This is a genomic window from Variovorax paradoxus (genome assembly GCA_016806145.1).
In the GTDB taxonomy this organism is placed as follows: domain Bacteria; phylum Pseudomonadota; class Gammaproteobacteria; order Burkholderiales; family Burkholderiaceae_C; genus Variovorax.
Genome location: CP063167.1, coordinates 57,672 through 115,342 on the forward strand (window position 1 = coordinate 57,672; position 57,671 = coordinate 115,342).

Sequence of the window (57,671 nt, forward strand, 5' to 3'; positions counted from 1 at the left end):
GTACGAACCGTTGGCGTTGATCACCAGCGTGCCGACGCCCGCGATGTTCGCCGTCTGGCCGGGCGTGAAGCTGCCCGCGATGCCGTCGATGCTGAAGCCGGTGACGGTGACCGGGCCGTCGACGCTGGAGGTTCCGGTGAGGACCGAACCGGTCAGCACCGTGTCCTCGTTGGTGCTGACGTTCTCGTCGGCATCGGTGAACGGGTCGTCCACGGGCGTGACCGAGATCGTGAGCGTCGAGGTGTCGCCGCTCGAGCCATCGGTCATCGTGTAGGTGACGACGGGCACCGGGCCGTTGTAGTTGGCGGCCGGGGTGAAGGTGTAGCTGCCGTTGGCGTTGATCACCAGCGTGCCGACGCCGGCGATGTTCGCGGTCTGCCCGGCCGTGAAACTGCCGGCGATGCCCGCGATGCTGAAGCCGGTGACCGTGACCGGGCCGTCGACGCTGGAGGTGCCCGTGAGCACCGAGCCCGTGAGCACGGTGTCCTCGTTGGTGCTGACGGTTTCGTCGGCATCGGTGAACGGATCGTCGACCGGAATGACCGTGATCGTGAGCGTCGAGGTGTCGCCGCTCGACCCGTCGGTCATGCTGTAGCTGACCACCGGCACCGGGCCGTTGTAGTTGGGCGCCGGCGTGAAGGTGTAGCTGCCGTTGGCGTTGATCACCAGCGTGCCGACGCCGGCGATGTTCGCGGTCTGCCCCGCGAGATAGGTCGTCGCGTTGCCCGCGAGCGTGAAGCTCGTGACCGTGACCGGGCCGTCGACGCTGGTGGTGCCGGTCAGCACCGAGCCGGTCAGCGTCGTGTCCTCGTTCACGCTGACGTTCTCGTTGGCGTCGGTGAACGGATCGTCGACCGGATTGACCGTGATCGTGAGCGTCGAGGTGTCGCCGCTCGAGCCGTCGGTCATCGTGTAGGTGACGACGGGCACCGGGCCGTTGTAGTTGGCGGCCGGCGTGAAGGTGTACGAGCCGTTGGCGTTGATCACCAGCGTGCCGACGCCCGCGATGGTCGCGGTCTGCCCGGCCGTGAAGCTGCCGGCGATGCCCGCGACGCTGAAGCCCGTGACGGTGACCGGTCCGTCCACGCTGGTCGTGCCCGTGAGCACCGAACCGGTCAGCGTCGTGTCCTCGTTGGTGCTGACGGTCTCGTTGTCGTCGGTGAAGGGGTCGTCGACCGGCGTCACCGAGATGGTGAGCGTCGAGGTGTCGCCGCTCGAACCGTCGGTCATCGTGTAGGTGACGACGGGGACCGGGCCGTTGTAGTTCGCGGCCGGCGTGAAGGTGTACGAGCCATTGGCGTTGATCACCAGCGTGCCGATGCCCGCGATGTTCGCGGTCTGCCCTGCCGTGAAGCTGCCGGCGATGCCGGCAACGCTGAAGCCGGTGACCGTGACCGGCCCATCGACGCTGGTCGTGCCCGTGAGCACCGAACCGGTCAGCACCGCGTCCTCGTTGGTGCTGACGGTCTCGTTGTCGTCGGTGAACGGGTCGTCGACCGGTGTCACCGAGATGGTGAGCGTCGAGGTGTCGCCGCTCGAGCCGTCGGTCATCGTGTAGGTGACGACGGGGACCGGGCCGTTGTAGTTGGCGGCCGGGGTGAAGGTGTAGCTACCGTTGGCATTGATCACCAGCGTGCCGATACCCGCGACGTTCGCGGTCTGCCCTGCCGTGAAACTGCCCGCGATGCCCGCGACGCTGAAGCCGGTGACCGTGACCGGCCCGTCGACGCTGGAGGTTCCGGTGAGGACCGAACCGGTCAGCACCGTGTCCTCGTTGGTGCTGACGGTTTCGTCGGCATCGGTGAACGGGTCATCGACCGGAGTGACGGTGATCGTGAGCGTCGAGGTATCGCCGCTCGAACCATCGGTCATCGTGTAGGTGACGACGGGCACCGGACCGTTGTAGTTCGCGGCCGGCGTGAAGGTGTACGCGCCATTGGCGTTGATCACCAGCGTGCCGACGCCGGCGATGTTCGCGGTCTGGCCCGCGGTGAAGCTGCCGGCGATGCCCGCGATGCTGAAGCCCGTGACCGTGACCGGGCCATCGACGCTGGAGGTTCCGGTCAGCACCGAACCGGTCAGCACCGTGTCCTCGTTGGTGCTGACGGTTTCGTCGGCATCGGTGAACGGATCGTCGACCGGGTTGACCGTGATCGTGAGCGTCGAGGTATCGCCGCTCGAGCCGTCGGTCATCGTGTAGGTGACGACGGGCACCGGCCCGTTGTAGTTGGGCGCCGGCGTGAAGGTGTAGCTGCCGTTGGCGTTGATCGTCAGCGTGCCCACGCCCGCGATGTTGGCGGTCTGGCCCGCGCTGTAGGCGGTGGCGTCGCCGGCGATGCTGAAGCCGGTCACGGTCACCGGGCCGTCGACGCTGGTGGTGCCGGTCAGCACGGAGCCGGTCAGCGTCGTGTCCTCGTTCACGCTGACGTTCTCGTTGGCGTCGGTGAAGGGATCGTCGACCGGCGTCACGTTCAGCGTCAGCGTGGCGGTGGCGCTCGCGCTGCCGTCGCTCACGGTGTAGGTCACCACCGGCACCGGACCGTTGTAGTTGGCGGCCGGCGAGAAGGTGTAGGCGCCGTTGGCCGCGATGGTCAGCGTGCCCACGCCCGCGAGGGTGGCGGTCTGGCCGGCCGTGTAGGTGGTGCCGTTGACCACGAACTGGGTCACGCTCAGCGTGTCGCCGTCCACATCGCTGTCGTTGGTCAGCACGTTGCCGGTGGCGGTCGTGTCCTCGGCGATGGTGTTGCTGTCGGCATTCGCCTGCGGCGCGTCGTTGACCGCGGCGATGTTGAAGGTGATGGTGTTCGGCGTGGTGTCGAAGGCGCCCGCGCTGTCCTGCACCGAGAAGTTGAAGCTCGCGTAGGTCGCGCCGTTGCCGTTGGCGGCCGGCACGAAGCTCAGCGCGCCGCTCGCGATGTCGGCCACGCTGATCACCTGGCCCGCGGTCACCGGCACGCCGTTGAGCCGCAGCGTCCCATTGACCGGCAGCGTGTCGATGCGCACGGCCGCGAGGCTCTGGCCGGCATCGGCGTCGCTGAAGAAGAAGTTCGACTGCGCCAGCGTGACCGTCGTGTCCTCGGTGCCCGCGACCACGGCGTTGGCGCTGTTCGGCGGCGTGTTCGAGCCGACGTTGACGGTGAGCGTCGCGCTGGCGGTGCCGCCGTTGCCGTCGCTCACGGTGTAGTTGATGACCACCGTGCCCGTCACGTTGCTGGCGGGCGTGAAGTTCAGCGTGCCGTTCGGATTGACCGTGACCGTGCCCTGCGCCGGGTTCGCGAGCGTGGCACTGGTGACCGTGAGCGCATCGCCGTCGACGTCGGTGTCGTTCGCGAGCACCGGGATGTTGGCCAGCGGCGTGTTGATCGGCGTGCTCGCCACGTCGTTCGTGGCCACCGGCGCATCGTTGACGGCCGCGACATTGACCGTGACGGTCGCGGTCGAGGTGCCGCCGTTGCCGTCGCTCACCGTGTAGGTGAAGCTCGCGGCGCCGTTGAAGTTGGCAGCGGGCGTGAACACGACATTGCCGCCGACCAGGCTCACCGTGCCGTTGACGGCACCCTGCACGCTGGTGATGGTCAGCGTGTCGCCATCGGCATCGGTGTCGTTGCCCAGCAGCGTGGCCGCGGGAATGGTCAGCGGCGTGTCCTCGGTCGCGGCGAGCGTGTCGTTGCTCGCGACCGGTGTGTCGTTGACCGCCGTGATGTTGAAGCTGAAGGTATTCGGCGTGGGGTCGGTGTTCAGGCCGCCGTTGGCGGTGCTGCCGCTGTCCACCACCTGGAAGGTGAAGCTGCCCAGGCCGTTGCCGTTGATGTTGGCCGCGGGCGTGAAGGTCAGCAGGCCCAGGCTGCCCACCGGGATGCTCTGCCCGGCCGTGACCGCCACGCCATTGAGGCGCAACACGCCCTGCGAAGCCGGCGGCAGCGTGGTGATGATCACCGACTGCAGCGTGTTGGGCGGGCTGTCGTTGGCGTCGGTGATCGGGAAGTCGGCGGCCGAGAAGGTATAGGTACCGTCCTCGTTGAACGTGACCGTGCGGTCGCTGCCCGAGGGGGCATCGGCCACCGAGTTGATCGTGATGGTCGCGGTGTCGATGTCGGTGAGCGCGCCGCCCGAGCCGGTGTAGCCCAGGTCGCTCGTGGTCATGGTCAGCGTCACGCTGCCGCTGGCGTTGGCCACGGGCACGTAGTTGGGCCGAGAAGCGCTTGCGAGGTAGGCGTTGATGGCGGCCTGCGAGCCCTCGAGCACCAGCGTGCCCGACCCGCTGCCGGTGACCGTGACGCCCGAACCGGCCGTTGCGGTCAGCGCGCCGGTGGGCACGCTGAGCGTCACGCGCACATTGCCCGTGCCGGCATCCACGTCGCTGACCTGCAGCCCGGTCAAACCGACCGTGGTGTCTTCATTGGTCGTGAAGTTCGCGGGCAGCGTGTTGACGGGCGCATCGTTGACGGCCGTGACCGTCAAGGTCAGTGTCGAAGTCGCGGTGGCCGTGCCGTCGCTCACGGTGTAGGTCACGACCGGCGGCGAGCCGTTGTAGTTGGCGGCCGGTGTGAAGGTATAGGCGCCGTTGGCCGCGATGGTCAGCGTGCCGACGCCAGCGAGGGTGGCCGTCTGCCCCGCCGTGTAGGTCGTGCCGTTGACCACGAACTGCGTCACGCTCAGCGTGTCTCCATCCACGTCGCTGTCGTTGGTCAGCACATTGCCGGTGGCGGTCGTGTCCTCGGCGACAGTGTTGGTGTCGGGGCTGCCGACGGGCGCGTCGTTGACGGCCGTGATGTTGAAGCTGAAGGTATTCGGCGTCGGGTCGGTGTTCACGCCGCCGTTGGCAGTGCTGCCGTTGTCGACCACCTGGAAGGTGAAGCTGCCCAGGCCGTTGCCGTTGATGTTGGCCGCGGGCGTGAAGGTCAGCAGGCCGAGGCTGCCCACCGGGATGCTCTGACCCGCCGTGACCGCCACGCCGTTGAGGCGCAGCACGCCCTGCGAAGCCGGCGGCAGCGTGGTGATGATCACCGACTGCAGTGTGTTGGGCGGGCTGTCGTTGGCGTCGGTGATCGGGAAGTCGGCGGCGGAGAAGGTGTAGGTGCCGTCCTCGTTGAGCGTGACCGTCCGATCGGCGCCCGAGGGCGCGTCGGCCACCGAATTGATCGTGATGGTGGCGGTGTCGACGTCGGTCAGCGCGCCGCCCGAGCCGGTGTTGCCGAGGTCGCTCGTGGTCATCGTCAACGTCACACTGCCGCTGGCATTGGCCACGGGCACGTAGCTGGGACGCGAAGCGCTGGCCAGGTAGGCATTGATGCTCGCGAGCGAGCCCTCGAGCACCAGCGTGCCGGTGCCGCTGCCGGTGACCGTGACGCCGCTGCCGGTCGTCGCGGTCAGCGCGCCGGTGGGCACGCTGAGGGTGACGCGCACATTGCCCGTGCCGGCATCCACGTCGCTGACCTGCAGCCCGGTCAAACCGACCGTGGTGTCCTCGTTGGTCGTGAAGTTCGCGGGCAGCGTGTTGACCGGCGCATCGTTGACGGCCGTGACCGTCAGGGTCAGCGTCGACGTCGCCGTGGCCGCGCCGTCGCTCACGGTGTAGGTCACGACCGGCGGCGAACCGTTGTAGTTGGCCGCGGGCGTGAAGGTGTAGCTGCCGTTGGCGTTGATCACCAGCGTGCCGACACCGGCGATGTTGGCCGTCTGGCCCGCCGTGTAGGTGCTGCCGTTGACCACGAACTGCGTCACGCTCAGCGTGTCGCCATCCACGTCGCTGTCGTTGGTCAGCACGTTGCCGGTGGCGTTCGTGTCCTCGGCGATGGTGTTGGTGTCGGGGCTGCCCACGGGCGCGTCGTTGACCGCCGTGATGTTGAAGCTGAAGGTATTCGGTGTCGGGTCGGTGTTCTGGCCGCCGTTGGCGGTGCTGCCGTTGTCGACCACCTGGAAGGTGAAGCTGCCCAGGCCGTTGCCGTTGATGTTGGCCGCGGGCGTGAAGGTCAGCAGGCCGAGGCTGCCTACCGGGATGCTCTGCCCGGCAGTGACCGCCACGCCATTGAGGCGCAGCACGCCCTGCGAAGCCGGCGGCAGCGTGGTGATGATCACCGACTGCAAGGTGTTGGGCGGGCTGTCGTTGGCGTCGGTGACCGGGAAGTCGGCGGCGGAGAAGGTGTACGTACCGTCCTCGTTGAACGTGACCGTGCGGTCGGTGCCCGACGGCGCGTCGGCCACCGAATTGATCGTGATGGTGGAGGTGTCGATGTCGGTGAGCGCGCCGCCCGAGCCGGTGTTGCCCAGGTCGCTCGTGGTCATGGTCAGCGTCACGCTGCCATTGGCGTTGGCGGCCGGCACGTAGTTGGGACGCGCGGCGCTGGCCAGGTAGGCGTTGATGCTCGTCAGCGAGCCCTCGAGCACCAGCGTGCCGGTGCCGCTGCCGGTGACCGTGACGCCGCTGCCGGCCGTCGCGGTCAGCGCGCCGCTGGGCACGCTCAGGGTGACGCGCACATTGCCGCTGCCCGCATCCACGTCGCTGACCTGCAGGCCGGTCAGGCCGACGGTGGCGTCCTCGTTGGTGGTGAAGCCCGCCGGCAGCGTGTTGACCGGCGCATCGTTGACCGGCGCGACGTTGATCGTCGAGCTCACGGTGTTGGAGTTGGCGGCCGAGTCGTTGACCGTGTAGCTCACGGTGCGCACCAGCGACGAGGGGTCCTCCGAGGTGTTGGAATACTGCACCGCGCGCAGCGCGGCCTGCCACTGGGCCACGGTGGCCGTGTTGCCGGCCGAGCTCAGCGTGAGCACGCCGGTGGCGGCGTTGTAGCTGGCCGTGATGTTGCCCATGGTGGCGGGCACGTTGGTGAAGGCCAGCACGTCCTGGCCGGCCACGAAGTTGCCGCTGATCGCCACCGTGGCGCTCGCCAGCGTGGTGTTGTCGAGGTCGGCGACGACGATGGCGCCGTTGATCGCGGCGGCCGCGCCGTTCTCGGTGTAGTTGAGCGTCGAGCCGGTGCTGAGCGTGGGCGCGTCGTTGACCGCGATCACGTTGACCGTCGAGGCCACGGTGTTCGAGTTGGCCGCGCTGTCGTTGACGGTGAAGCTCACCGTGCGCGCCGCGGTCGAGGGGTTGTCGCTGCTGTTCGCGTACTGCACCGCGCGCAGCGCCGCCTGCCACTGGGCCAGCGTGGCGGTGTTGCCGGCCGAGCTCAGCGTGAGCACGCCGGTGGCGGCGTTGTAGCTGGCCGCGATGTTGCCCATGGTGGCGGGCACGTTGGTGAAGGCCAGCACGTCCTGGCCCGAGACGAAACCGCCGGTGATCGCCACCGTGGCGCTGGCCAGCGTGGTGTTGTCCACGTCGGCGACGGTGATCGCGCCGTTGACCGCGGTGCCCGCGCCGTTCTCGGTGTAGCTCACGGTCGAGCCGGTGGCGAGCACCGGCGCGTCGTTGACCGGCACCACGGTGATCAGCGTGTGGGCCGTGTTCGAGTTGAACGCGCCGTCGCTCACGGTCACCGTGATGTCGCGCACCGGCGATCCGCTGGGGTTCTGGCTGGTGTTCTCGAAGGTGATCGACTGGATCAGGCTGGCATAGACCGCCTTGGTGGCCGAGCCGCTGAGGTTGATGGTGGTGACGCCGCCCGCCACGCTCACCGTGTAGGTCACGCCGTTGACGGTGCCGGTGGAGCCGTTCGCGAGCGCGGTGCCGCCGATGCGCATCAGGTCGCCGGCCTGGCCGTTGGTCAGCACGATCTGCGCCGACAGCATGTTGGCCGAGTCGCTGTCGACAATGGTGACGGCCGGGTTCGCGATCGACACCGCCGTGCCGTCCTCGGTGAAGGTGCCGCTCCAGTCGCGTCCCGGCGTGGCGTCGGTGTAGGTCAGCACGCGCACGTTGTCGATCGCCACGTCGTCGGCCGCCACCAGCAGCGCGCCGCCCGGCGCGTAGTTGAAGGTCAGCGCGCCGTTGTTGGCCACCGAGCTCGGCAGGTTGATGGTGACGTCGGTGAAGCTGAAGCTGCCCTGCGTGCTGACGGCGATGGTGCTGTTGGGACCGGAGGCGCCGTTGAAGTACTCGACGGTCGCGATGTTCGAGCCCGAGCGGCCGGTGGTGATGGTGGCGTAGACCACGCCGCCCACGCTGATGGTGAACACGCCCGAGACGTTGGAATCGCCGATGCCCAGCAGGCCGTTGTTGTTCCAGCTGAAGCCGAACACCACCTGCGCCGCGCCGTTGATGCCGGGGCCGAACTGCAGGCCGGTGTAGCCCGACTGCGTGAGCGCGCCGTTGGTGACGTCCGAGGTCCACTGCGCGCGGTCGTTGCTGAAGGTGGTCGAGCCGCTCGAGGTCCAGCCCGTGCCGCCGCCGGTGAAGCCGCCGTTGACCGCCACGTCGGTGGTCGGGATGTTGGAGTTCAGGTCGATGATCGGCGGGTTCTTCGCATAGGCGAAGTCCAGCGTCAGGTCGCTCGCGCCGATGGTGGCCAGCGAGACGGCGCGCGCCACGGCGCCGTTGAGCGGCGCGCTGCCGCCCAGCACGTTGTTGGTGTCGGTCACGCGCACCACGTAGGCGCCGGGCAGCACGCCGGTGAAGCGGTAGTTGCCGCCGGCATCGGTGGTGTCGGTGGCCAGCACGCGCTCGCCGGTGTCGGCCACGCCGTTGCCGTTGACGTCGTCCACCAGCTGCACCGTGACGTTGCCGATGCCGCTGTCGCCGCTGCCGAAGGCGCCGTCGCCGTTGTTGTCGTCGAAGACGCGGTCGCCGATCACGCCGGTGGCCGGCACCGCGCCCGCGCCGTCGGCCACCGAGCCGCCGATGGTGGTCGAGCCGTCGGTGGTCACGCTCAGCGTGGAGATCACCGCGCCGGTCAGCGGGTTGATGTTCTGGATCGAGGTGCCGCCCAACGCATAGAGGTTGCCGTTGGACGCGGTCGCGAGCTGGATCGAGCTGGCCGAATAGCTCACGTTGGTGAGCTGCGCGCCGCTCGTGAGGTCGTAGCGCACGAACGAGCGGCCGTTGTTGTCGTTGCTGCCCACGCTGATCAGCGCGTTGTTGGCGGTGTCGATCGCGAGGTCGCCCCAGTCGGTGCCGCCCGAGACCGCGCTGACCAGCACCGAGGTGCCGGTGATGCTGCGGCCGTCCGACGCGAAGTTGAGCCGGTAGATGCGGTCGGCGCTGTTGGCGCCGGTCACGTTCTCCACGCCCAGGTACATGGTGCCGTTGGCGAAGGCCGCGCCGCCGCCGCTCACGCCCTGCGAGCCGGCCACCACCACGCTGCCGGCATCGGTGATGTCGGCGTCGATCAGGATGTGGGTGTTGTTGATGTAGTCATAGGCGAACAGCGCGCGCGAGCTGGTGGAGGCGCCGTCGAAGTAGTAGATGAGCCCGGCCGCCGCGTTGAGCGACAGCGCGTTGGGCGTGCCGCCGACCTGCACGCCGCCGACCGAGTTGGGCACCGAGGTGATGACGGTGGCGCGGCCGGTGGCGACGTCGATGCTCACGATGTCGCGGCCGTAGACGCCGAGCACCGCGCCGGCGCCGTTGTTGGCCACCGCGTCGAGCGTGCCGTCGAACAGGGCCTGCGTGCGCTCGTCCACCGCCAGCGCGGTGTCGACCTGGCCGACGCGGTATTCGAGGTTCCAGTCGCCGCCCAGCCGCGCCGCGCCGGTCACGTCGTCGGAGGCCGCCACGTCGGCTCCGGTGAGGCGGGCCAGGTTGTGGGCGAACTGCTGGCCGACCACCCCCTCGGCGGTCTCGCAGCCGTAGAGCAGGATGTCGCCGTCCGCGCCCAGCGCCGCGCCGATGGCCGCGAGGTCGGCCGCGCGCTCGGACAGCGCCGCGTTGTCGTAGACCGCATTGCCCAGCCGGATCTCGCCCGGGTCGCCGTGCGAGAGGATGTGGATCGCGCCGATGTCGGTGCGCCCGCGCAGCGCCTGCTCGATCTGCGCCAGGCCGTCGCTGTTGCGGTCGAGGAACACCACCTCGGCCGAGGGATCGATGCCCGCTAGCAACGTGGCGGCGTTCTCCACGCCGCCGTCGATGAAGACGATCTGCGCGCCGCCGCGCTCCTGCGGCGCCTGCATGCCCGCCAGCGCATCGGCCAGGCTGGCGCCGTGCCCCGCGTCGCCCCAGGGCGCGCCACCCGCGTGCGCGGGGCCGGTGTCGGCATGCAGCTCGGCGGTGCGGCCGCCGGCCGGTTCGTTGGGCGCGGCCGAGCCCACCGCGGGCGCCTCGCCCGCCGGTGCCTCGTGGCCCGGCGGCACGGCCGCGGGCGGCGGCGCGTGATCGGCCTGCCGCGCCGCGTCGGCGAGCGCCGCCTCGGCCTGCTGGGTGGCGGCCTGCTGCGCCAGCACTTCCGCGCCGGTGGCGACGGCCGCCGCATCGAACATGTAGCGCGCCTCGAGCGCCATGGCCCGCAGGCCGAAGCGCGAATCGGACGGTGCCGGCGGCGCGGGGCGCACGGAACGCTTGCCGGGACGGGGAGTCTTTCTGGCCATGGTTCAGATCGGGCTGGAGGGAGTGGCGCGGCGCGCGCACGCGAGGTGCGGCGCCGGGGCGAGGAAGCTGAATGCCGGGCGGCGGGTGGCCACCGGCGGCGGTTCGGGCCGGCGTCGCGTCGTGTTCCTGCAGCAGGCACGCCGCGGGGACTGCGGCGAAGGCATGCGAATGGCACGAATCGGACTTGTCATTCCAAACACCTACAGAAGGTTTGAAGCGATGCGCGCGGGCGAAGGCCCGCGCCAGCCGGTCGAAGACGCGCATTTAAGAGGGCGTCGCGAGGCTTGGAAAGACAGTTCTTAACAATTTGTTAAATTTGAAAGTGCGCCATCCGGCGATAGACGGGGCGGCATTTCTGCACTAGGCAGTGCAGGTCGCGACTGGACTGTTTTTCTCGTCGACGGGTCAGTTCTTGCGTGGTTGCAGGCTGTTGCGAGAGATAACGGCCGCGGCCCCCTGGTGGCTCGCGTCCGCGCGCAGCGATGGCTGAGGGGAAGCTGACCACGACATGTAATGGAAAGTGACGCCAGTGTCCGCACGATCGGCGTGGCCGGGGGCCGAGGCACCGTTACACAAGAATGAGCGGGATGTCGGATGCCCCCACGGAATTCCAGAGCGTGGGCATGCCACTGCGGCGGCGCAGCATGAAGGGCATGAGAACTTGCGCATTGCCTGGAGGCCTAAAGGCCTCGCGCGGCGCCGCCGTCCGCGGCTTCAGCGGCGTGCGGCCCAATCGCGCAAGGCGTCCGCCAGCGCCAGCACCGCGGCGCGCTCCTCGTCCTTGCGGCGCACCAGGAAGACGTCGGCCGAGATCCGCGGCGCCTGCGGCTCCTCCACCAGCGGACAGATCGCGACCGATTCCGCGCGCTGCGCCGCGATCGACCCCGGCACCACCGACACCCCCAGCCCCGCGGCCACGAGGTTGAGCACCGCGCTGACCTCCACCACCTGCTGCACGATGCGCGGCTCGAAGCGCGCGAAGATGCAGGCGCCGTGGATCGCATCGACGAACAGCGAGGAGCCGAGGCGGAAGAAGACGAAATCCTCGTCGCGCAGCTCGGCCAGGCGCAATCCCTCGCGCCCGGCCAGCGGATGGCCCGGCGGCAGCACCACCACCGGCGTGTCGCGCCACAGCAGGTCGGATGCGAAGACCGGCGTGTCGGGGATGCCGCGCGAGAAGCACAGGTCGATGCCGCGATCGCCGAGCGCCGTGAACTGGTCGACCGGCGCCATCTCGAGCAGCACCACCTCCACGCGCGGGCGCTGCTGGCGGAAGGCCTGGATGAAGCGCGGCAGCGGTCCGAGGAAATGCGATCCCGTGAGGCCCACCGTGACGCGGCCCTCGAGCCCGCGCGCCACCCGCGCCAGCTGCGCGCGCCCTTCCTCGAGCCGCTCGAGCACCGTCAGCACGTGCGGCAGGAACACCCGGCCCGCCTCGCTGAGCTCCACGCTGCGGCTGGTGCGCACCAGCAGCCGCACGCCGAGCTCCTGCTCGAGGTTGCTCATCTGCTGGCTCAGCGGCGGCTGCGAGATGTGGAGCTTTTCCGCCGCCTTGGTGAAGCTGCGCTCGGCGGCGATGGCGGCGAAGTAGCGGAGTTGGCGAAGTTCCATGGGCGGCGGCGCGCGAGGCGGCCATCTATTCGAAGTCAGTATAGGTAGTTCTCAACTCTGTATTGGACGCTATGGATCGCGCTCGCGACCATGGCGCCACCGAAGCAATTCGGCCGCAGGACCCGCCCACCACAAGACGGCGCGTGTCCGATTCCCGCAAAACCCCAAGACATGACGGAAAGCAGACGATGACCCGATGGATGAAATTCGCCGCGGCGATGCTGTGCGCGAGCGCGCTGCCGGCGCTCGCGCAGCCCTACCCTTCCCGGCCCGTGAGCATCGTGGTGCCGCATGGCGCGGGCGGCGCCAACGACGCCATCGCGCGGCCCTTCTCGCATGCGATCGGCGCCCGGCTCGGCCAGTCGTTCATCGTCGACAACCGCGCGGGCGCGGGCGGCAACATCGGCACCGGCTACGTGGCGCGCGGCACGCCCGACGGCTACACCCTGCTGCTGACGGTGGGCAGCAGCTACACCATCAGTCCCTTCCTGTACAAGGCGGTGCCCTTCGATCCGCTGAAGGACTTCGAGCCCATCGGCATGGTCGCCACCGCGCCCTACGTGCTGGTGGTCAATCCCGCGCTGCCCGTGAAGACGGTGCAGGAGCTCGTGACCCTGGCGCGCAGCCAGCCCGGCGCGCTCCACATGGCCTCGGCCGGCAACGGCAGCCTCGACCACCTGCTCGGCGAGATGTTCAAGTCGGCCGCGGGCGTGGACATGGTGCACGTGCCCTACCGCGGCGCCTCGGCGGCCAACACCGACCTCGTCTCGGGCCAGGTCTCCGTCACCTTCACCAGTTGGCCCAGCGTGATGTCCTTCGTCAACGCGGGCAAGTTGCGGCTGATCGCCGTCGCCTCGCCCGCGCGTTCGCCGCTGCTGCCGAACGTACCCACCATCGCCGAGACGGTGCCGGGCGTGTCGGCCATCTCGTGGTACGGCCTCTTCGCGCCGGCGGCCACCCCGAAGGACGTGAGCGCGAAGCTGCGCACCGAGACGGCGGCGCTGCTCAAGGACAAGGCCTTCCAGGAGACGCTCAAGGCCCAGGGCGCCGAGGCCGCCACCGTGGACACGGCGCGTTTCTCCGAGATCATCCGCACCGACCTCCAGCAATGGGCACGGATCGTGAAGGCGACGGGCGCGCATGTCGACTGATCGCACCAGCACAGCCGCCATGCCGAGCGCACACGACAACTACCAGGGCGTCTGGGGCCACCGGATCGGCTTCGGCCAGCGCGGCGCGCTGCTGCTGATCGATTTCGTCAAGGCCTACACGCTGCCGGGTTCGCCGCTCTACGCCGAGGGCGTGGTGAGCGCGGTGGACCACGGTGCCGAGCTGCTGCGCGCCGCGCGCGCGGCCGGCATGCCGGTTCTCCACACGACCATCGTGCACCAGTCGAAGAGCTTCGCCGACGCGGGCGCCTGGTACCGCAAGTCGCCGGTGCTCGAATGCTTCAAGTCGCGGCCCTTCAACGAGTTCTGCGACGCGGTCGTGCCGCTGGCCGACGAGATCGTGCTCCAGAAGCAGTACGCGAGCGCCTTCTTCGGAACCAGCCTCGCGAGCACCCTGTTCGCGCTGCGCGTCGACACCCTGCTGGTCACCGGCTGCTCCACCAGCGGCTGCGTGCGCGCCACCGCGGTCGACGGCGTGCAGCACGGCTTCAACGTGATGGTGGTGCGCGAAGCCGTCGGCGACCGCCATCCCGATCCGCACGAGGCGAACCTGTTCGACATCGACAGCAAGTACGGCGATGTCGTTTCGAAGGCGCGGACGCTGGAGTTCATCGCGCGCGCCCCTTCCTCCCTTCAGCATGGAGCCTGAGATGAACCCTCTTCGTCGCGCATCGCTGGTCGCGGGCTGCGGCCTGGCGCTCTCGCCCCTGGCTTTCGCTCAGGCCGCGCCGTTTCCGTCGCGCCCCGTACGTCTCGTCGTGCCGGCCGCGCCCGGCGGCAGCGCGGACAAGAATTCGCGCGCGCTCTCCGACAGGCTGTCCGAGCTGTGGAAGCAGCCCGTGATCGTCGACTACAAGCCGGGCGCGAACACGATCATCGGATCGGACCACGTGGCCAGGAGCGCGCCCGATGGCCACACGCTGCTGGTCAACTCGGCAGCGCTGGCGGTGAACCCCGGCATCTATCCGAAGTTGCCCTACGACACGCTGCAGGACCTGGTGGCGGTCACCATGATCAGCACGGCGCCCTTCGCCCTGGTGGTGCATCCGGAGGTACCGGCCCGCGACATCCAGGCCTTTCTCGCGCTCGCGCGCGAGAAGCCCGCGGCGCTGTCCTTCGGCACCGCCGAATCGCGCGCGCTGCTGGCCGGGCACCAGTTCAACCTGGCGGCCGGCACGCGGCTGCAGAGCGTGCCGTTCAAGGGCGCCGGCGCCCTCATGAACGACCTCGTCGCCGGGCATGTGCCGGTGGCCTTCTCGGCGCTGAGCTCGGTGCAGGCGCAGGTGGCCGCGGGGCGCTTGCGCCTGCTGGGCGTGGCCACCCGCGCGCCGTCGCCGCTCGCACCGCAGGCAACCGCGCTCGCCGCCGCGGCCGTGCCGGGCTTCGAGGCCGAGTCCTGGTTCGGCCTGTTCGCGCCGCGGGGCACGCCACCGGCGCTGGCAGCGCGCCTTCGGCAGGACGTGGCCGCGGTGCTGCGCGAGCGCGAGGTGGCGGCGCGCTTCGAGGCCATGGGCGCGCAGCCGGTCGGCGACGAACCGCAGGCCTTCGCCGCGCGCGTGCGCGCCGACGTGGAGATGGCGACCCGGGTCGCGCGCGCCGCCAACATCCAGCCGGAGTAGCGCCGATGCTGTTCATGCTGAAGGTGAAGTACGTGCCGGCCCCGGGCCTCGGCGACGCGCAGGCCGCCGAGCTGCGCCGCCGCCACGACGAAGAGGTCGGCCGACTCGCCGCGCGGGGCACGTTGCTGGGCATCTGGCGCATTGCAGGCACGCGCTCCAACCTGAGCCTCTGGCAGTTCGAGAATGCGCAGGCGCTGCACGACGCCGTGGGCCGGTTGCCGCTGTTCGCCCACCTGGAGATCGAGGCCACGCCGCTCGCCCGGCATCACCTGGGCGGGCTCTGCCGCGTCGACGCGCAGCCGGTGCCGGGGCTTTCCTGAGCGCGCACGAATGCGAGGCCTGCGTTTGCATAATCGCGGCCCCCGCGAGGCGTGCCAAGGTGCCGCCTCGCCGTCCGTCCACCGTCCACAGCCACCCTTGCGATTGCCATGCCCCACCTGATCGTCGAACACACCCGCAACATCCCCGGCTTTGAGGCGCACGCGGCCTTGCGTGCCGTCAATGCGGCACTGGCCGCCTCGGGCCATTTCGAGGAGGCCGACATCAAGAGCCGGGCCCATGCCGTCGACACCTTCGAGATCGGCACCGCGCCCGAGGCGCGCGGCTTCGTGGCCGCGCAGCTGCTGATCCTGTCCGGCCGCCCGGCCGAGGCGAAGCGGCAGTTGTCGCGGCTGGTGCTCGAGACGTTGCGGGCCGCCCTTCCGGCCGAACCGGCGCTGCAGCTCCAGGTGTCGGTGGAGATCGTGGACATCGAGCGCGACAGCTACGCGAAGGCGGTCCTGGGCGGCGCGCGAAGCACCGCCGGATGAAGCGTCGCCCGCGCGCGTTCAGGCGTGCGGATGCATGAAGAACTGCGCGATCAGCGTGGCGCCGAGAAAGGTGCCGGCATTTGCCGCGAACGACGTCACCACGATGCGCCAGCCGAGCCGGCGGAAGGCCGGCACGTCCTTCGCGATCGACAGCCCCGCGAAGGTAATGATCGGGGTGGCGAGCGCGAGGAAGTTGACGCTGCCGGTCAGGTCCGCCACCAGCGCCGCTGCGGGGAACGCCGGCGAGGTCAGGAACATGCCCACCACCGAGACCCAGATCACGGCCGGGACCCGGCGCCGCGTGAGCAGGTACAGGGCATATCCGACCGCCACCGCCGCGACGATCAATCCCATGCCCCCGAGCACCCGCAGGTCGACCGGCGTGCCGAAGCCCAGCCGGTTGGCGCAGACGCCGATCGCTCCCACCAGCAGCCACACCAGCGCCAGCATGCCGAAGCCGAGGCGAAACGGCCGGCTCTCGGCCACGGCCTCGACGGGCTCGTCGATGCTGGCGACGGTGCGCCGCCCGATCAGCGGTTCCAGGTGCCGGTAGGCCCAGATGGTGAACGGCAGCGACAGGTACAGCGTGAAGTAGGTGCCGATGGTGGTCGTGATGAGGTTGCTCGCGCCGGCGAACGCGGCCACCTCCCTGGCCATCTCGGGCGTCTGCTGCGCGGCGATGGAGCCCGCCGCCGCCGCCATCATGCTGCCCGAGCCGACGCCCGCGCCCATGGCGAGCGCCAGCGGATGGAAGACGCCGCTGCTGGCCAGCAGGCCGGCCAGCAGCGCGATGAAGACGGTGCCGAACACGCTGCCCGTGAGGTACTCGGCCAGCACGCCATGGCCCTCGGGCGAGTTCATGCCGAAGCGCTCGCCGATGATCGCCAGGCTCGGTTCGCGGCCCACCGAGAAGGTGGCGCCGATGGCCTGGCGCTTGATGCCCAGCAGCAGCGCCACCGGCAGCCCGAACACGGCCGTGCCGAGGAAGTGGCCGAACTCCTGGAACACCAGCCCGAAGCCGGTCGCGGCGATCTTCGGCAGCGAGCCGCCGACCAGCAGCCCGAGCTTGGCGATGAACAGCAGCAGCGCGGGCTGCAGGATCGCGGCCGCGAGGTGCTGCGCGTCGAGATCGATGCGCGCCGCGGCCGGCAGGCGGCGCGCGAGGAGGCCGAGCGCCGCGCCCATGAGCAGCGCCCACAGCAGCGGCAGCAGCACGATCCTCGCGGGACCGACCGCGATGCTGAAACTGCCGATGAGCTCGGCGACGATCACGATGGCCAAGGCGGCGATCCACATCCTGCAGGCGGTGGACAGCTTGACGGCGGGTGCGTCCATCGAGGACACGGCAGGCACGGACATGGAGGCTTTCGTTGAATGAAGGGGAACGGGGTCCCGCAGGGGAAGGAGGAAACCGGCGGCCGCGCCCTCAGGCAAGGTCCGCGGCCAGCGTTCTCTGGAAGAAGGCGATCTCGCCCGTCGGATCCGGCCCGTAGGCGGGGATCTCCTCGAAGCCCAGCGCGGTGTACAGGCCGATCGCCGCCGCCATGGTCGGGCGGTGCGTGTCGAGCCGCAGCGCCGCATGGCCCGCGGCCTTGGCCTCGGCGATCAGGCGCTCGAGCAGCGCGCGGCCGAGGCCCTGGCCCTGCGCCTCGGGCGCCACGTACATGCGCTTGACCTCCGCGATGCCGCCACCGAGCGGCCGGTAGGCGGCCACGCCCACGATCGCGTCGGGCTGCCGCGCCACCAGCAGCAGGCCCGCGGGGCGCACGTAGGGTCGTGGCAGGGCCTCGAGTTCCTCGTCGAAGCGCTGGTAGGCCAGGTCGAACGCCAGCGCCCGCGCGTAGCGCCGCAGCAGCGCGCGGACCGCGGGCAGGTCCGAGGGCACGGCTTCAGCCAGCGAGTACATGGTCGGGGTACTCGATGCCGTAGTCCTTCGCGCGCCGGACCATCGTGTCTATCGATTCGGGCGAGGCTTCCGCGTGGGCGTCCTGCGCACCGACCGGCTGGCCCACGGAAGCGAGGAAGTCCTCGAGGCCGCCGGGCACCAACAGCGTCAGGAAGCGCGCGGGCTCGCTGCCTTCGTTGCGAAAGCCGTAGGCGCAGCCGGGCGGGAACGAGATGAAGTCGCCGGCCGCGAGTTCGATCGGCGCGCCGTCGACACGCACCGTGAGCCGGCCCGAGAACATCAGGAACGACTCGCTCTCGCGCGAGTGGATGTGCTTCATGGCGCCGTGTCCCGGCGGTGCCACGGTCTCGTAGGCGGCGAAGGCGCCGCCGGTCTGCGGCCGGCGCGCGATCAGGCTGTAGAGGTCGCCACCGAGGGCGAAGCGTTCGCGTTGCTGCACGCGCACGACATGGGGCTGGATCGTTTCCATCAGGGACCTTTCTTGGGTTGGAGTGCATGCATCGCGATGGCCGCCAGCAGGCGCGAGCCGTCGGCGAGCACCGCGTCGTTGAAATCGAAATGCGGGCTGTGCAGCGGCGCGTGCGCCTCGCCCACGCCGAGCCAGAGGTAGGCGCCGGGGCAGCGTTCCAGCATGAAGGAGAAGTCCTCGCCGGCCATGCTCGGCAGGAACTCGGTGCGCACGCGCGCGGCGCCGAGCAGGTCGACGGCGCAGCGCGCGGCCAGCCGGGCCGCGCCGGCGTCGTTGACGGTCGCCGGCACCCGCCGCTCGTAGCGCACCTCGATGTCGACCCCATGGGCCTGCGCGATGCCCGCGGCGACTTCGCGCATCGCGCTCTCGAGCCGGTCGCGGGTCGCGGCGCCGAAGGCGCGGCAGGTGCCCTTGAGCGTGCAGACGTCGGGCAGCACGTTCCAGACATTGCCGGCCAGCACCTGCGTGATGCTCAGGACACCGCGCTGCGCCGGATCGAGGCGCCGGCTGACCACCGTCTGCAGCGACATCGCGAGCGCGCTGCCCGCCAGCACCACGTCGTCGACCCGGTGCGGCATGGCCGCGTGCCCGCCCCTGCCGCGCAGCGTGATCTCGAACACGTCGAAGCTGGCCATCATGGGACCGGGACGCACGGCGACATGGCCCTGCGGCAGCCCTGGCCAGTTGTGCAGGCCGTAGATCGCCTCCATCGGATAGCGTTCGAACAGCCCCTCTTCGACCATCACGCGCCCGCCGCCCTCGTTCTCCTCGGCGGGCTGGAACACCAGGTGCACGCGGCCCGCGAAATCGCGCTCCTGCGCCAGCAGCCGCGCGGCGCCGAGCAGCATCGCCGTGTGGCCGTCGTGGCCGCAGGCATGCATGGTCCCGGCATGGGTCGATGCGTGGTCCGCCCCCGTGCGCTCCTGCACCGGCAGTGCATCCATGTCGGCGCGCAGGCCGACCGCCGGGCCTGGCCGCTGGCCTTCGATGGTGGCGACGATGCCCGTGGTCGCCAGCCCGCGCTCGGGCACGAGGCCGAGCGCGGCCAGCTCGGCCGCCACGTAGTCGGCGGTCTTGCGCTCGCGGAACGCGAGTTCGGGATGGGCGTGCAGCCATCGGCGATGGGTGCACAGCAGCCGGGTCTCCTCGCCCGTGAGTGCTCGCGGCAGGGCGCGTTCGACGACCGTGCTCACCGCGCGCACTCGCCGAAGGCCCGCGCGATCGCGTCCACCGCCGCCTCGATCTGCCGTGGCGACAGCGCGGCGCTCGGCTGGGCACGCAGCCTCGCGTCGTCCTTCGCCACGATCGGGAAGGTCATCGCGGGCACGAAGACGCCGAGCTCGAGCAGCCGTTCGTGGATGGCCCTGGCCCGCGCGGCGTCGCCCACCGGCAGCGGCGTGATGGGACTCGGCGCGTCCTCGACCTCGAAGCCGCGCTCGCGCAGCAGCGCCCGGAAGCTCCGCGTGTTGTTCCACAGTGCATCGAGGTGCTCGGGGTGGTCGCGCAGCTGCCGCAGGGCTTCCAGCGACGCCGCGGCATCGGCGACGCTCATGCCGCTGGTGAAGATGAAGGGCCGCGCCTGGGCGCGCAGCCGGTCGATCGCCTCGCGCGAGCCCGCCACGAAACCGCCGGGCGCGCCCCCGAGCGCCTTGGAGAAGGTGCCCGTGGTGAGGACCGCATCGGGGTCGATGCCGAACAGCGCCGCGCAGCCGGCGCCCCGGGGACCGACGACGCCCGTGGCATGGCTGTCGTCGATCACCAGCAAGGCGCCGTGCGCCTGCGTGGCCGCATGAAGCTGCGCGAGCGGCGCCAGGTGCCCCTCCATGCTGAACACGCCGTCGGTCACCACGATCGCCTTGCCCGCGTAAAAGCGCGTCAGCAGTTGCGACTGCAGGCTTTGCGGACTGCGGTAGTCGTAGACGAAGGCGTCGGCGCGGCTGAGCCGGCAGCCGTCGATGATGCTCGCGTGGTTCATGCGGTCGCTGAAGATCGCGTCGCCCTCGCCGGCGAGCGCCGACAGCACGCCCGCGTTGGCCGCCGAGCAGGAGGCGAACAGCAGCACGGCCTCGGTGCCGAGGAAGTCGGCCAGTTCCGCCTCGAGCCGCGCATGCACCGGGGTGCGCGCGAAGCAGGGGTTGATGCCCGTGCCCACGCCGTGGCGCGACACCGCCTCCTTCACCGCCGCCACCACCGCGGGATGGTTCGCGAGGCCCAGGTAGTCGTTGGCGCCGAGCATCAGCAGTTCGCGGCCGTCCATCCGCACGCGGCCTGCCTGCGGCGCATCGAGCACCGCCGTCGCGGAGCCGGACTTCATGCGCCCACCCGCGGCAGGCAGCGGTGCACCAGGGCCGTCCAGTAGCTCAGGCCCAGCGACACGATGTCGTCGTTGAAATCGAACTTCGCGCTGTGCAGCGTGCAGCCGCCGACACCAGGGCCGTTGCCGATCCAGACGTAGCAGCCCTGCTTCACGGACAGCATGTGCGCGAAGTCCTCGCAGCCCATGCTCGGCGCGAGGCCGGTCAGCGTGCGCTCGGCGCCGACGACGTCCGCGGCGGCCAGCGCCGCCACCCGGGCCGGGTCCGGGCTGTTGATGGTCGCCGGACATTTGCGCTCGTAGCGCAAGGTGCCCTTCAAGCCGTGCGCGGCGCAGATGCCGTCCACGAGGCGGCGCAGGCGCTGCTCGACGACCTCGCTCATTGCCGGGTTGAAATAGCGGCAGGTGCCGTGCAGCGCCGCGATCGACGGCACCACGTTCGAGGTGTTGCCCGCGTGCACCTTGGTGATGCTCAGCACCACGGCCTCGGCCGGGTCGGCCGCGCGGCTCACCACCGTCTGGATCGCCGTGATCAGTTCGCCGGCGGCCACGATCGGGTCGTCGCCCTGCTGCGGCATCGCCGCGTGCGCGCCGCGGCCTTCGATCTCGATGTCGAACAGGTCGATCGCCGCCATCACGGGGCCGGCATGGACCGCGAACTTCCCGACGTCGAGGCCGGGCCAGTTGTGCATGCCGTAGACGGCTTCCACGGGATAGGTCTCGAACAGCCCCTCCTCGACCATCACGCGCCCGCCGCCCTCGTTCTCCTCGGCCGGCTGGAACACGAAGTAGACGGTGCCGTCGAAGTCGCCCGCGGCCGCGAGGTGGCGCGCCGCGCCCAGCAGCATGGTGGCGTGGCCATCGTGTCCGCAGGCATGCATCACGCCCGAATGCGTGGAGCAGTGGGCGAAGTCGTTCTTCTCGACGATGGGCAGCGCATCCATGTCGGCGCGCAGCGCGATCGCCCGCCCCGACGTGCCGCGGCGCAGCACCGCCACGATGCCCGTGCGGGCGATCCCCCGATGGACTTCGAGTCCGTATTCCGCTAATTTCGCCGCGATCAGGTCGGAGGTGCGGTTCTCCTTGAACGCCATCTCGGGATGGGCATGGATGTCGCGCCGGACGGCGACGAGTTCATCGAGCCAGGCGGTGGGCAGGTCAACAACTTGCATGGGGCTTGCTTTCGTCAGTGATCAACAGGTGGATCGACTCTAGGCAGGCAGCCATGAACGGTCTTGTACGAATGTCGCAGCGCGCCCTCGCCAGGGCCTGAAGAAAGGAACCGCAGGTGCGAGCGAGGATCAGCTACAGCCTGGCGCCCGACCTTCCCGCGTTGGAGCTGGTCTGCGCCGACTACGAAGCGCAGCGCTTCCGCTCGCATTGGCATGCCGGCTTCACCATCGGCGCCGTGACACGCCATGCGCAGGGCTTTCGCTGCGAAGGCGTCGAATGGACCGCGGGCGCGGACGAGCTCATCGTGCTGAACCCGATGCAGGTCCACGACGGCTATTCGCTGGGAACCGGCTGGTCGACGCGCATGGTCTACCTGCCCGAGCAAACCTTCGCGCACATGCTCGGCGCCGAAGCGGGCGCTGCCGGAACCATCGGCCGCTTCGAGCGGCCCGTGCTGCGCGACGCGGCACTCCATGCGCTGTTCGTCGCCTGGCACCGCGCCATGGATGGCGCCTGCGGCGTGGCCGAGAATGCGTTGACGCGCTCGCTGTTCCGGCGCCTGGGCCTCGCGCTCACGGCATCCGCGCACGCCTCGCCGACCGCGCACGACGCGGCCCGCAGCGAGCGCCTGGGCGCACGCGCCGGCGAGGGCAGCCGCGCGGCGGACGAACGCGCCGCGCCAGCGAGCCGATCGACCGCCTGGCGCCGATCGAAGCGCGAGCTGGGCCTCGCGCCGAAGGTCCTCACGAGCCAGCTGCGGCTGATCGCGGCCAAGCGGATGCTGGCGGAAGGTGCGTCGGTGGTCGACGCCGCGCTGGAATGCGGCTACCACGACCAGAGCCATTTCTCCCGCGAATTCGCCGCGGCCTACGGCATCACCGCGGGCCAGTTCCGGCGGGTGCAGCAGGACCGGCAGCGCGGTTGAGCGGCGGGTCGCGGCGCGGACTCTCCTGCGCGCCTCAGCCCCGATCGCGCTCCTCGTAGTTGACCAGCCGCGGCAGGTTGCGCACCGACACCGTGCCGTACTGCGCATGCACCAGCCCTTCGGACTCGAGCTGCCTGAGCGCGGTGCTCACGCCCTTGCGCGACATGCCGATCATCTCGCCGAGCTCGGTGTGGGAAAGATGCAGCGCCGGCCCGAGGCGCGGCGACAGGATCGGGTTGTAGAGCGTGCCGATGCAGCGCGCGACCCGCGCGACCGGGTCGCTCAAGCGATCGATCTCCATCAGGCCGATGTACTGCGCGAGGCGTTCGTTGAGCCGCGCGATCACCGCGTGGTTGAACTCGATGCTGACGTCGAGCAGCCAGCGGAAGGTCGAGCCCGGCACATGGATCACGCGGGTCGGCCGCATCGCGAGGATGTCGTAGCGCCGCAGCTCGCGCTTGATGACGGAGCCTTCGCCGATCCAGCTGCCCTCCGGCACGCCGGTGAACATGACGACCTTGCCGGTGCGGTAGACCGCGCTGATCCTCAGCAGCCCTTCGGCGACGCCGATCCACGAGTGCGCGGGCTCGCCCTTGCGCGCGACCACCTCGCCTTCGCGGAAATAGCTCTCGTGGGCATCGGAAAGAATGCGCTCCCTGGCCTCCTGCGGCAGCGACTGCATCCAGTCCGCCGCCTCGAGCGCGTCGCGCAGCGTCAACGTGGAGCGATTCCTGGAGGCTTCGGAGTGCACGGCGGCGATGAGCGGAGGATGGGGCTGCAGGGAGCGAAGGCCGGCCGCCGGCGTCGCCGAAGCCCTCCCTCGCCGCGCCATCATCTGCGCCGCCATGGCGGCGTGCCTTAGGTATTTCCACCGAGCCCGAATGTGCCGCCGGGCACATTCTTGCGCGCGGGCGCTTCGCACAATGCCGCCGGACTTTTCTTCCAACGACAACCAGGAGAGAGACGATGGCATCCAGGACAGGCAAGACGGCACTGCTCGGCATGGGACTCGCGGCGCTGCTCGCGGGCTGTGGAGGCGGAGGTGGCGGCGGCGGTGGGTTCCTCCCGCTGGTCCTGCCACCGGCGCCGCCCCCCGCACCGCCCTCGGCGCCACCGCCGCCGCCCCCAGCCCGCACGGCGCAGGCCCTGTGCGACCTGCTGGCCGGCAAGACCATCGACGGCGCCGTGGTGCAGAAAGCCGCCGTGGTCGCCGCCGCGGATGGCGTGCCGGCCTACTGCCAGGTCCAGGCCCTGATGTCGCCCAAGCTCAACCTCGCGCTGCGCCTGCCCGAAGGCTGGAACGGCAAGCTGGTCTACAGCGGCGGCGGCTACAACGGCGAGGTGCCGGCCGCGAACACGGCGGCGCTGTCGATGGGCTTCGCCAACGTGAGCAGCGATTCGGGCCACCAGGGCAGCGGCGTGGATGCGAGCTGGGCCCTGAACGATCCGTATGCTGCCCAGCTGTTCGGCAGCCTGTCGGTGCCCACGGTGATGGCGCCCGCGCTGCAGATGCTGACCGTGGCCTACGGCAACGCGCCCGCGCGCTCCTACTTCGAGGGCTGCTCCAACGGCGGGCGCGAGGCGCTGATGAACGCGCAGCGCTATCCGAACCTGTTCGACGGCATCATCGCGCGCACGCCGGCCTACAACTGGGTCGGCTTCATGGGCCATTTCAACCGCACCGCGAAGGCGATCGCGGCCCCGGGCGGACTGCTGAGCGCCGCGAAGATCTCGACGCTGGCCGCCGCGGTGCGCGGCGCCTGCGATGCCAACGACGGCATCGTCGACGGCGTGGTGTCGAACCCCTCGTGCAGCTTCGACCCGGCCGTGCTGCGCTGCGCGGGCGGTGGCGACACCGGCGACAGCTGCCTGTCCGATGCGCAGCTCGCCGTCGTGAGTTCGTGGACCTCGCCCGCGGTCTGGGCCGGCGGCGCCTACCGCAACGCGGGCTGGCCGCTCTCGGGCAACGAGGACGACGTGGGCGCCTGGCCCGCCTGGGTGACGGGCATCGCCGGCCCGAAGACGGCGGCGCAATACCTGTTCCAGGACACGACGGTGAAGACCTACCTGGCGCGCGACCTCGCCGCGGACTCGCTGGCCTATGCGCCCTACGAGCAGGATCCGCAGGCGCTGTTCGGCCTCGAGGCCCTCAACAGCGCCACCAGCACCGACCTGCGCCCCTACTTCGGCAGCAGCGGCAAACTGATCCTGTGGCACGGCGGGAACGACTCGGCGCTCAGCGTCAACACGACCACCGAGTACTTCCAGAACCTCAAGACGACGCTCGGCGCGGCCACCGTGGAAGCCAACGTGCGCTACTACGTCGCGCCCGGCGTGAACCACTGCGCCGGCGGCCCCGGCGCCGACACCACGAACCTGCTGGCGGCGCTCGACACCTGGGTCGGCGAAGGCAAGGCGCCCGAGACCCTGGTCGCGGCGAAGATCGACGCCGGCAAGACCAGCTTCAGCCGCCCGCTGTGCCGCCATCCGCAGTACCCGCGCTACACCGGACCCGCGGGCGACGCGGCGGCCGCGAAGCTCGCGGCCAGCTACACCTGCACCACGCCCTGAGGCGGCGGCGCGGCGCCTGACCGGGCCCGGTCAGGCGGGCGGCAACTCCAGGTCATGCACGATCTGCCCCGCCCCCATCGTGTTCACCGCCTCGGCCGGCACCTCCATCAGCACGCGGCTGCGCTCGCCCGTGAAATGGATGGTGATGTGCTGCACCGGCCGCTTGCGCCGGTCGTGCAGCAGCCGCACCAGGCGCACCAGCGGCGCGCCGAGGTCCACGCGCAGGAGGCCGGCGAGCACGGGGTCGGCCGCGACGGCGGTCACCTCCTGGATCACGCGGCCGAACTTGATGCCCTCGGCCATCAGGATCTCGAACAGCGCGCGCTTCTGCAACTCGGTGGCGGTCACGTTGCGCCCCACCTCCTGCGGCACCCAGGCATCGGTGACCATCATCGGCGTGCCGTGCGCCGAACGCAGCCGCACCGCATGAACCGCGGCGGCGCCCGCCTCCAGCTGCAACTGCTGCGCCACGGTCGGTGGCGCGAGCGCCGTCTCGACCTTGAGCACGGTCACCTCGGTCTCGCGCGCCTGCCGGCCCAGCGATTCGATCAGGCCGAACGAAGGCTGGGGCCGCTGCGCGCGCGGCACGGCGCGCACGAAGGTGCCGCGGCCCGGCCGCTTCTCGACCAGCCCCAGATGCTCCAGGTCCGACACCGCGCGCCGCACCGTGATGCGCGAGACGTCGAACTGGGCGCACAGCGCGTCCTCGGCCGGAATCAGGTCGCCCACGCCATAGGCGCCCTGGGCGATCTGGTCGCGCAGCACCATGAAGAGCTGCCGGTGCAGCGCGGTGCCGGGTTCGCGGCGCAGTTGGGAAGGGTTCGGTGTGTCCATGGAGAGCAGTGCTTCGGCGGCGCGGGCCGCCCGCGCGTTCGGCCGATTGTGCCCGCCCATTCAGGCATACCCTAACAACGTCGAAAGGTTATAGCATTATGATGTCATCACTAAATCACTTCGATGCCTTCGCTCCATGACCACCGCCCACGACCTGCGCCAGTTGCTCTCCCGCCCAGAACTCGTCGTCGCCCCCGGCGCCTATGACGGCATGACCGCCAAGATGGTCGAGGCGGCCGGCTTCGCCTGCGTCTACATGACCGGCGCCGGCGCTTCGGCGGCGCGCGGCTTTCCCGACTACGGCCTGCTGTCGATGAACGAGATGGCCGAGGCCGCGGGCGTGCTCGCGCGCTCGGTCGGCGTGCCGGTCATCGCCGATGCCGACACCGGCTACGGCAACGAGCTCAACGTGACGCGCACCGTGCGCGAGTACGAGATGCGCGGCGTGGCCGGGCTGCACATCGAGGACCAGGTCGCGCCCAAGCGCTGCGGCCACCTCGACGGCAAGGAGGTGATCCCGCGCGACCAGTTCGTCGCCAAGATCCGCGCCGCCCTCGCCGCCCGGCGCGACCCGGCCTTCCTGGTGATCGCGCGCACCGATGCGCGCGCGATGCTCGGGCTCGACGAGGCGGTGGAACGCGCCCGCGAGGCGCTGGCCGCCGGCGCCGACATGGTGTTCGTCGAGGCCGCGCAGTCGATGGAGGAACTGGCCGCGATCCCGCGGCGCGTCGAGGGCCCATGCCTGCTCAACATCGTGCGCGGCGGCAAGACGCCCGACCTGGACCTGGCGACGGCGCAGCGGATGGGCTATCGCCTCGCGATCCTGCCGAGCCTGCTGATCGGCGCCGCGGCCTCGGCCTGCGAGCAGGCGCTGTCGGCCCTGCGCAGCACGGGCCAGCCGCCGAGTTCGGCCCATGCGCCCGGCGTGGCCGAGCGTTTCCGGCGCCTGGGCGCCGCGGAATGGGATGCGCTGCGCACGCGCTTCCAGGCGGCGGAATGATGGCCATGGATGCAACGCAAACCACCGCGCCGCGCACGCTGTTCGACAAGATCTGGGACGCGCACGTGGTCCAGCCCCTGCCCGACGGCTGGGACCTGCTGCACATCGACCGCCACCTGCTGCACGACCTGTCGGGCACCGCCGGGCTGCGCGAGCTGGCCGAGCGCGGCCTGCCGGTGCGCAATCCCGAGCTGGCCTTCGCCACGCCCGACCATGCCGTCTCGAGCGCGCCGGGTCGCACCGGCCAGAGCTTCGCGGGCGGCGTGCATCTGTACCAGGGCCTCAAGCTGCTGACGCGCGGCGCCGGCATCCGCCTGTTCGACCTGGGGCAGCCGGGCCAGGGCATCGTGCATGTGATGGGGCCGGAACTCGGCATCGTGCAGCCCGGCATGACGCTGATCTGCGGCGACAGCCACACCTGCACCAACGGCGCCCTCGGCGCGATCGCCTTCGGCGTGGGTTCGTCCGAGGTCACGCATGCGCTCGCGAGCCAGACGCTGGTGCTGCGCCGGCCTCGCACGCTGCGCGTGCACTTCGACGGACTGCCTGGTGCAGGCGTGGGCGCCAAGGACCTCGCGCTCGCGATGATCGCGCGGCTCGGTGCCAGCGCGGGCACGGGCTTCGCGGTCGAGTACGCCGGCGAGGCCGTGCGCGCGATGGAGATCGAGCAGCGCATGACGCTGTGCAACCTCTCGATCGAGCTGGGTGCGCGCATCGGCATGGTGGCGCCCGACGCGAAGACCGAGGCCTATCTGCGCGGCCGCGACTTCGCGCCGCCCGAGGCATGCTTCGCCGAAGCGGCTGCGTATTGGCGCGGCCTCCCGAGCGACCCCGGCGCGGTCTACGCGCGCGAAGCACGGATCGACGCGAGCGCCGTGGCGCCCACGCTGACCTGGGGCACGAGCCCGGAGCATGCGATCGCGATCGACGCGCGCATTCCTGATCCCGCCGACGCGGCGGATGCCTCGCAGCGCCAGGCCTGGCAGGGCGCGCTCGACTACATGGGGCTCGCGGCCGGCGCGCCGTTGCAGGGCCAGCGCGTGGACCGCGTGTTCATCGGCTCGTGCACCAACTCGCGGCTGTCGGACCTGCGCGAGGCCGCGACGCTGCTGCGCGGCCGCCGCGTGGCCTCGCATGTACGGGCCTGGGTGGTGCCGGGCTCGGAGAACGTCAAGCGCGCGGCCGAGCGCGAAGGCCTGGACCGGCTGTTCCGCGAAGCCGGCTTCGACTGGCGCGAGCCCGGTTGCAGCATGTGCGTGGCCGCCAACGGCGAGCAGGCCGCACCGGGCGAGCGCGTGGTCTCGACCTCGAACCGCAACTTCGTCGGCCGCCAGGGCCCGGGCGCGCGCACCCACCTCGCCAGCCCGGCCAGCGCCGTCGCGGCCGCGCTGGCCGGCGCCATCGCCGATCCACGGAGCCTCTGAACATGCAGGCCTTCACCCTCCTGCGCGGCGCCGCGGCGCCGCTTTCCATCGACAACGTCGACACCGACCTGATCGTGCGCATCGAGCGTCTCACCAGTCTCGCGCGCGGCGAACTCGGCCCGTGGGCCTTCGAGGCGCTGCGCTTTCGCGCCGACGGCAGCGAAGACCCGGACTTCGTGCTCAACCAGCCGCGCTGGCGCGAGGCACCGATCCTGGTGGCCGGCCGCAACTTCGGCTGCGGCTCGTCGCGCGAAGGCGCCGTGTGGGCGCTGCTCGCGCGCGGCATCCGCTGCGTGATCGCCGAGAGCTTCGGCGACATCTTCCACGCCAACTGCTTCCAGAACGGCGTGCTGCCGATCCGCCTCGCACCGGCCGAACTCGCGCGGGCCCATTCGGCCTGCGGCGCCGAAGGGCCGTGGCAGGTCGACCTGCGCACGCAGCGCATCGCGCTGCCCGACGGCACCGAGTTGCCCTTCGAGGTCGATCCGCTGCGCCGCGAGGCCCTGCTCGAAGGGCTCGACGACATCGGCCGCACGCTCAAGCTGCGCGGCGCCGTCGATGCCTGGCAGGCGCGCGACCGCGCGGCCCGCCCCTGGGCCTGGCCGGCGGCTGCCGCGCCGCAATCCTGATCACCGGAGACCGCCTTTCATGTTCGACACATCCCTTCGCTCGCTGGCGCGCCGCTGGCTGCCCGCGCTCTGCGCGGCCTGCGGCCTCGGCGCCGCCACGGTCCAGGCCCAGACCGCCTGGGCGCCGCAACGCCCGGTCACGCTGGTCGTGCCCTACAACCCCGGCGGCGGCACCGACGCCACCGCGCGCGCCGTCGCGAGCCGGCTGTCGGTGCTGTGGAAGCAGCCGGTGCTGGTCGAGAACCTCGGCGGTGCCGACGGCCTGATCGGCACCCGGCGCGTGATCGAGGCCGCGCCCGACGGCTACACGCTGCTGTTCCAGGTGCCCTCGCTGCTGCTGATGAAGTACCAGCGCAGCCTCAAGGCCATCGATCCCGTGACCCGGCTCACGCCCGTGACCGCGGTGGCGACCTCGCCGACCGCGCTGGTGATGACGGCCACGCTGCCCTTCAAGACCCTGCCCGAGCTCATCGCCCATTGCCGCACCAAGCCCTGCAACGCGGGCAGCGGCGAGAACAGCTCCAAGGTGCGGGCGCAGAAGTTCGCGGCCGATTACCAGCTGCGTGACCTCGCGGTCGTCAACTACAAGGGCACCTCGCCGATCGTGGGCGACCTGGTCTCGGGCAACCTCACGATGGCCTTCACCGGCATCACGGCCGCGATGCCGCTGCACAAGGCCGGGCGCGTGCGCATCCTCGTGACCAACGGCGAGCAGCGTGCGCAGGCCCTGCCCGAGGTGCCGACCAGCCTCGAGGCCGGCTGGCCCGACTCCTATTCGGTGACCTGGTACGGCATGTTCGCACCCAAGGGAACGCCGCCCGCGATCGCGCGCGCCATCGCCGATGCCACGCGCGAAGCCGGCAAGGACGCCCATGTGCGCGAGGCGCTGGCGGTCGCGGGCGCGGAGCCGGCCTTCACGAGTCCGGCCGCCTTCGAGACCATGATCCGCGAGGACGATGCACGCCTCGCTGCGCTGGTCAAGCGCTTCCCGCTCGAGGATTGATGCGATGCGAGTCATGGGCGAACAGCTCGGCGTGCCCTGCACCGTGCTGCGCGGCGGCACCAGCAAGGGCCTCTACTTCAACGCCGCCGACCTGCCGCCCGCGGGCGCGCGGCGCGACCGCCTGCTGATGGCGCTGCTCGGCGCGCACGACCTGCTGCAGATCGATGGCCTCGGCGGTTCGCGGCTGGTGACGGCCAAGCTCGCGATCGTCGGGCCGCCCACGCATCCCGAGGCCGACGTGGACTACACCTACGGCATCGTGCCGCCCGGCGAGGGCCGCGTGGTCTTCACGAGCAACTGCGGCAACATCTCGGCGGGCGTGGGACCGTTCGCGATCGATGCCGGGCTGGCGCGCGCCGAAGGCCCCGTGGCGCGCGTGCGCATCCACAACACGAACACCGGCAAGCTGCTGGTGGCGCATGTGCCCGTGGCCGATGGCCATGCGTGCGTGCGCGGCGACTTCGCGATTCCCGGCGTGCCCGGCACCGGCGCGCGGATCTTCATGGACTACCGCGCCACCATCGGCGCCAAAACCGGCCGCGGCATGCCCACGGGCCATGCGCGCGACGAGATCGCGCTCGACGACGGGCGGCGCTTCGAGGTCAGCCTCTGCGACGTCGGCAATCCCTGCGTCTTCGTCGCGGCCGATGCCCTGGGCCTGTCGGGCACCGAGCTGCCAGACGCGATCGATGCCGATGCCGCTTTGCTGTCGACCTTGAAGGCGCTGCGTGCGCGCGCGGCCGTCCTGCTCGGCCTGTGCGACCACTGGCGCGAGGCCGACAGCGTGTCGCCGGCGCTGCCGCTGGTCGTGATCGTAGCGCCGCCCACCGCCTATGCCGATGCGCAGGGCCGCGCCGTGGCGGCCGCGCAGGTCGACCTGTGCGCGCGGCTGGTGTTCTACGGCCGCTGCCACGAAAGCATGGCGGGCACCGGCGCGATCTGTACCGCCGCTTGCGCGAGCGTCGAAGGCTCGGTGGTGCATGCGGCGGCGCGCGGCGCCGGCGACCGCGTCGTGCCCGACAGCCTGCACATCGGCCATCCGCTCGGCGCGATGCGCGTCGACGTGCGGGGGCGCTGCGAGGCCTCGCGGCCGCTGGCCTTCGAGGCGCTGGGTTTCGCGCGGACGGCACGCCGGCTGATGGACGGCACGGCCTGGGTGCCGCGGTCGGTGCTGGACCCGGCCTGAGCCCTCGTCGATCCCAACATTCCAAAGGAGACTTCATGCATCCCGATTCCTCCCGCCGCCGCTTCCTCGGGCAGTGCGCGGCCGCGGCCACCGCCGCTTCGCTCGCCCCCTCCTTCGCATGGGCGCAAGGCGACGGCTATCCCTCGCGCCCGATCCGCATCGTCGTCGGCTACCCACCCGGGCAGACCGTGGACACCGGCGCGCGCGCCCTGTCGATCGCGCTCACCGAGATCCTCGGCAAGCCGGTGTTCGTCGACAACAAGGCCGGCGCCAACGGCATCCTCGGCGCGCAGGACGTGCGCAACGCGGCGCCCGACGGCTACACGCTGCTGCTGGGCACCTCGGGCCAGCTGGCGATCAATCCCTCGATCTACGCCAAGCCCGGCTACGACCCGGTCAAGGACTTCGCACCCGTCATGCTCAACGGCGTGGGCCGGCTCTACGTGGTGGTGCCGGCGGCCTCGCCCTTCCACACGCTGGCCGACCTCGTGGCCTATGCCAAGGCCCATCCGGGCAAGCTCAACTACGGTTCGGGCGGGCGCGGCATCACGGCCAACCTCGCGATGGAGATGCTCAAGAAGGCGGCCGGCGCCGACATCGTGCACGTGCCCTACAAGGGCTCGTCGGCCGCGCTCACCGACCTGATCGGCAGCCAGATCGACGTGATGATGGACGCCGGCGGGCTGGTGCTGCCGCAGGTGCGCCAGGGCAAGCTCAAGGTGCTGGGCGTGTCGAGCAAGGGCCGCTACAAGGAACTGCCGCAGGTTCCCACCATCGCCGAGCAGGGCTATCCGGGCTTCGAGGTCGCGTCGTGGACCGCCGTGCTGGCCCCGGCCGCCACGCCGCCCGCCGTGGTCGAGAAGCTCAACAAGGCACTGCTGCAGGCGCAGCGTCGCCCCGACGTGATCCGTTCGGCCGAGACCTCGGGCAGCGAGCTCGAGGGCGGATCGCCCGAGCAGCTCAAGGCCTTCCTGGTCGCCGAGAACCGCAAGTGGGGCGAGGCCGCGCGCGCCGCTGGTGTCACGCCGGAGTAAGCCATGGCGCATGACGACTCCCGCACCTTCGGCGAGCAGCAGGGCGTGCCCTGCGTGCTGATGCGCGGCGGCACCAGCAAGGCGCTGTTCTTCCACCTGCGCCACGTGCCGCCGCCGGGCCCGGCGCGCGACGCCTTCCTCAAGCGCGCCATGGGCACGCCCGACCCGCTGCAGATCGACGGCATGGGCGGCTCGCGGCTGGTCACCTCCAAGGTGGCGCTGATCGGTCCGTCGACGCGGCCCGACGCCGATGTCGACTACACCTTCGCGCAGTGCGACGTGGAGCGCGACCTGATCGGCTACGACGCCAACTGCGGCAACATCTCCTCGGCCGTGGGGCCGTTCGCGGTCGACGAAGGGCTGGTCGAGGCGGTCGAGCCGCTGAGCGTGGTGCGCATCCACAACACGAACACCGGCACCGTGCTGGTCGCGCGCGTGCAGGTGCGCAACGGCAAGGCCCGCGTGACGGGCGACTGCGCCATCGCGGGCGTGCCGGGCACCGGGGCCGAGATCCTCATGGACTACACCGACACGCTCGGTGCCAAGACGGGCCGCCTGTTGCCGACGGGCCAGCCGGTCGATGCGATCGCGCTGGAGGACGGCCGCGAGGTTCGGGTCTCGATCGTCGATGCGGCCACGCCCTGCGTCTTCATCGCGGCCGAGTCGCTGGGCCTGAACGGCGACGAAATGCCGCCCGCGATCGGCGGCGACCGCGCGCTGATCGAGACCATCGGCGAGATCCAGGCCAGGGCCGGCGAACGCATCGGGCTCTACGCGCATTGGCGCGACGTGCATCTGCCGGGCCTGCCGCTGGCCGTGATCGTGGCGCCGCCCAAGAGCGAGGACAGCGATCTGCGCGCACGCCTCGTGTTCCTCGGCAAGTGCCACGACAGCATGGCGGGCACGGGGTCGATCTGCACCGCGGCGGCCTCGCGCATTCCGGGCACGCTGGTCCATGCGGCCGCGGGCGACCGGCTGCGCGGCGAGGTGCTGCGCATCGGGCATCCGCTGGGCGTGATGGCGGTCAAGGTGGCGACGCGGCCCGGCGCGGAGCTGCCGCGGTTCACCGCGCTGGGTCTTCAGCGCACGGCGCGGCGGTTGATGGAGGGCCTGGTCTACGTGCCGATCGACACGGCGTAGACAAAGCGCTCAGGCGCCGTCCGGCACCTGCGCGAAGCCCGCGTGCTCGCGCGCATACCGCGTCGGCGGCAGTCCGACGTGCCGCGCGAACGCAGTGCTGAAGGTGTTCGCGGCGTTGTAGCCCACGCGCTGTGCGATCTCGGCCACGCTGCCCGCGTTGCGCCGCAGCAGGTCCTTCGCGAGCGCCATGCGCCAGGCCAGCAGGTATTCCATCGGCGCCACGCCGACCGTGCGGCCGAAGCGCTCGAAGAAGGTCGAGCGCGAGAGCGCGGCCTCGTGCGCGAGCTCGGCCACGGTCCAGTCATGCGCCGGTCGTTCGTGCATTGCGCGGATCGCGGCCGCGAGGCGCGGCTCGGCGAGGCCGCGCGCCAGTCCCGACGAGGCGTTGGTTTCGCCGGTGGCGCGCAGCGCCTCGATCAGCAGCAGTTCCAGCAGCCGCGCCAACACGAGCTCGCGCGCGGGACGCTGCGCGCGCGACTCCTCGCGCACGAACTGCACCAGCATCGCGAGCCGCTCCTCGCCGCGCACGTGCACGAAGCGCGGCAACAGCGACACCAGCAGCGAGGCATCGGGCGAATCGAAGCTGCAGTGGCCCGCGAGCATGCGCAGGTCGATCGCGCCTCGTGCATCGCCCACCCTGAACTCGCCGTTGCCCAGCGGCACCGGCGGCGCGGTGCGCGCGCCCGGCGGTGGCGGTTCGAGGCTGGAGAGCGCGATGTGCCGGGCCGCGGGCACCAGCACGAAGTCGCCCGATTGCAGCTCGATCGCTTCGCCCCCGTCGACCGCGAGGCGGCAGCCGCCCTCGAGGATCACGCAATAGAAGGGTTCGCCCGCATCGGAGCGCGCGATGCGCCAGGGGCTGGCGCCGAACACACGCTTGGAGAAGCGTGCGCTCGGCCGCAGCAGCATGACCACTTCGGCCAGGGGATCCACCATGTTCGGACGATTCCTGATGAGACTCGGACTCGGGATCGTAGCAAGTCCGGCCCCGGCGACCTATCGTCAGGCATCGATCACTCCCTTTCTCATCAAGGATCTCCATGACCCGGACCGTTCTCATCACCGGCTGCTCCTCGGGCTTCGGCCTCGAAACCGCGCGCTATTTCCTCGACCGCGACTGGCAGGTCGTCGCCACCATGCGCACCCCGCGCACCGACCTGCTGCCCGCATCGCCGCGCCTGCGCGTGCTCGCGCTCGACGTCACCGATCCACGGAGCATCGAGCATGCCGTGGAAGCGGCCGGCCCCATCGACGTGCTCGTCAACAACGCGGGCTTCGGCGCGGCCTCGCCGGCCGAACTCACGCCGCTGGCCACCGTGCGCCAGCTCTTCGAGACCAACACCTTCGGCACCCTCGCGCTGATGCAGGCGGTGCTGCCCCAGTTCCGGCAACGCCGCGCGGGCGTGGTGGTCAACGTCACCTCGAGCGTGACGCTGAAGGCGCTGCCGCTGATCGCGGCCTACCGCGCGAGCAAGATGGCGGTCCATGCCTTCACCGAGTCGATGGCGCTCGAGCTCGAGCCGCTGGGCGTGCGGCTGCGGCTGGTACTGCCGGGCCGCTCGCCCGAAACGCGCTTCGGCGACAACGCGCGGCCGAACATGGCGGGCTTCGACCACGAGGACTATGCGGGGCTCGCGCAGAAGGTCTTTGCGGAGTTCCACAACACGTCGGCCCCGACCACCCACGCGCTCGACGTCGCCGAAGCCGTGTGGCACGCGGCCACCGACCCCGCCGCGCCGATGCGCATACCGGCCGGCGCCGATGCCCTCGCCTGGGCCGCCGAGGCGCGTTGAACCCCATACCCGTTCGACCCGAAGGCCGATTCGCGCGACATCGCGGATGCGGCTGCTATCCTCGGCGCGCTCGATGCGCACGGCATCGAGACGCGCCGAGGACGACTTCGGCGTTGACGCACATTGAGGGACGGCCCTGCAACCTTGTCGAGGTGTTGCCATGGCCGAGCTTCTTCGGGTCCTGCGGACCATTCATCGAGCGCTGCGCGCGCAGCCGATACCGAATCCCTTCCTCCTGCATCGCATCGAAGCGATGCCGGGCCTCCTGCGGCTCGGTTATCGCCTGCGCCCTTCGCCGGCGCCCGTTCATCGGCGAGGTGCCCGGTGATGGGCGCGGGCGGCTGGATGGGCTTCGTGCTCGCGGCGGGGATCGGCTACGCCGCGTGGGCCGCACGGCGACAGGGCTGCGAAGCGCGCGATGTCAGGGCGCTGCGGGTCAGCAGCGGGCTCTGTGCGCTCGGTGGGGCTGCCGTCGTCGCACTGGAGCTCCTGCTGCCATCGGGCTGAACCACGGCTGCGGCTTGCAGTTCGAGTCGGTGACCGGCGGAAAGACCGGCGCGACGCGACTCCCGATGTCGAAGACGAGACAAGTTCCGTCAGCTCGCCGAGGGCGCCGGCGGACAGGGCTGCGGTGCATCCTTGGCGCGCACCTCGAGGAAGACCGCGTCGGGTGGCCCGGCCCTGCCGTTCCGGTTGATGCCCTGCACGTAGAGCAGGTGCTTGCCCGGCAGGAAGGCCGAGGTGTCGATCACGCCCGAGACCGTCACCTTGGGCCCCGCGCCGAAGGCGGTGTCGGCGGTGGCGCTCAGCGAAATCGCCTTGGCGGTGCTGTCCCAGGGCACGGTGTTGATGTAGGCGTTGGCGGCCTGGATGGGCTGCGGGTCGTGCCGGGTGATCGGCTGTGTACTGTGGAGATACCGATCGTCGTCGATCGTCGCCGTGAGCGTGACCGACTCGCCCTGCTTGACAGCGGTGGCGGAGAGCTTGAGGTCCGCCGCATCAGGCCCGAGCGGAAGCTGGTACGGTGCTTTCAGCGTGCGGGCCGCATAACGCAAGGACGCCATGTTCTTCGGGAGGATTCCGTTTTCGAAGTCTTCGCAGAGTTCGTAGAAGGAGGTCCCCAGCTCGATCATGAACGAAGGCGCACCGAGTTCGCCATAGAAGGTGTCGGCGGTCGTGCCATCGGTGTCGTAGAAGAGGGTCTGATCGGCCGCATATCCGTTGTACCAGGCGAGGCGCTGCGCGAAGGCCGACAAGCCGTCGTCGTTCGCGGTCCTCGAGTGTCCGCCCAAGGCGTCGGGCCGGAAGCCCCAGGGCCATAGGACCAGCTCCCCAAAACTGTGGATGTCGATGTACAGACCTTCGTAGTCGCCAGGTGCGCCGGTCACGAAATCGTTGGGCGCGGTCGTTCGCCTGTCGCTCAGAAGGCCGCCCGCGAAATTGCCGTCCTGTTGGCGCGTACCCGCCACGTACTTCACGATGGCCGCCGTTTCGGGTTCGGAGCCCGCGGACTTGCCCCGGTAGTTCAGTTCGCATGCATCGCCGCTCGATCCCACGCCTTTCGAGCCGTTCCAGCTGAACGGGAAATTCCGGTTCAGGTCAACACCGGATTCGATGGGCCCGATGTAGGGAGCCAACAGCTCGTCGTCGGGCGACTTGCAGTAGGCGTCCTCCAGATTGACGTTCTTGCGCCATCCCGACCCGAAGCCTTGTGCCACTGTCTGCTCCGCAAGCTTCCGGCCATCGGGATTCGCATGCAGGATGAAGTGGAACTCGTTGTGATCGAGCAGCCAGGTGGCCGTGGGATCGGTGCCGTGGTTCTTCACCAGCCATTCGGCGAAACGCGTGGAGAATTCAGCCGGCGTGTACTCACGCGCATGGATCGACGAGGTCGTGACCATGCGCGGCACGTTCTTGTCCCGGATGCGATCCTGGTTGCCGATGACGACGGCACGCAGCGGGTTGGCTTCGCTGTCGGGCAGCAGGTCGAAGTCGATCGTGCTCAGCACGCTCTGCGGCAGGTACTTGATCAGCAGGTTGCGAAACGAGAGCAGCTGTGTCTGCACCCAGGTCTGGCCCACGGGCGCGACGCGGACCAGCTTCGGATACCGAGCGGCCAGCGCATCGATGTCGAGATTGGCCTGCTCGACGGTGCGATAGCACGCGGATTTGCCGTCGAACAGCGGATCGCCGGGTTTCTCCAGCGCCGAGGTCTTCTGCGAGGTCTGCGGCGTTCCCGGGATGTTCTGCTTGGGCAGCTGTTGTCGCCCGCGCTGAAAGCCACGGATCTTCTCGGAGCGCTCGGCATCGATCTCGACCGCATACCCCATGCGTCGCAAGCGCTCCACGCCTCGCGCGTCGAGTTCCGTCGCAATGGTCTTGCCGGCCTTGTCGACCCGCATGTGATCGATCCAGCGCGACAGCCGCTGGATGTCTTCGCGCGTCGCGTACGACACGCGCACCGACCAGATGCGGCCCTGCTCGAGCTGCGCTGGCGGTGCACCGGCGGGGTTCGCCGTGGCTTGCGCGGTCGCGAGGGGCGCGAGGGCCGCGAGTTGCGCGAGCACGATCAGGCCGGTGATCGCGAGACGAAGACGCGTGGGCCGCGGCGCGGCGTGAAGACCAGCTCTCATGGGGGTTGTGTCCTGTGCTGCGTAAGTTTGGATGCGAGGGTCAGCGTGTCTGTCCGGGCGCGGCTGCGGCCGCCGGGTCGAGACTCATGGCACAGGGGCATTCTTGCGAAACTGCGGATTGCGCCTTGCCTTCGTGGCCTGCTCGAAGCCGTAGGCGATGGACAGCAGCGTGGGCTCGCTCCAGCGCGTGCCGACGAAATAGATCGCAACGGGCATCCCGCTGCTGTCGATTCCCATCGGAACCGTGATGCCGGGATAGCCGGCCATCGCGCCGCTGCGCCCCGGGCTCACGAGGGCATCGAGGCCATTCGACGACAGGACGCGGTCGAACTCGCCGGCCACGCGTGCCTTCTGTTCGCGGGCCATTTGCTCATAGGGGACGGTAGAGGGTACGAGCAGCTCGACGGCCATGTCGATCCACCGTTGCGAGTAGGGCGTTCCATCGGGAAACAAGGGGACGGTCTTGTTGAACGCCTGCAGTTCCTCGATGGTCTTGACGGGAAGCCCAACTCTGGTTGCGAGGTATGCATTCAGCTCCCTGCCGAAGTAGTAGCCCAGCAGCGTCCATTCATCCACCTCGAATTCGCTGGGGCTCTCCACAGGCACCACCGTCGCGCCGAGTCGGCGCAGGGTGTCCAGCGCGGGCATGAAGTCGGGGTAGAAGTCGGCTGCGGCGTGCAGGCCCGACGAATAGCCAATGCGCTTGCCCTTCAATCCGTCGAGGCTCAGGAACTTCGTGAAATCGACTGCATGAGCCTGCGCGTCCGCCGTGGCTGCGTCCTTCGGATCGGTGGCCGCCATCGCGGAAAGCAGGAGGGCCGCATCGCGGACCGTGCGTGCCATCGGACCCGGGGTGTCCTGGGTGCTCGCGATCGGGATGATGCCTGTTCTGCTGGCCAGCCCCAGCGTGGGACGCAAGCCGACGATGCCATTCATCGCCGCGGGACACAGGATCGATCCATCGGTCTCGGTGCCGATCGCGATGGGCACGAAGCCGGCCGCCACCGCTACCGCCGATCCCGCACTCGATCCGCAGGGTTCTCCGTCCAGCACATGTGCATTCAATGTCTGGCCACCTCGCCCGCTCCATCCATTGGGGAGAAGAGGGGAACGAAAGCCCGCCAACTCGCTGAGATTCGTCTTCCCGAGAATCAGTGCGCCTGCTTCGCGCAACTTCTTCGCGACGAAGGCGTCCTGCAGTGCGGGCTTCCCCACCAGCGCCAGCGAACCCGCCGTGGTCTGCATCCTGTCGCCGGTGTCGATGTTGTCCTTCAGAAAGACCGGAATGCCGTGCAGCGGCCCGCGCGACTGGCCCGCGGCACGTTCCGCATCCAGCTGGTCGGCGATGGCCATGGCATCGGGGTTGAGCTCGATGACGGCATTGACGGCCGGTCCCTTCTTGTCGAGCGCATCGATGCGGGCCAGCAGGTAGGTCGCCATGTCGCGCGAGGTGGCGCCCTGCGCCATCTTCTCGCTCAGGCCCGCGATGTCGAGGTACTCGATGCCTTCGAGCGAGGGTGGCACGACGGCGGGCGCTGTCGGCGGGACCGGCACGACGACGCCATCCCCGGCCGTCGCCGGTGGCGCCATGGCAAGCGGAGAGATGCTCGCGCCATCGCCCCCACCACAAGCCGACAGCACGAGGCACAGCAGCGGCAAACACCAGACGCGGATGGCTGCCTTGGGACGGCGTGGACGAACATCGCTCTTCATGGTCACTCCTTGTCGATCGTGGGATGCAGGTGAATGGCGCCGCGATGCACGGCGACGACGCTAGGGCTTGCAGTTGATTTCGGTGACCGGTGGAATGACCGGCGCGATGGTCGCGGGACCGACGCCGGTCGGCACGAAGCTCGCGCCGCCCCCGTCGCCACCGCCGCAGGCGGTGACCACGAGGCCAAGAAGCAGCGCGGGCAAAGACCGCGCAAGGACCGAGAGCTGGATCTGCATGCTGTGACTCCTCATGTCGAAAACGAAACCAACGCGATCAGCTAGCCGACGGCGCCGGCGGGCAGGGCTGCGGTGCATCCTTGGCGAGCACCTCGAGGAAGACCGCGTCGGGCGGCCCGGCCCTGCCCTTCCGGTTGACGCCCTGCACGTAGAGCAGGTGCTTGCCCGGCAGGAAGGCCGAGGTGTCGATCACGCCCGAGACCGTCACCTTGGGCCCCGCGCCGAAGGCGACGTCGGCGGTGGCGCTCAACGGGATCGCCTTGGCGGTGCTGTCCCAGGGCACGGTGTTGATGTAGGCGTTGGCGGCCTGGATGGGCTGGGGGTCGTGCCGGGTCACCGGCCAGTCGCTGTCGCCCTCGGCGTAGCGATAGCGGTCGTCGTCGATCGTGGCCGTGAGCGTGACGGACTCGCCCTGCCTGACGCTGGCGGCGGAGAGCTTGAGGTCCGCCGCGTCGGGCCCGAGCGGAAGCTGGTACGGCGCCTTCAGCGTGCGGGCCGCATAGCGCAGGGACGCCACGTTCTTCGGGAAGGTGTCCTTCTCGAACTCCTCGCAGGGCTCGTAGAACGAGGTGCCCAGCTCGATCGTGAGCGAGGGCGCGCCGAGTTCGCCATAGAAGGTGTCGGTGGTCGTGCCTTCGGTGTCGTAGCCGACCATCTGATCGGCGGCATATCCGTTGTACCAAGCGAGGCGCTGCGCGAAGGCCGCCATGCCGTCGTCGTTGGCGGTCTTGGAATCGCCCTTGAGCACCTCGCGTCGGACGCCCCAAGGCCACAGCACCAGTTGCGAGTAGCTGTGGATGTCGAGGTACAGGCCTTCGTAGTCGTCGGGGGCAGCGGTCGAGAAATCGTTGGCCGCGGCGATTCGCCGGTCCCGCAGCAGGCCGCCCGTGAAGCTGCCATCCTGCTGGCGCGTGCCCGCAACGTACCGGACGATGGCGGCCGTTTCGGGCTCCGAGGCAGCGGCCTTGCCCCGGAAATCCGCTTCGCACGCGTCGTCGCTCGATCCCTTGCCTTCGGTGCTGTCCCAGCCGAACGGGAAGTTGCGGTTCAGGTCGATGCCGGAATCCACGGGCCCGATGAACCGGGCCATCAGCTCGTCATCGGGCGATTTGCAATAGCCGTCCACCAGGTTCACGTTCTTGCGCCAGCCGGCCCCGAGGTTTTGCGCCACGGCCTGCTCCGCAAGCTTCCGGCCATCGGGATTCGCATGCAGGATGAAGTGGAACTCGTTGTGGTCGAGCAGCCAGGTGGCCGTGGGATCGGTGCCGTGGTTCTTCACCAGCCACTCGGCGAAGCGCGTGGAGATCTCGGCCGGCGTGTATTCGCGCGCATGGATCGACGAGGTGGTGACCATGCGCGGCACGGTCCTGTTCTGGATGCGCTCCTGGTTGCCGATGACGACGGCACGCAGCGGGTTGGCTTCGCTGTCGGGCAGCAGGTCGAAGTCGATCGTGCTCAGCACGCTCTGCGGCAGGTACTTGATCAGCACGTTGCGAAATGAGAGCAGCTGTGTCTGCACCCAGGTCTGGCCCACGGGAGCGACACGAATCAGCTTCGGGTATTGCGCCACCAGCGCATCGATGTCGAGATTGGCCCGCTCGACGGTGCGGTAGCAGGCGGCGTTGCCGTCGAACAGCGGATCGCCGGGCTTGCCGAGCTTCAGCAACTGTTGCTGCCGCTCGCGCTGGAAGCCGCGGATCTTCTCGGAGCGCTCGGCATCGATCTCGACCGTGTAGCCCAGGCTGCGCAAGCGTTCGACGGCTCGCGAGTCGAGTTCCGTCGCGATGGTCTTGCTGGCCCGGTCCAGCCGCATGTGGTCGATCCAGCGCGACAGGCGCTGGATGTCCTCGCGCGATGCATAGGACACGCGCACCGACCAGATGCGGCCCTGCTCGAGTTGCGCTGGCAGTACGGCGGCGGGGTTCACCGTGCCTTGCGCGGTCGCGAGGGGTGCGAGCTGCGCGAGCACGATCAGGCCGGTGATCGCGAGACGAAAACGCTGGGGCCGCGGTGCGGCGTGAAGATCGGCGCTCATGTGGGTGGTCCTGTGCTGCATTCATGAAATTCACCGGCCAGGCTCGCGCTACGGCAGTCCAGGCCGGCACCGTCTCGAAGGGGCATCGGAGATTCGCGTCCACACGGTCCTTCGAAAGGGACCGTCTCGCAGTCATGAATGGCGCATGGACGCGCGGGTGCGTTCCCTCCCTGTTCCGCACCCGGGGCAGGCTCACCGCGTGGGCGATGCCTGCTGGCGAAAAAGAATAATTCCCTCGGCGCTCGAGGGAAACGACCGTCTGTCCTTATTCTTTTGAGAAAGTCGGTGCGTCAGTCGCGTAGCCTGGGCAGCAACGCGAGAAAGGCCTTGAGCAGCGGCGACTCGTCCGACTTGCGCCAGACCACCAGCGTGTCGACATGCGTCTTCTCGCCCTTGAGCGGACGGAACACCACGCCCTCGCGATGCAGCGCCTTCACGCAGGCCGGCACCAGCGCCACGCCCACGCCGCCCGAGACCAGGCTCACGATGGTGTTCATCTGGCGCGCCGGAAACATCCGCGGGCTGAAGCCGCGCCGCATGCAGGTGGCGACGATGGCGTCGAACATCTGCGGCCCGATGTGGCGCTCGAAGCCCAGGAAGCGTTCGCTCGCGAAGCGCTCGAGCGCCACGCTGCCGGGCCGCGCGAGCGCATGCGTCTCGGGCAGCGCGAGGATCAGCGTGTCCTTCTGCACCAGCCGCGAGTCCAGCGTCGGCGGCATCTCGGCCGGCTGCAGGATCAGGCCGATGTCGAGCCGGCCCGACTGCACGTCGGCCATGATCTGCTCGGTGATGCCCTCGCGCAGCGCGATGCTCGCATTGGGATGGTTCTCGTTGAAGTCGCGCAGCACCTGCGGCAGGAAGGTGTAGGCCGGCAGGCTGATGAAGCCGACCGCGATCGAGCCCTTGAGGCCGGCCGCCGCATCCTTCGCATGGCGGCGCAGGCTCTCCATGCCGCCGAGCACGGCGCGCGCGTCGCGCAGGGCCTCCTCGCCCGCGCGCGTGATGGCGATGCGGCGCGAGCTGCGCTCGAACAGCGCGACGCCGAGCTCCTCCTCCAGCTCCTTGATCGCCAGGCTCACCGGCGGTTGCGAGAGATTGAGGCGTTCGGCGGCGCGGCCGAAGTGCAGTTCCTCGGCAACGGCGACCAGGCAGCGCAAGTGGCGGAGTTCCATCGATCTGAATCCTGTATTGATCGATCTGAATTGTAGATTTGTTGCTATGGATCACCGCTCCTAGACTCCGCGACCATGCGCCGGCCCTACCCCCTGCCGCGCAGTCAGGAGACAACGTGAACAAGCAGTCGACGACGGCCCTGCCACGAGCAAGGACCGTGGTCCACCCTGGGCCCAGCGGCCCCGTGAGGATCAACCACATGCGTGCCGACCACGGTCGGCACTTCCGGCTTTCGCTGCCCGCGGGCCGCACCCTGCACGAGGGCCTGGTCGAGGCGCTGGCGCGCGAGGCGGTGCACAGCGCCTCGATGACGCTGCTCGGCGGCGACCTCGAGAGCCTCCGCTTCTGCATGGCCCTGCCCGACCCCTCGGGCCGCGTGCTCGCCACCTATGGCGCGCCGGTGCCGCTGCGCGGCGCGCGGCTGATCTTCGGCAACGCCACGCTGGGCCGCTCGGCCTCGAACGCGCCGCTGGTCCACTGCCATGGCGCCTTCTGCGAGGCGGACGGCACGGTGCGCGGCGGCCACATCCTCTGCGACCGCAGCGTGGTCGGCCGCGTGCCGGTCACGGTGCTCGTGACCGCGCTCGACAGCTTCGAGCTGCGCGTGGCCTACGACGAGGAGACGCGCATGCCGCTGATGCGCCCCGAGGCGAGGGCCGGCCATGTCTGAAGTCCGCCTGATCGAACGCGGCCGCATGGGCCGCGTGGCCTACGCACGCATCGGCCCCAACGAAGACCTGATGCAGGGCGTCGAGAAGCTCTGCGTGGCCCAGGGCTTTCGCCATGCCTTCGTGCGCGGCGCGCTCGGCAGCCTGATCGACGCCTGCCTCGAGCGCCCCGACGGCGCCTGCCAGGTGATCCGAGGCCCGGCCATCGAGGTCGTGAGCCTGGCCGGCGAAGTGCGCCGGCAGCCCGACGGCAGCCTGCGCTCCTCGCTCACCGGCGTGGTCGCCGACACCGAGGGCCGGGTCTACGGCGGGCCCTTCGTGGCCGGCGCCAACACCGTGTGCGTCACCTTCGAGATCACGCTCGAGGAGTGGCTGCCCGCCGACGACGACAACTGATTTCGACAACTGCAGGACTCCCATGACAGACACCACCTCTTCCCGGCGCGTCGCCGTCGTCACCGGCGGCGCGCGCGGCATCGGCCTCGCGATCGGCCAATGGTTCCTCGCGCACGGCCACCAGGTCGCGCTGCTCGACAACGACCGCGCCACGCTCGAAGCGACCGGCCGCACGCTCGCGCAGCCCGATCGCGTGCTGACCGTGAACTGCGACGTGTCCGATCCGGCGCAGGTCGACGCGGCCGCGCATGCCGTGGTCGCGCGCTTCGGCCGCGTCGATGCGCTGGTCAACAACGCGGGCGTGGCGGTGTTCAAGCGCGTGGCCGACACCAGCTTCGCCGACTGGCGCGCGGTGCTCGGCACCAACCTCGACGGCGCCTTCCTCTGCACCCAGGCCTTCGGCGCGCTGATGGTGCAGGCCGGTGGCGGCGCGGTGGTGAACGTGGCCTCGATCTCGGGCCTGCGCGCGAGCACGCTGCGCGTGGCCTACGGCACCAGCAAGGCGGCACTGATCCACCTGACCAAGCAATACGCGGTCGAGCTCGGCAACGCCGGCGTGCGCGTGAACGTGATCGCACCGGGCCCGGTCGAGACCGAGATGGCCAAGCTGGTCCACAGCGTGGCGATCCGCTCCGACTACTACGACGCGATCCCGCTCGGGCGCTACGGCAGCGTGGAGGAGATGGCGAACACGGTCGGCTTCCTCTGCAGCGATGCCGCCAGCTTCATCAACGGCCAGGTGATCGCTGTCGACGGCGGCTTCGACGCTGCGGGCGTCGGCCTGCCGACCCTGCGCCGCGGACTGCCGTCCGAACGCGCCCCCGAAGCCGCGCACGCCTGAAGGAACCACACATCATGAACCACGACAACGCCTTCATCACCGGCTGGGGCCACACGGTCTTCGGCAAGCTCGACGCGGTCGACAGCGAACAGCTGATTCGCGATGCGGTGGACCCCGCGCTGCACACGGCCGGGCTCGAGGCCGCCGACATCGACGGTGTCTTCGTCGGCCACTTCAACGGCGGCTTCATGCCGCAGGACTTCAGCGCCTCGCTGGTCGCGCTCGCGGTGCCGCAGTTGCGCCATGTGCCGGCCGTGCGCATGGAGAACGCCTGCGCCACCGGCTCGGCCGCGATCTGGGCCGCGCTCGACGCGGTGCACAGCGGCCGCGTGCGCCATGCGCTGGTGGTGGGCTTCGAGATCATGAATGCCGTGCCCGCCCCGGTGGTCGCGCAGACGCTGCTGCGCTGCTCCTACGTGAAGGAGGAAGGCGAGACGCCCGCGGGCTTCGCGGGCGTGTTCGGCCGCATCGCGGGCAGCTACTTCGAGCGCTTCGGCGACCAGGGCGATGCGCTCGCGGCCATCGCGGCCAAGAACCACGCCAACGGCATGCACAACCCCTTCGCCCACATGCGGCGCGACCTGGGCTTCGATTTCTGCCGCCAGGTGTCGGAGCGCAATCCGGTGGTCGCGGGCCCGCTCAAGCGCTCCGATTGCTCGCTGGTCTCCGACGGCGCCGCGGCGCTGGTGATCTCGGCCGCACCGACGGCCTCGGCCCGCGTGCCGGCCGTGCGCTGGCGCTCGCGCACGCAGGTCAACGAATACCTGCCGCTGTCGCGCCGCGATCCCACGCGCTTCGAGGGCGCGGCGCTTGCATGGAGTCGCGGGCTCGAGGCGGCCGGGCTCAAGCTGGACGATCTGGGCTTCGTCGAGACGCACGACTGCTTCACCATCGCCGAACTGCTCGAGTACGAGGCCATGGGCCTGGCGCCGCACGGCCAGGGTGCGCGCGCCATTCTCGATGGCGTGACGCGCAAGGACGGCCGGCTGCCGGTCAATCCCTCGGGCGGCCTCAAGTCGCGCGGCCATCCGATCGGCGCGACCGGCGTGTCGCAGCACGTGATGGCGGCGATGCAGCTCACCGGCCTGGCGGGCGACATGCAGGTGGCCACGGGCCGGCCCGGTGCCGTCTTCAACATGGGCGGCGCGGCGGTCGCCAACTACCTCAGCGTGCTGGAGGCGGTGTGAGCGCGGCGCAGGCGGCGAACCTTTCGGTGCTGCTGTCGCAGACCGCGGCGCTGTTTCCCGATCGGCCGGGCCTGATCCTCGAGGACCGGACCTGGACCTGGCGCGAGATCGACGCACGCGTCGACGCGCTGGTCGATGCGCTGCGCGCGCTCGGCATGCAGCCCGGCGACAAGCTGCTCGTGCAGTCGCGCAACAACATCGCGCTGTTCGAGAGCTGCTGGGCCGCGTTCCGCCTGGGCGCGGTCTGGGTGCCGGTGAATGCGCGGCTGACGCCGCCCGAGGTGGCCTACCTCGGCAGCGCGAGCCGGGCCACGGTGATGCTCGCGGAGGACTGCTTCGTCGCGCACGTGGAAGCTGTGCGCGCGGCCTCGGCGCACCTGCGCCATGTGGTGACAATCGGCGTGCCGCCGCAGGGTGCGTTGGGTTACGAGGCGCTGCTCGCGGCGCACGCGGGCGCGCCCAATGCCACGGCACCGGTCGATGCCGACACGCCGCTGTGGTACTTCTACACCTCGGGCACCACCGGCAAGCCCAAGGCCGCGGTGCTGACCCACGGCCAACTGGCCTTCGTGGTCACGAACCACCTCGCCGACCTGATCCCCGGCACCACCGAGCGCGACTGCTCGATCGCCGTCGCGCCGCTGTCGCACGGCGCGGGCATCCATGCGCTGCTCAACGTCGCGCGCGGCGCGGCAACCGTGCTGCCGGCCTCGGACCGGCTCGATCCGCCCGCCATCTGGGCGCTGGTCGAGCGGCACAGGGTCAGCAACCTCTTCACCGTGCCCACCATCGTCAAGATGCTGGTGGAAGACCCGTCGGTCGATGCCTTCGACCACAGCTCGCTGCGCTACCTCATCTATGCGGGCGCGCCGATGTACCGCGCCGACCAGAAGCGCGCGTTGCACAAGCTCGGTCCGGTGCTGGTGCAGTACTTCGGCCTCGGCGAGGTCACGGGCTGCATCACGGTGCTGCCGCCCTCGATGCATTCGGCCGACGATGCCGATCCCGCTGCCAATGTCGGCTCCTGCGGCCGCCCGCGCACCGGCATGGAAGTCGCGATCCTCGATGCGCAGATGCAGCGCCTGCCGGCCGGTGCCGTCGGCGAGATCTGCTGCCGCGGCCCCGCCGTGTTCGCGGGCTACTTCGACAACCCCGAGGCCACGGCCAAGGCGCTGCGCGGCGGCTGGTTCCACACCGGCGACCTCGGGCGCATGGACGAGCGCGGGCTGCTCTACATCACGGGCCGCGAGTCCGACATGTACATCTCGGGCGGCTCCAACGTCTATCCGCGCGAGGTCGAGGAGATCCTGCTGACCCATCCGGCGGTGCGCGAGGCCGCGGTGCTCGGCTGGCCCGACGCCAAGTGGGGCGAGGTCGGCGTGGCCGTGCTGGTGTGCGAGCGCGACGACGTCGATGCCGAGGAGATCCTGCGCCACCTCGACGGCCGCTGCGCCAAGTACCGCTGGCCGCGCCACGTGCTGTTCTGGCCCGCGCTGCCCAAGTCGGGCTACGGCAAGGTCGCGAAGAACGACATCCGCCGGCTGCTGGCCGAGCGGGCGGAGATCGCGGAGGCCGCCATCGCCTGAAGTTCCGTCCCCTTCCCCCACAGCGTTCGACAGATCCCCAGAAAACCCACATCACAGGAGACAAGCGCCATGAACATCCAACGCCGCACCGTGCTGCGCACCGCCGCCGCCGCATCCACGCTGGCCCTGCCGCTGCGCCACGCCTTCGCGCAGAAGAAGCCCTACAGCTACAAGTACGCGAACAACCTGCCGGTCACGCACCCGATGAACATCCGGGCCAAGGAGATGGCCGATGCGATCCGCGCCGAGACCCAGGGCCAGGTCGACATCCAGATCTTTCCGAACAACCAGCTCGGCTCGGACACCGACGTACTGAGCCAGCTGCGCTCGGGCGGGGTCGAGTTCTTCACGCTGTCGGGCCTGATCCTCGCGACCCTCGTGCCCGCGGCCTCCATCAGCGGCGTGGGCTTCGCGTTCCCCGACTACGCCAGCGTCTGGAAGGCGATGGACGGCGAGCTCGGCGCCCACATCCGCCAGCAGATCGCCAAGGCCAACATCCTCGCGATGGACCGCATCTGGGACAACGGCTTCCGCCAGATCACCTCCTCGAGCAAGCCCATCGCGGCGCCGACCGACCTGAAGGGCTTCAAGGTGCGCGTGCCCGTCTCGCCGCTGTGGACCTCGATGTTCAAGGCGCTCGAGGCCGCGCCGACCTCGATCAACTTCGCCGAGGTGTATTCGGCGCTGCAGACCAAGATCGTCGACGGCCAGGAGAACCCGCTCGCGATCATCTCGACCGCCAAGCTCTACGAGGTGCAGAAGTACTGCTCGATGAGCAACCACATGTGGGACGGCTTCTGGTTCCTCGCCAACAAGCGCGCCTGGGACCGCCTGCCGCCGGAGCTGCAGACCATCGTGGCGCGGCACGTCAACGCCGCCGCGATCAAGGAGCGCGCCGACGTGGCCGAGCTCAACACCGGGCTGCAGAAGGAACTGGCCGCCAAGGGCATGCAGATCAACCAGCCCGACCCGGCCGCGTTCCGCGACCAGCTGCGCAAGGCCGGCTTCTATGCCGAGTGGAAGGCCAAGTACGGCGACGAGGCCTGGGCGCTGCTCGAGCGCAGCGTGGGCAAGCTGGCATGAGCGCCGCGCTGGGGCATGGCCACGGGGCCGCGCTGGCTTTCGATGGCACGGCATCGAACCCGCTCGCCGCGCGCATCGAGCAGGCGCTCGGCGCCGCGGTGAGCGTCGCGGCCGGCGCGCTCGTGCTGGCCGACGTCGCTGTGCTGCTCGCGGGCGTGGTCGCGCGCTTCGCGCTGCACCAGCCGCTGATCTGGTCGGACGAGCTGGCCTCGATGCTCTTCATCTGGCTGGCGATGCTGGGCGCGGTGGTCGCGCTGCGGCGCGGCGAGCACATGCGCATGACGGCGCTGGTGTCGGGCCTCGCGCCCGAACGCCGCCAGCTGGCCGAGGCGCTCGCGCTGTGCGCGGCGCTCGCCTTCCTCGCGATGATCGCGTGGCCGGCCTGGGAGTACGCCGCGGAGGAGCGCTTCATCACCACGCCCGCGCTCGACATCTCGAACGCCTGGCGTGCCGCCGCCCTGCCCGCGGGCGTGGCGCTGATGGCGCTGTTCGCGGTGCTGCGGCTGTTCCGCGACTTCGACTGGAAAACCACCACCAAGGCCGTCTGCGTGGTCGTGATCCTGGTCGCGGCCTTCGGCTTCGGGCGCGCCGTGTTCGAGGACCTGGGCCGGCTCAACCTGCTGGTCTTCTTCGTCGGCGTGGTGCTGGCCTGCGTGCTCGGCGGCATCCCGATCGCCTTCGCCTTCGGCCTCGGCACCTTCGGCTACCTCGCGCTGACCACCGACACCGCACTGCCCGTGATCGTCGGGCGCATGGACGAGGGCATGTCGCACCTGATCCTGCTCGCGGTGCCGCTGTTCGTCTTCCTCGGCCTGCTGATCGAGATGACCGGCATGGCCAAGGCGATGGTGGCCTTCCTCGCGAGCCTGCTCGGCCATGTGAAGGGCGGACTCTCGTACGTGCTGGTCGGTGCGATGTACCTGGTGTCGGGCATCTCGGGATCGAAGGCGGCCGACATGGCGGCGGTCGCGCCGGCGCTGTTTCCCGAGATGCAGAAGCGCGGCGCCAGCGACGGCGAGCTGGTCGCGCTGCTCGCGGCCACCGGCGCGCAGACCGAGACCGTGCCGCCGAGCCTGGTGCTGATCACCATCGGCTCGGTCACCGGCGTGTCGATCGCGGCGCTGTTCACCGGCGGGCTGCTGCCGGCCGTGATCCTCGGCCTGATGCTCTGCGTGGTGGTGCACTTCCGCAGCCGCCATGAAGACCTGAGCCAGGTCGAGCGCTCGCCCTGGTCGCAGGTGTTGCGGCTCGCGCTGGTGGCGCTGCCCGCGCTCGCCCTGCCCTTTGTGATCCGCGCCGCCGTGGTCGAGGGCGTGGCCACCGCCACCGAGGTATCGACCATCGGCATCGTCTACGCCGTGGTGGCCGGGATCGCGATCTACCGGCAGTTCGACTGGCGCCGGCTCGGGCCGATGCTGGTGGCCACCGCCTCGCTGTCGGGCGCGATCCTGCTGATCATCGGCACCGCCACCGCGATGGCCTGGGGCCTCACGCAGTCGGGCTTCTCGCGCTGGCTCGCCGAGCTGATGGCGAACCTGCCGGGCGGCGCCGGGATGTTCCTGGCCGTGTCGCTGGTGATCTTCGTGATCCTCGGTTCGGTGCTCGAGGGCATCCCGGCGATCGTGCTGTTCGGCCCGCTGCTGTTTCCCATCGCGCGCCAGCTCGGCATCCACGAGGTGCACTATGCGATGGTGGTGGTGCTGTCGATGGGCCTGGGCCTGTTCGCGCCGCCGCTGGGCGTGGGCTACTACGCGGCCTGCGCGATCGGGCGCGTGCAGCCCGATGCGGGGATCGGGCCGATCGTGGGGTACATGCTGGCGCTGCTGGCGGGGACGGTTCTGGTGGCGGCGATTCCGTGGCTGTCGATCGGGTTTCTTTAAGGACCAGGAGCGGCCTCTTTCAATTCCGGCGAGACGCACTCAGGGGCTGCCTGGTCGAGCACGGCAACCAGGCGCTCCATAAGCCGGTTGGCATAGGCCTGGCCAGGATGCATTTCATCGGCCATGTCCGCGGGGCTGTATTCGACAGACCGCCAATTGGCGAAAAGAGAATTGGAGGCGATAGCGACCTGCTGCGTCACCAGGTCGTAATAAGCGATCTGCTTGATTTTTCGGATCTGGCGGGACAGTCCGGTAATGATCGGTATCCGGCCTTCTCTTTTCGAAATCTCGGCCATTTCGTACAGCGGCGTGGCGAGGTCGGAGCCCAGCAAAGCATCGTTGACGCCATGCTGCAAGACGACGAATCTGGTCGTTCGCGGGCTTCCGGGAAAAGTTTTCGCGCGCTGAGCGGCGGTGGAGCTGTTGACCGAATTATCGACAACCGTATAGGCCGGTCTCATACGCTTGAGAATTGCGGCAGGCGGCTCGGACAATCGAGGCCCTGGAACAAAACCGCCCCACATGATCGAGTCCCCTTCCAATGTAACCGAGCATTTATTTTTCAATCCAGCAATTTCCTTGCCGGCGGATGAATTTGAAATGCAAAGCGCCCCGGCGGCAAATGCGAGGCAAATGGAAATAGGTTTCACTGGAGCACACCAAGAGTACGAAAATCCGCACCCATGGAGTGCGCGCCCATGTCGGCGAGGAGACTCTCCGACGCGTCGCGAAACTATAGAAAGCCTATTTCTTGGTTTGTTACGTGAATGTCAAAACACAGAGTAGTTTGCATTAATTTATAATGATCAATTAGTCTGTATAATTCCTTGTAAATATGAATAAACCAATTAAATAGAAAATATTCGGAACGAATTTCGCGCTTGAAGACATCAAAGTGGCAACCGCTTTCGCGCAAGCTGAAAGCGAAGCTCCGGCAAGGACCAAGGAGGCTGGAGCGCGACCACTCGCGGCGGCTCGATGGCTGTGCAAATTGGTCCCAACGGGCCGGGCGACCCGCGGCGGCAGATTGGCCGCCCCTGCAATCAGGGTGTTGCGTCCCTCGCGCGCCCTCGCACGACGCCGCGGAACGCCACCGACAGCGCCTCGAGCGCCGCGCGCGGCCGCCCTTCCCCCACACGCGTGTGCAGCAGCACCGGCAGCCGCGGCAACGCGGGCAACCCGAGCCGCGCGCCCACGTCGACCGCGCCGAAGGGCAGCATGCGCGGCGCCAGCGCGGCCACGCCGAGACCGGCCATGACGGCGGCCGCGACGGCGGCGACGCCACCGCCGACGAAGACCTCGGTCCAGGGCACGCGCGCCTCGTCGAGCAGCCGCGCGGCCAGCGCGCGCACGCCACAGGGCTCGGCCATGGTGGCCAGCGGCAGCGGCTCGCCCGCGCGGTGCTGCCAGGTCGGCGCCGCGAACCAGCCGAACTGTTCTTCGGCCAGCAGCTCGCCGTCGTTGCGGCCCGCATGCAGGCGCACGATCACGGTGTCGAGTTCGCGCCGGTCGAAGCTCTGCAGCAGCTCGCCCGAGGAGCCGATGCGGATCTCGATCAGCAGCTGCGGGTCCTGCGCGTTCATGCGCGCGATCAGCGCGGGCAGCTCGGGGCCCGCCACGTGGTCGCTGATGCCGATGGTGAGCCGCTGGCGCGCCTGCGCGAAGGCGCCGAGCGCGCGGTCGTGCACCGCCAGCAGTTCGCGCGCATGTTCGAGAAAGGCGGCGCCCTTGGCCGACAGCTCCACGTGCCGCGGCGTGCGCTCCACCAGCCGGCAGCCGAGCCGCTCCTCGAGCCGCTTGAGCTTGAGGCTGATGCCGGCCTGCGTGGTCTGCAGCGCCTCGGCCGCGAGCGTGAAGCTGCCGAGCTCGACGATGCGGATGAAGGCCAGGACGGCGTCGAGATCGAGGGGACGGGCAATCATTTCAAAAAATTGTCGTTGATATATTTATCCATAGCAATTTCGTATGACTAGCATCGTCCGACCTCCCCAACTTCCTTGAAGGAATCACGATGCCCATCAGCCATGTCTTCCTGCGTGCCGGCAAGCCCGAGGCCTATCGAGCGGCGATCCTTGACGGCCTCGGCCGCGCGCTCAGCGACGCGCTCGGCGTGTCCGAGGACAACCGCTTCATGACGCTCAGCGAGCATGAGCCCGCGAACTTCCGCCACGGCAACGCCTACGGCGTGACGCGCAGCGACGACGTGGTCTACATCCGGATCACGGTGTTCGACACGCGCAGCGCGCAGCAGAAGCAGGCGCTGTTCCGGCGGCTCGCGGAGCTGCTGGCCGAGAGCCCCGGCCTGCGCGGCGAAGACCTGTTCGTGAACATCGTCGACTCGCCGAAGGAGAATTGGTCGGTGGGCCACGGCCTCGCGCAATTCGCCTGAGGCCCGGCCGACGAGATCCACGATGGAGACATCCCATGCTCGATATTGCAGAGGTCGCGCAGCGCGCCGGCCTGGCGCCTTCGGCGCTGCGCTTCTACGAACGGCGCGGACTGATCGAGTCCGCGGGCCGCACCGGCCTGCGGCGCGCCTACCGGCCCGAGGTGGTCGCGCGGCTGGCGCTGATCCACTGCGCGAAGTCGGCCGGCTTCTCGCTCGCACAGATCGGGCGCTTCCTCGCGTCCACGCCCAAGGACGTCGAGCTGCGACGCAGCATGGCCAAGCGCGCCGCCGAGCTCGACCACGAGATCGAGCGGCTGCAGACCATGCGCGACAGCCTCAAGCACGCGGCCGTGTGCACGCATGCCTCGCTGGTCGAATGCCCGAAGTTCAAGGCCAACTTCCGCGAGCTCGTGCGGTAGCAAGAAAACCGCGAAGAAGCGCTTGACTTGAACCGAAGTTCAAGTCGTAGATTGGCCGTCCTCTTCACCACCGGAAGACAGGACATGCCGCTTCACCCCCAGGCCCAGGCGCATCTGGATCGCCTCGCCGCCACCCGCTTCTCCGACATGCACACGCTCGCGCCCGACGCGATCCGACAGGGCATGCGCCGCATGCTCGCGGCCCTGCCGCCCGGCGCGCCGGTGGCCTCGGTCGCCGACCGGCGCATCGACACCGCGGTGGGGCCGCTCGACGTGCGCATCTATCACCCGTCGCCGCGGGAGGTGCTGCCGGTCATCGTGTTCTTCCACGGCGGCGGCTTCGTGCTCGGCGACCTCGACACGCACGACGGCCTCGCGCGCGCGCTCGCCGTGGCGACGCAGGCGGTCGTGGTCTCGGTGGCCTATCCGCTGGCGCCCGAGCACAAGTTCCCGGCCGGTGTCGACGCGGCCTTCGCGGCCACCGCCTGGGTGGCCGAGCATGCGGCGCAGCTCGGGGCCGACGGGCATCGGCTCGCGGTCGCGGGCGACAGCGCCGGCGGCAACCTCGCGGCGGTGGTCGCGCTGAAGGCGCGCGATGCCGCGGGACCGCGGATCGCGCACCAGCTGCTGATCTATCCCGATGTCGATTTCAGCCGCATCAACACCTCGATCCAGGCCTACGCGGGGCAGTACGGCAACATCGGCCGCGAGATGCAGCACTGGTTCATGGACCACTACCTCGGCGACGCGGCACTGAAGACCCATGCGCTGGTCTCGCCGCTGCTGGCCGGGGACCTGCGCGGACTGCCACCGGCCCATATCGTCACGGCCGAGTTCGATGCGCTGCGCGACGAGGGCGAAGCCTATGGCGAGCGGCTGCGCGAGGCCGGCGTGCCGGTCAGCGTGAAGCGCTACGACGGCATGATCCACGAGTTCATGCGCTGGCCCTTCGACGCCACGCGCGAGGCGCTGGCCGATGCCGCGCGGGCGCTGCGGCCCACGTTGTTCGCGGCGTAGCGGCCTCAGGCCCGCGGGTGCGACCGAGCGCGGTCTGCGCGGCGAGCTGGGTTTCGAAGCCGGGGCTCTGGTCGAGCGCGTCGCTGGTCATGTCCGTGCGGATGGCGCCCGGCGAAACGGCATTGGCGCGGATGCCGCGCGCGCCGAACTCCTTGGCCATGCAGCGCGTGAGCACTTGCAGCCCGCACTTGAAGGCGGCACAGGGCGCGACGCCCGGTGTCACGACACGCGTGGTCGCGCTCGCGAACGGATACTGGCCGGACACGCCTGAGCGCGCACCGCGGGCAACGCCCGCTCAGTTGTCGTCTACGCGCACGAAAGATTCGAGCACCTTGACCATGCGCGCGAGCTGCGGGCCGATGTCCTGCTCGAGCAGCTCGCGGCCGAAGCGGCTGGCCGAGCCGCCGACGTTGAAGGTCACGACGTTGCCGTCGGCCTGCCGGATGGCCGCGCCCACGCCGCTGATGTCGCTCTCCCAGCCGCGCACGACCATCGTGAAGCCGCGTTCGCGCCAGTGCGCGAGCGAGGTCTCGATGGCCTGCTGCGTCTGCGGCCAGCGCTCGCGGTCGGCCTGGCGGATCTCGCCCAGCAGCCGCTCGCGCTCCTTCGCATCGAGCGCGCAGAGGTAGGCATGGCCCATCGCCGAGCGCGCCACGGGCAGCCGCGAACCGATGTCCAGGCCCAGCGACAGCGGCGCGCTGGAGCGGCAGTTCTCCACGTAGAGCATCGACAGCCCGTTGCGGATGCCGAGCGACACCGAGGCGTCGTAGCGGTCGGCCAGGTCCTGCATGTAGGGCCGCGCGATGCGCCGCAGCTTGAGGTTCGACACCATCGTGATGCCGAGCGCGACCAGGCTGTCGCCATGCGCGTACTTGCCGGTCTCGCGCGAATGGCGCAGGTAGCCCGCCACGACCAGGGTGTAGGCGAGCCGCGCGATGGTCGGCTTGGGCAGGCCGGTGCGGCGCGCGAGCTCGGTGCTGGTGAGCCATTTCTCGTCGGGGCCCCAGGCGGCCAGGATCTCCAGCCCGCGCGCCAGCGCGGTCACGAAGCGCGGGCTGTCGGCACCCTCCTCGAAGTCGATCTGCTTGGTGCGTCCCATGCGTTTATCTCCATTTAATTTCGTTGTACGGAATTATATTTTCGGCGCTTGGAAACGGTTCATGGAATTCCCTATACGAGAGAAACGCGAGCGGAAAGATACTCGCCATCGTTCGAAAGAACGTTCCATAAATCTAATTCCGCTGAACGAAATTAATCGATTCACGCGGAACCCATCCCCACACGCAGGAGACATCTCGTGAAGTTCCATCGCCATCCGGGCCGCCGCGCCACCCTTCTCTCGCTCATCGCCGCCGCGACGCTGGCAGCCTGCGGCGGCGGTGGCGGCGATTCGTCGGGCGCCAGCGCCGCGGCGCTGGCCGCAGCCCTCGCCGCTCAACAGGCTGGTGCGGGCGGCGCGGGCGCCGGCAATCCCCCGGCACCGCCGCCCCCGGCCGCCCCCGAGCCCGAGGAAACGCGCGCCCAGGACAGCCGCCAGTTCACGGTCGACGAGACCAAGCTGCCGTTCGCGGCCCTCTCGGGCGCGCCCGACACCGACCGCTGGTGGGGCGTGCTCGAGGGCGCGGGCTACCGCGTCGAAGTGCCGAAGAACTGGAACGGCATGCTCGTGATGTACGCGCACGGCTACGGCGGCACGGGCCCGGTGGTGAGCGTCAGCGATCCCACGATCCGCGCGCACCTGATCGCCCAGGGCTACGCCTGGGCCGCGTCGAGCTACACCAAGAACTACTACGACGTGCGCGCCGGCGTCGAGGACACCAACGCGCTCGCGCTGGCCTTCCAGCGCATCGCCTCGCAGAACGGCCGCACGCTCGATGCGCCGCGCAAGACCTACATCGTCGGCCAGTCGCTCGGCGGCCACGTGGCCGCGGCCGCGGTCGATGCCGAGGCGACGGAGACGGCCAACCACAAGGTGCGCTATGCGGGCGCAGTGCCGATGTGCGGCGTGCTCGGCGACACCGAGCTCTACAACTACTTCGGCGCCTCGCAGATCGCGGCGCAGCAGCTGGCCGGCCTGCCCGTCACCGGCTGGCCCGTGAGCAACTGGGCCGACCTGCTGCCCGCGGTGCGCGCCGCGCTGTTCACCAGATTCCCGAGCGCGACGACCGCGCAGGGCGAGAAGTACAAGGCCATCGTCAAGAACCTCACGGGCGGCGAACGCCCGATGTTCGACGCCGGCTTCGCGGGCAGCATGAACGCCACCGTGTGGGGCACCTTCGGCCGCGACGGCACCATCAACGGCATCCTCAACCGCGACGGCTACGACACCACCGGCATCGTCTACCAGCTCGACAACGACCCGGCGCAAAGCCCGGAGGAAGTCACCTTCAACCAGGGCGCCTACCGGCTGCATGCCGACCCCGAGGCCAACCGGCTGCGGCGCGACGGCCTGCGCTGGTTCCCCAAGTCCAATGCGCGCATCGACGTGCCGGTGGTGACCATCCACACGCTGGGCGACGTCTATGTGCCGTTCAGCATGGAGCAGATCTACAAGCGCCGCGCCGATGCGCTGGGCACCTCGAAGTGGCTGGTGCAGCGCGCGATCCGCGGCATCAGCCACTGCGACTTCACGACCGAGGAACAGACCCAGGCCTTCGATGCGATGACGAACTGGGAGCAGAACGGCGTGAAGCCGGCCGGCGACGAGGTGCTCGACGCCGCGACCGTGGCGCGCGCCGACTACGGCTGCAAGTTCTCCTCGGCCAGCCGCGGCGGCTGTCCCGCGCCCTGACGGCGCCGGTGCGGCGCGTCCCGTTCGCGGGGCGGCCGCACCGCCTTTTCCGTTTTTTCGTTCGCACGTCCTTCCATGAAACAACCCAACCTCACCCGCCGTGCGCTGCACGCCCTGCTGCTGGCCGCCGGCCTCGCCGCCGCTCCCGCCTTCGCGCAGTCCGATGCCTTTCCGGTCCGCCCGATCCGCGTGCTGATCGGCTTCACCGCCGGCGGCTCGACCGACGTGCCGTTCCGCGTGCTGGCCGAGAACGCCTCGAAGATCCTCGGCCAGCCGGTCATCATCGAGAACAAGCCCGGCGCGGGCGGCGTGCTGCCCGCGCAGACCATGCAGGCCACCGCGCCCGACGGCTACACGCTCGCGCAGGTGCCGCTGCCGGTGTTCCGCCTGCCCTACACCACCAAGCTCAACTGGGACCCGGCCAACGACCTGAGCTACGTGATCGGCCTGGCCGGCTATTCCTTCGGCCTGGTGGTGCCCGCCGATTCGCCGATCAAGTCGATGCGCGAGTACCTCGCCTATGCCAAGGCCAACCCGGGCCGCCTGAGCTAC

Annotated in this window: 48 protein-coding genes (2 of these 48 cut by a window edge); 28 read left to right on the plus strand and 20 right to left on the minus strand. The window is 69.8% G+C overall.

The annotated features are described in order from the left end of the window. Positions 1-10,461, minus strand: the 5' portion of a protein-coding gene (locus INQ48_31270) for a tandem-95 repeat protein (GenBank protein QRF62046.1). Its footprint begins 38,259 nt before the window's first position; the window shows 10,461 of its 48,720 coding nt (coding positions 1-10,461); its start codon is at positions 10,459-10,461; its stop codon lies off the left edge, out of view. A 715-nt stretch (positions 10,462-11,176) separates the two neighbouring features. Beyond that, a complete protein-coding gene (locus INQ48_31275) occupies positions 11,177-12,073 on the minus strand; it encodes a LysR family transcriptional regulator (protein ID QRF62047.1) in 897 nt (298 codons plus the stop codon). A 188-nt stretch (positions 12,074-12,261) separates the two neighbouring features. Here INQ48_31275 and INQ48_31280 point away from each other — a divergent pair, with 188 nt between their 5' ends. From INQ48_31280 to INQ48_31300, 5 genes are all read left to right on the plus strand, one after another. Next, positions 12,262-13,224 carry a tripartite tricarboxylate transporter substrate binding protein gene (locus INQ48_31280; protein QRF62048.1) on the plus strand — a complete coding sequence of 321 codons (963 nt, stop codon included), beginning with the start codon at positions 12,262-12,264 and terminating at the stop codon, positions 13,222-13,224. Positions 13,225-13,243: 19 nt separating this feature from the next. Then, positions 13,244-13,891 carry an isochorismatase family protein gene (locus tag INQ48_31285; GenBank protein ID QRF62049.1) on the plus strand — a complete coding sequence of 216 codons (648 nt, stop codon included), beginning with the start codon at positions 13,244-13,246 and terminating at the stop codon, positions 13,889-13,891. Between the two features lies 1 nt (position 13,892). Continuing rightward, complete coding sequence (locus INQ48_31290) at positions 13,893-14,861, plus strand: tripartite tricarboxylate transporter substrate binding protein (GenBank protein QRF62050.1); 969 nt, start codon at positions 13,893-13,895, stop codon at positions 14,859-14,861. 5 nt (positions 14,862-14,866) lie between these two features. Further along, positions 14,867-15,181, plus strand: coding sequence for a muconolactone Delta-isomerase family protein (locus INQ48_31295; GenBank protein ID QRF62051.1), 315 nt, complete (start codon positions 14,867-14,869; stop codon positions 15,179-15,181). 108 nt (positions 15,182-15,289) lie between these two features. Further along, on the plus strand, positions 15,290-15,670 hold the full coding sequence (locus tag INQ48_31300; protein QRF62052.1) for a 5-carboxymethyl-2-hydroxymuconate Delta-isomerase: 381 nt from the start codon (positions 15,290-15,292) through the stop codon (positions 15,668-15,670). A gap of 18 nt (positions 15,671-15,688) precedes the next feature. Here the strand turns inward: INQ48_31300 and INQ48_31305 are convergent, their stop codons facing one another. From INQ48_31305 to INQ48_31330, 6 genes are all read right to left on the minus strand, one after another. Further along, the gene (locus INQ48_31305) at positions 15,689-17,029 is read right to left on the minus strand and encodes a DUF3100 domain-containing protein (protein QRF62053.1); all 1,341 of its coding nucleotides are present in this window, start codon (positions 17,027-17,029) and stop codon (positions 15,689-15,691) included. Positions 17,030-17,096: 67 nt separating this feature from the next. Then, the gene (locus INQ48_31310; protein ID QRF62054.1) at positions 17,097-17,576 is read right to left on the minus strand and encodes a GNAT family N-acetyltransferase; all 480 of its coding nucleotides are present in this window, start codon (positions 17,574-17,576) and stop codon (positions 17,097-17,099) included. After that, positions 17,560-18,045 carry a cupin domain-containing protein gene (locus tag INQ48_31315; GenBank protein QRF62055.1) on the minus strand — a complete coding sequence of 162 codons (486 nt, stop codon included), beginning with the start codon at positions 18,043-18,045 and terminating at the stop codon, positions 17,560-17,562. The genes INQ48_31310 and INQ48_31315 overlap by 17 nt, the downstream gene beginning before the upstream one ends. Next, positions 18,045-19,214, minus strand: a complete 1,170-nt coding sequence (locus tag INQ48_31320) for an amidohydrolase (GenBank protein ID QRF63028.1) — start codon at positions 19,212-19,214, stop codon at positions 18,045-18,047. The genes INQ48_31315 and INQ48_31320 overlap by 1 nt, the downstream gene beginning before the upstream one ends. A gap of 20 nt (positions 19,215-19,234) precedes the next feature. Further along, positions 19,235-20,359: an aminotransferase class I/II-fold pyridoxal phosphate-dependent enzyme gene (locus INQ48_31325; GenBank protein ID QRF62056.1), complete on the minus strand. Its 1,125-nt coding sequence runs from the start codon at positions 20,357-20,359 to the stop codon at positions 19,235-19,237. After that, complete coding sequence (locus INQ48_31330; GenBank protein QRF62057.1) at positions 20,356-21,531, minus strand: amidohydrolase; 1,176 nt, start codon at positions 21,529-21,531, stop codon at positions 20,356-20,358. Before INQ48_31330 ends, INQ48_31325 begins: the two co-directional genes overlap by 4 nt. A gap of 116 nt (positions 21,532-21,647) precedes the next feature. Between INQ48_31330 and INQ48_31335 the strand changes: the two genes are divergently transcribed. Next, on the plus strand, positions 21,648-22,457 hold the full coding sequence (locus INQ48_31335) for an AraC family transcriptional regulator (protein QRF62058.1): 810 nt from the start codon (positions 21,648-21,650) through the stop codon (positions 22,455-22,457). Positions 22,458-22,491: 34 nt separating this feature from the next. Here the strand turns inward: INQ48_31335 and INQ48_31340 are convergent, their stop codons facing one another. After that, positions 22,492-23,175 carry a Crp/Fnr family transcriptional regulator gene (locus tag INQ48_31340; protein QRF62059.1) on the minus strand — a complete coding sequence of 228 codons (684 nt, stop codon included), beginning with the start codon at positions 23,173-23,175 and terminating at the stop codon, positions 22,492-22,494. A 248-nt stretch (positions 23,176-23,423) separates the two neighbouring features. Here INQ48_31340 and INQ48_31345 point away from each other — a divergent pair, with 248 nt between their 5' ends. Beyond that, positions 23,424-25,028 (plus strand): tannase/feruloyl esterase family alpha/beta hydrolase, encoded by a 1,605-nt coding sequence (locus INQ48_31345; protein QRF62060.1) that lies wholly within the window; start codon positions 23,424-23,426, stop codon positions 25,026-25,028. A 30-nt stretch (positions 25,029-25,058) separates the two neighbouring features. Here INQ48_31345 and INQ48_31350 read toward each other — a convergent pair whose 3' ends face one another. Continuing rightward, the gene (locus INQ48_31350; GenBank protein ID QRF62061.1) at positions 25,059-25,862 is read right to left on the minus strand and encodes a GntR family transcriptional regulator; all 804 of its coding nucleotides are present in this window, start codon (positions 25,860-25,862) and stop codon (positions 25,059-25,061) included. Between the two features lie 136 nt (positions 25,863-25,998). Between INQ48_31350 and INQ48_31355 the strand changes: the two genes are divergently transcribed. The 7 genes from INQ48_31355 to INQ48_31385 are packed head-to-tail and all read left to right on the plus strand — an operon-like array spanning position 25,999 to position 33,278. Continuing rightward, complete coding sequence (locus tag INQ48_31355; GenBank protein ID QRF62062.1) at positions 25,999-26,862, plus strand: isocitrate lyase/PEP mutase family protein; 864 nt, start codon at positions 25,999-26,001, stop codon at positions 26,860-26,862. 5 nt (positions 26,863-26,867) lie between these two features. Beyond that, positions 26,868-28,286, plus strand: a complete 1,419-nt coding sequence (locus INQ48_31360; GenBank protein QRF62063.1) for a 3-isopropylmalate dehydratase large subunit — start codon at positions 26,868-26,870, stop codon at positions 28,284-28,286. A 2-nt stretch (positions 28,287-28,288) separates the two neighbouring features. Further along, entirely contained in the window at positions 28,289-28,915 is a 627-nt protein-coding gene (gene leuD, locus INQ48_31365; protein QRF62064.1) for a 3-isopropylmalate dehydratase small subunit, read from the plus strand. Between the two features lie 19 nt (positions 28,916-28,934). Next, positions 28,935-29,918 (plus strand): tripartite tricarboxylate transporter substrate binding protein, encoded by a 984-nt coding sequence (locus INQ48_31370; GenBank protein ID QRF62065.1) that lies wholly within the window; start codon positions 28,935-28,937, stop codon positions 29,916-29,918. Positions 29,919-29,922: 4 nt separating this feature from the next. Continuing rightward, complete coding sequence (locus tag INQ48_31375) at positions 29,923-31,104, plus strand: PrpF protein (protein QRF62066.1); 1,182 nt, start codon at positions 29,923-29,925, stop codon at positions 31,102-31,104. A gap of 35 nt (positions 31,105-31,139) precedes the next feature. After that, the gene (locus INQ48_31380; GenBank protein QRF62067.1) at positions 31,140-32,138 is read left to right on the plus strand and encodes a tripartite tricarboxylate transporter substrate binding protein; all 999 of its coding nucleotides are present in this window, start codon (positions 31,140-31,142) and stop codon (positions 32,136-32,138) included. A gap of 60 nt (positions 32,139-32,198) precedes the next feature. Continuing rightward, complete coding sequence (locus tag INQ48_31385; protein ID QRF63029.1) at positions 32,199-33,278, plus strand: proline racemase family protein; 1,080 nt, start codon at positions 32,199-32,201, stop codon at positions 33,276-33,278. A 9-nt stretch (positions 33,279-33,287) separates the two neighbouring features. Here INQ48_31385 and INQ48_31390 read toward each other — a convergent pair whose 3' ends face one another. Beyond that, positions 33,288-34,214, minus strand: coding sequence for an AraC family transcriptional regulator (locus tag INQ48_31390; protein ID QRF62068.1), 927 nt, complete (start codon positions 34,212-34,214; stop codon positions 33,288-33,290). 104 nt (positions 34,215-34,318) lie between these two features. On the opposite strand from INQ48_31390, the gene INQ48_31395 reads away from it, so the two are divergent. Together INQ48_31395 and INQ48_31400 are read left to right on the plus strand one after the other, a co-directional pair. Beyond that, positions 34,319-35,071, plus strand: coding sequence for an SDR family oxidoreductase (locus INQ48_31395; protein ID QRF62069.1), 753 nt, complete (start codon positions 34,319-34,321; stop codon positions 35,069-35,071). 327 nt (positions 35,072-35,398) lie between these two features. Further along, complete coding sequence (locus INQ48_31400) at positions 35,399-35,578, plus strand: hypothetical protein (GenBank protein ID QRF62070.1); 180 nt, start codon at positions 35,399-35,401, stop codon at positions 35,576-35,578. Between the two features lie 89 nt (positions 35,579-35,667). Here INQ48_31400 and INQ48_31405 read toward each other — a convergent pair whose 3' ends face one another. The 5 genes from INQ48_31405 to INQ48_31425 all read right to left on the minus strand — a co-directional run bounded on the left by INQ48_31405 (position 35,668) and on the right by INQ48_31425 (position 42,861). Next, entirely contained in the window at positions 35,668-37,638 is a 1,971-nt protein-coding gene (locus INQ48_31405; GenBank protein ID QRF62071.1) for a hypothetical protein, read from the minus strand. 150 nt (positions 37,639-37,788) lie between these two features. Beyond that, positions 37,789-39,171: an amidase gene (locus INQ48_31410; protein ID QRF63030.1), complete on the minus strand. Its 1,383-nt coding sequence runs from the start codon at positions 39,169-39,171 to the stop codon at positions 37,789-37,791. A gap of 306 nt (positions 39,172-39,477) precedes the next feature. After that, positions 39,478-39,654 (minus strand): hypothetical protein, encoded by a 177-nt coding sequence (locus tag INQ48_31415; protein QRF62072.1) that lies wholly within the window; start codon positions 39,652-39,654, stop codon positions 39,478-39,480. Between the two features lie 37 nt (positions 39,655-39,691). Continuing rightward, the gene (locus tag INQ48_31420) at positions 39,692-41,689 is read right to left on the minus strand and encodes a peptidase M14 (protein ID QRF62073.1); all 1,998 of its coding nucleotides are present in this window, start codon (positions 41,687-41,689) and stop codon (positions 39,692-39,694) included. 290 nt (positions 41,690-41,979) lie between these two features. Beyond that, on the minus strand, positions 41,980-42,861 hold the full coding sequence (locus tag INQ48_31425) for a LysR family transcriptional regulator (GenBank protein ID QRF62074.1): 882 nt from the start codon (positions 42,859-42,861) through the stop codon (positions 41,980-41,982). A 116-nt stretch (positions 42,862-42,977) separates the two neighbouring features. Here INQ48_31425 and INQ48_31430 point away from each other — a divergent pair, with 116 nt between their 5' ends. The 7 genes from INQ48_31430 (at position 42,978) to INQ48_31460 (ending at position 50,503) form a co-directional block, all read left to right on the plus strand. After that, complete coding sequence (locus INQ48_31430; protein QRF62075.1) at positions 42,978-43,532, plus strand: DUF296 domain-containing protein; 555 nt, start codon at positions 42,978-42,980, stop codon at positions 43,530-43,532. After that, complete coding sequence (locus tag INQ48_31435; GenBank protein ID QRF62076.1) at positions 43,525-43,926, plus strand: DNA-binding protein; 402 nt, start codon at positions 43,525-43,527, stop codon at positions 43,924-43,926. Before INQ48_31430 ends, INQ48_31435 begins: the two co-directional genes overlap by 8 nt. Positions 43,927-43,948: 22 nt before the next feature. After that, the gene (locus tag INQ48_31440; protein ID QRF62077.1) at positions 43,949-44,767 is read left to right on the plus strand and encodes an SDR family oxidoreductase; all 819 of its coding nucleotides are present in this window, start codon (positions 43,949-43,951) and stop codon (positions 44,765-44,767) included. A 14-nt stretch (positions 44,768-44,781) separates the two neighbouring features. Then, positions 44,782-45,954, plus strand: a complete 1,173-nt coding sequence (locus INQ48_31445) for an acetyl-CoA acetyltransferase (protein ID QRF62078.1) — start codon at positions 44,782-44,784, stop codon at positions 45,952-45,954. After that, the gene (locus INQ48_31450; protein QRF62079.1) at positions 45,951-47,540 is read left to right on the plus strand and encodes an AMP-binding protein; all 1,590 of its coding nucleotides are present in this window, start codon (positions 45,951-45,953) and stop codon (positions 47,538-47,540) included. The genes INQ48_31445 and INQ48_31450 overlap by 4 nt, the downstream gene beginning before the upstream one ends. A 69-nt stretch (positions 47,541-47,609) precedes the next feature. Then, a complete protein-coding gene (locus INQ48_31455; GenBank protein QRF62080.1) occupies positions 47,610-48,623 on the plus strand; it encodes a TRAP transporter substrate-binding protein in 1,014 nt (337 codons plus the stop codon). After that, positions 48,620-50,503 (plus strand): TRAP transporter large permease subunit, encoded by a 1,884-nt coding sequence (locus INQ48_31460; protein QRF62081.1) that lies wholly within the window; start codon positions 48,620-48,622, stop codon positions 50,501-50,503. Before INQ48_31455 ends, INQ48_31460 begins: the two co-directional genes overlap by 4 nt. On the opposite strand, the gene INQ48_31465 is transcribed toward INQ48_31460, so the two are convergent. Both INQ48_31465 and INQ48_31470 read right to left on the minus strand, forming a co-directional pair. Further along, positions 50,500-51,153 (minus strand): SGNH/GDSL hydrolase family protein, encoded by a 654-nt coding sequence (locus INQ48_31465; GenBank protein QRF62082.1) that lies wholly within the window; start codon positions 51,151-51,153, stop codon positions 50,500-50,502. The two genes, INQ48_31460 and INQ48_31465, sit on opposite strands and share 4 nt — an antisense overlap. A gap of 393 nt (positions 51,154-51,546) precedes the next feature. Further along, positions 51,547-52,425, minus strand: a complete 879-nt coding sequence (locus INQ48_31470) for a LysR family transcriptional regulator (GenBank protein ID QRF62083.1) — start codon at positions 52,423-52,425, stop codon at positions 51,547-51,549. 89 nt (positions 52,426-52,514) lie between these two features. Here INQ48_31470 and INQ48_31475 point away from each other — a divergent pair, with 89 nt between their 5' ends. From INQ48_31475 to INQ48_31485, 3 genes are all read left to right on the plus strand, one after another. Further along, a complete protein-coding gene (locus INQ48_31475; GenBank protein ID QRF62084.1) occupies positions 52,515-52,892 on the plus strand; it encodes a tautomerase family protein in 378 nt (125 codons plus the stop codon). Positions 52,893-52,927: 35 nt separating this feature from the next. After that, positions 52,928-53,311, plus strand: a complete 384-nt coding sequence (locus tag INQ48_31480) for a MerR family transcriptional regulator (GenBank protein QRF62085.1) — start codon at positions 52,928-52,930, stop codon at positions 53,309-53,311. A gap of 84 nt (positions 53,312-53,395) precedes the next feature. Further along, positions 53,396-54,328, plus strand: a complete 933-nt coding sequence (locus tag INQ48_31485) for an alpha/beta hydrolase (protein QRF62086.1) — start codon at positions 53,396-53,398, stop codon at positions 54,326-54,328. Here INQ48_31485 and INQ48_31490 read toward each other — a convergent pair. Both INQ48_31490 and INQ48_31495 read right to left on the minus strand, forming a co-directional pair. Continuing rightward, on the minus strand, positions 54,246-54,593 hold the full coding sequence (locus tag INQ48_31490) for an SDR family oxidoreductase (protein QRF62087.1): 348 nt from the start codon (positions 54,591-54,593) through the stop codon (positions 54,246-54,248). The genes INQ48_31485 and INQ48_31490 overlap by 83 nt on opposite strands. 30 nt (positions 54,594-54,623) lie before the next feature. Next, positions 54,624-55,427 (minus strand): IclR family transcriptional regulator, encoded by an 804-nt coding sequence (locus tag INQ48_31495; protein QRF62088.1) that lies wholly within the window; start codon positions 55,425-55,427, stop codon positions 54,624-54,626. Between the two features lie 315 nt (positions 55,428-55,742). Here INQ48_31495 and INQ48_31500 point away from each other — a divergent pair, with 315 nt between their 5' ends. Together INQ48_31500 and INQ48_31505 are read left to right on the plus strand one after the other, a co-directional pair. Next, positions 55,743-57,119, plus strand: coding sequence for an alpha/beta hydrolase (locus tag INQ48_31500; GenBank protein ID QRF63031.1), 1,377 nt, complete (start codon positions 55,743-55,745; stop codon positions 57,117-57,119). 75 nt (positions 57,120-57,194) lie between these two features. Continuing rightward, positions 57,195-57,671: the start of a tripartite tricarboxylate transporter substrate binding protein gene (locus tag INQ48_31505; GenBank protein QRF62089.1), read on the plus strand. The gene runs 513 nt beyond the window's last position; the window shows 477 of its 990 coding nt (coding positions 1-477); the start codon lies at positions 57,195-57,197; its stop codon lies off the right edge, out of view.

Excerpts from the sequence above, each read along its gene's own strand:
- INQ48_31275 (QRF62047.1), bottom strand. The coding sequence starts at position 12,073 with ATGGAACTTCGCCAACTCCGCTACTTCGCCGCCATCGCCGCCGAGCGC.
- INQ48_31280 (QRF62048.1), top strand. The coding sequence starts at position 12,262 with ATGACCCGATGGATGAAATTCGCCGCGGCGATGCTGTGCGCGAGCGCG.
- INQ48_31285 (QRF62049.1), top strand. The coding sequence starts at position 13,244 with ATGCCGAGCGCACACGACAACTACCAGGGCGTCTGGGGCCACCGGATC.
- INQ48_31290 (QRF62050.1), top strand. The coding sequence starts at position 13,893 with ATGAACCCTCTTCGTCGCGCATCGCTGGTCGCGGGCTGCGGCCTGGCG.
- INQ48_31295 (QRF62051.1), top strand. The coding sequence starts at position 14,867 with ATGCTGTTCATGCTGAAGGTGAAGTACGTGCCGGCCCCGGGCCTCGGC.
- INQ48_31300 (QRF62052.1), top strand. The coding sequence starts at position 15,290 with ATGCCCCACCTGATCGTCGAACACACCCGCAACATCCCCGGCTTTGAG.
- INQ48_31305 (QRF62053.1), bottom strand. The coding sequence starts at position 17,029 with ATGTCCGTGCCTGCCGTGTCCTCGATGGACGCACCCGCCGTCAAGCTG.
- INQ48_31310 (QRF62054.1), bottom strand. The coding sequence starts at position 17,576 with ATGTACTCGCTGGCTGAAGCCGTGCCCTCGGACCTGCCCGCGGTCCGC.
- INQ48_31315 (QRF62055.1), bottom strand. The coding sequence starts at position 18,045 with ATGGAAACGATCCAGCCCCATGTCGTGCGCGTGCAGCAACGCGAACGC.
- INQ48_31325 (QRF62056.1), bottom strand. The coding sequence starts at position 20,359 with ATGAAGTCCGGCTCCGCGACGGCGGTGCTCGATGCGCCGCAGGCAGGC.
- INQ48_31330 (QRF62057.1), bottom strand. The coding sequence starts at position 21,531 with ATGCAAGTTGTTGACCTGCCCACCGCCTGGCTCGATGAACTCGTCGCC.
- INQ48_31345 (QRF62060.1), top strand. The coding sequence starts at position 23,424 with ATGGCATCCAGGACAGGCAAGACGGCACTGCTCGGCATGGGACTCGCG.
- INQ48_31350 (QRF62061.1), bottom strand. The coding sequence starts at position 25,862 with ATGGACACACCGAACCCTTCCCAACTGCGCCGCGAACCCGGCACCGCG.
- INQ48_31355 (QRF62062.1), top strand. The coding sequence starts at position 25,999 with ATGACCACCGCCCACGACCTGCGCCAGTTGCTCTCCCGCCCAGAACTC.
- INQ48_31360 (QRF62063.1), top strand. The coding sequence starts at position 26,868 with ATGGATGCAACGCAAACCACCGCGCCGCGCACGCTGTTCGACAAGATC.
- leuD (QRF62064.1), top strand. The coding sequence starts at position 28,289 with ATGCAGGCCTTCACCCTCCTGCGCGGCGCCGCGGCGCCGCTTTCCATC.
- INQ48_31370 (QRF62065.1), top strand. The coding sequence starts at position 28,935 with ATGTTCGACACATCCCTTCGCTCGCTGGCGCGCCGCTGGCTGCCCGCG.
- INQ48_31375 (QRF62066.1), top strand. The coding sequence starts at position 29,923 with ATGCGAGTCATGGGCGAACAGCTCGGCGTGCCCTGCACCGTGCTGCGC.
- INQ48_31380 (QRF62067.1), top strand. The coding sequence starts at position 31,140 with ATGCATCCCGATTCCTCCCGCCGCCGCTTCCTCGGGCAGTGCGCGGCC.
- INQ48_31385 (QRF63029.1), top strand. The coding sequence starts at position 32,199 with ATGCGCGGCGGCACCAGCAAGGCGCTGTTCTTCCACCTGCGCCACGTG.
- INQ48_31390 (QRF62068.1), bottom strand. The coding sequence starts at position 34,214 with ATGGTGGATCCCCTGGCCGAAGTGGTCATGCTGCTGCGGCCGAGCGCA.
- INQ48_31395 (QRF62069.1), top strand. The coding sequence starts at position 34,319 with ATGACCCGGACCGTTCTCATCACCGGCTGCTCCTCGGGCTTCGGCCTC.
- INQ48_31400 (QRF62070.1), top strand. The coding sequence starts at position 35,399 with ATGGGCGCGGGCGGCTGGATGGGCTTCGTGCTCGCGGCGGGGATCGGC.
- INQ48_31410 (QRF63030.1), bottom strand. The coding sequence starts at position 39,171 with ATGGCGCAGGGCGCCACCTCGCGCGACATGGCGACCTACCTGCTGGCC.
- INQ48_31415 (QRF62072.1), bottom strand. The coding sequence starts at position 39,654 with ATGCAGATCCAGCTCTCGGTCCTTGCGCGGTCTTTGCCCGCGCTGCTT.
- INQ48_31420 (QRF62073.1), bottom strand. The coding sequence starts at position 41,689 with ATGAGCGCCGATCTTCACGCCGCACCGCGGCCCCAGCGTTTTCGTCTC.
- INQ48_31425 (QRF62074.1), bottom strand. The coding sequence starts at position 42,861 with ATGGAACTCCGCCACTTGCGCTGCCTGGTCGCCGTTGCCGAGGAACTG.
- INQ48_31435 (QRF62076.1), top strand. The coding sequence starts at position 43,525 with ATGTCTGAAGTCCGCCTGATCGAACGCGGCCGCATGGGCCGCGTGGCC.
- INQ48_31440 (QRF62077.1), top strand. The coding sequence starts at position 43,949 with ATGACAGACACCACCTCTTCCCGGCGCGTCGCCGTCGTCACCGGCGGC.
- INQ48_31445 (QRF62078.1), top strand. The coding sequence starts at position 44,782 with ATGAACCACGACAACGCCTTCATCACCGGCTGGGGCCACACGGTCTTC.
- INQ48_31455 (QRF62080.1), top strand. The coding sequence starts at position 47,610 with ATGAACATCCAACGCCGCACCGTGCTGCGCACCGCCGCCGCCGCATCC.
- INQ48_31460 (QRF62081.1), top strand. The coding sequence starts at position 48,620 with ATGAGCGCCGCGCTGGGGCATGGCCACGGGGCCGCGCTGGCTTTCGAT.
- INQ48_31470 (QRF62083.1), bottom strand. The coding sequence starts at position 52,425 with ATGATTGCCCGTCCCCTCGATCTCGACGCCGTCCTGGCCTTCATCCGC.
- INQ48_31475 (QRF62084.1), top strand. The coding sequence starts at position 52,515 with ATGCCCATCAGCCATGTCTTCCTGCGTGCCGGCAAGCCCGAGGCCTAT.
- INQ48_31480 (QRF62085.1), top strand. The coding sequence starts at position 52,928 with ATGCTCGATATTGCAGAGGTCGCGCAGCGCGCCGGCCTGGCGCCTTCG.
- INQ48_31485 (QRF62086.1), top strand. The coding sequence starts at position 53,396 with ATGCCGCTTCACCCCCAGGCCCAGGCGCATCTGGATCGCCTCGCCGCC.
- INQ48_31495 (QRF62088.1), bottom strand. The coding sequence starts at position 55,427 with ATGGGACGCACCAAGCAGATCGACTTCGAGGAGGGTGCCGACAGCCCG.